Below are 47,883 nucleotides of genomic sequence, written 5' to 3'. Positions count from 1 at the left end.
AAATGGAAGTACGACGATCCGTCGCGGCGAATTTGACCAGTGCCATTTCAATGACGCAGTCGACTAGTGTTGAATATACACAGGCGTCAACATCTGCAGGTACAGCCTTATTTCGAGCACGGTATAAGCCTGCAGCTTTGACGATGTTGCGCGTCGGTCGGGAGATCGTGTCGCGCCATGTCACAACAACAACCGGTTACCGACTGGTCGCCGGATTGATCAGTCGTTCGACGCGCATGCGCCCGGGCGGCTCGAAGTACGTGCCGAAGCGGACCAGCCCAGCCTTTTTCAGGTAGCAAACCATTGTAAAACTCACGAGCAGCCCCGGGTCCGGGTTGTCATTGATCTCGATTCCAACCGAACGAAGGCGCGGTTCGAACTTCAGCAGCGTGCCTTCCATCTGGTTGCGCAGATCGTGGACCGAAGCCGGCAGGTTCTTGTAGACATCCGTGAGATCCGGCAGCCCGTAATCGGGAACATGCTTGAGTGCTCCCGCGCGCGTGTTCAGAATGCGCCGGATGTTTGCCTGGACGCTCAGGATTTCGAGCGTGTTGTCGTCGTGATCTTCGAGCGCCTCGCCATCGATGTGGCCGAGCAGCATGTCGTACAGAGACGGTCTCGCGGGCATGGTGTCGATCTCCTCAGGCGATAGACGATTCAGGCGTTGCTTGTGCGGTAGCCGGCGTGTCAGCGTCGAAGAAATCGATCGTCAAGCTACCTTCTGCCGAGTTCAAAAGCTTGATCGTCGTCGGTGCGTTGCCGCTAGCCATGCGCGCCAGCAGTTCGCGCGAGACCGCCGGGAGAATGCGCTGGTTGAGGAGCGCATCAACGTTACGCGCACCGGATTCACGCGCAAGGCACAGCTCAGCCATCGCGCCAATGAGCGACTCGTCGCAGACCAGCTCGACTTCGTGCTGCCGGTGCAGTCGTTCCGCGACCTTCGTGAGCTTCAGGCGCACGATTGCAGCGAGCGCTTCCACATCAAGCGGCCGGTAGATCAGTGTCTGGAAGCGGGCGAGGAGGGCGGGCTGGAAATGTGCGACGAGTTGCGGATGGATGGCTTCGAGCAATGCTGCCTGTGCGATATCCGGACTGTCGGCCGTCACTTCATCAATCTGCGCGCTGCCGAGATTGGACGTCATCAGGATCACGCAATTGCGGAAGTCGATTTCGCGGCCCTCTCCGTCGCGCATCGTGCCGCGGTCGAACACCTGATAGAAGATGTCGAGCACGTCACGGTGCGCCTTTTCAACCTCATCGAGCAGCACGACACTGTAGGGACGCTGGCGCACGGCTTCGGTCAGGACCCCACCGCGGCCGTAGCCGACATAGCCCGGGGGCGATCCCTTCAGCTGCGACACGGTGTGCGATTCCTGATACTCCGACATGTTGATCGTCGTGAGCGCAGCCTCACCGCCAAAGAGCAGGTCCGCGAGCGCAAGCGCTGTCTCCGTTTTGCCGACGCCAGACGGGCCCGCGAGCAGGAATACGCCGAGTGGCGCGTGCTCGCTCTTCAGGCCGGCCTTGGCCGTACGCAGGCTTTCTGCAAGGGCGGCCAACGCGTCGTCCTGTGCGACAACGCGTTTGGCGAGTTCGGTCTCAAGCGTAAGCAGCCCCTGCAGTTCGTCTTCGAGCAGGTTGCCGACGGGCACGCCTGTCCACTCGGCCACCACGCGTGCGATCGCCTGGGCGTCCACATCCGCGAAGATCATCGGCGCCTTGCCTTGCGCATGCACAAGTGCTTCACGTGTCCTGGACAGCGCGATGTCATCGCGCGCCGCGTTGGCCGCTGGGGCGTCACGTTGCTCGAGCAGTGCCTGCACAAGGGCAAGCTCCTGCTCGTATCGTTGCTGCAGCGATTCCATCTGGGTCTGTGCATCGGTGAGCGCGGTTTCGAGCTCAGCACGACGTTCCTCCACACCGCTGATACCGGCACGCGCATCGTCCTCGACCGTGGTGAGCTCAAGCTCAATCGCAGCCACCGCCGCGCGGGCACGCTGAAGTTCCGCCGGCGACGATTCGAGACCCATGCGCACGCGCGCGGCTGCCGTATCGATCAGGTCAACGGCTTTGTCCGGCAGTTGTCGTGCGGGGATGTAACGGCGCGCCAGCTTGACTGCGGCAATCAGCGCTTCATCGCGAATATGCACGTTGTGATACTTCGCGTAGCGGTCCTTGAGGCCGCGCAGCATGAGGCAGGCCGCGTCGTCGTCGGGCTCCTCGACCTTGATCATCTGGAAGCGCCGCTCGAGCGCAGCGTCGCGCTCGAAGTATTCCTTGTATTCCGACCACGTGGTGGCCGCGATCGTGCGCAATTCGCCACGCGCCAGTGCCGGCTTGAGCAGGTTGGCCGCGTCGGCGCCGCCGGCGGCGTTGCCGGCGCCAATCAGGGTGTGCGCCTCATCGATGAAAAGCAGGATCGGCTCGGCCGATGCCTGTACTTCGTCGATCACATTTTTCAACCGCTGCTCGAATTCGCCTTTCACGCCCGCGCCCGCCTGCAGCAGTCCGAGGTCGAGCGTGAGAATGCGTACGTCGCGGATCACGTTCGGCACAGTGCCTTCTGCCACGCGAAGAGCGAGGCCTTCCACAAGCGCCGTCTTGCCAACACCCGGTTCGCCCACGAGAATCGGGTTGTTCTTGCGCCGGCGAGCGAGCACGTCGACCATCTGCTGGATCTCGCGATCGCGGCCGAACACGGGGTCAATCTTGCCTTCGCGCGCTTTCGCCGTGATGTCAATTGCGAAACGGGCGAGCGCGTCCCCTTCCACATTGCGCTTTACCTGTTGTGCGGTTTTCGCTTCCAGCGTGGGACTGGCGGTTGCTGATCGAGTTGCCGCATCTGGCGCCACCGGGCGTGCTTCCGGTTCTTCCGGCAGGTTTTCACATGAACGCTGCCCGAGGCGCGGGAGCAGGCGTTGGATCTGAGCGCTGCTGATCGTCCGCAGCTGCCATGTTTGGGGCGTGCGAAGGACATGCGGCGCATCGACAATTGCCTGCAGGACATGCCCCGAACGGATGGCAGGGTCACCGGTACTGGAAGACGCATGAAACGCGGCTTCGCGCAGGACGTGGGCCAGTTGCTGCGAGAGACTGGGGCGACCCCGCAGATTACGCGGAGTGTGTTTGATGGCCGCGAGCAGGGAATCCCAGACCGCGTCCAAGTCGAGATCGTAGTGAATCAGTATTGCCGGGATGTCACCGTCCCCGGCCTCGATCAGTTTGAGCAGCCAGTGCTCGACCGTAATTTCATTCGCGAGTCGTGTCTGGCACAGGCTCGCCGCTGCTTCAAGCGCCCCGGCGCAATATGGATTGAGCTGGCGCAGAAGCTCGCTGGTGTCGCGGGAAGACGGGTTTCGGTCGTTGAGCACGTTCATGTTCGGGCTGGTCGCACGTCTGAAGAGAGGGGGTAGGCGCACTGGCGCGTCCCGCCTCTTCAAAGAAAAAAGCTAGTCCGCCAGCGTGGCCTGAGCGGACTGGCAAAGGAAGGCCGGCAATCCTGAGAGAAAAACCATACCGGGAGAGGCGTGGGCGACCTTCAGACCACTGGTAATCAGGAACGCTCGTTCCAGGTGTCCTTGTGGATGATGTTGCCGTCCTTGTACGACCAGGTGATCGTCTCGTAACGCAGCTCGACTTCCTCGAGATGGTTGTGCTTCTCGTAGTCCGGATCCTTGATGTCGAGCATCTTCGGACGCACAGCCACGATCTTCACGTTGTCGAGCTTGGTATTGAAGTACTCTTTTTCCTTGCCAGCGTCGTCGATCTTGTACCACTTGATCTCGGCCGACTTCAGCGTCTGGCCGCTCGTCACAGCCTTGTAGAGATACGGCGTCGAGGAGTCGGTTTCTTTGACGAGCTTGATCGGTGCGTGCACGCGTGTACCCGTCAGCTTGCCGGTGTTGCCGTCGGTCGGAATATGCAGATCATGGTTGAACGCCGTGATCTCGACGCTGCCTTCACGGCCCTGGACCGTCACCGAACCCTTGATGTCGGCGCCGCCATCGTCCTTGAGCCACATATATGCCGGAATTGCCATTTCTTGCTCCCTTCTTCTTACTGCGACAATCGCCCGGAGTCAGTGACCGGGCTTCATCATCCCAAAGCCTGTGCTTCGGGGGCTAAAAGCTAACTGGCCGAAGACCGGGCCTTTGCATGGTTTGCGTCAGGCGACGAAGTATCTGCGGCGCGAGCGGGACCTCGGGGCACCGCGTCAGGCACCAGCGTGATCTCCACACGGCGGTTCCTTGCGCGTCCTGCATCCGTGTCGTTGCTCGCGATGGGACGCGTATCGCCGTAGCCCTGAATGGCGAACTGCGTGGGCGCAATGCCGGAGGCCTGGATCAACCAGTCGCGCACGGCTTCGGCGCGCGCTGTCGAGAGTTTCAGGTTGCTGTCCGGGTCACCCACGTTGTCGGTGTATCCGGCCACGAGAATCCGTTTGTCGGGATGCGACTTGATCATCTCGAGCGCATCGACCATGACTCGCGTCGAGCCATCCTTGAGTTGCGCCTTGCCGCTGTCAAAGAGAGACATGCTGTCAAGCGTCACAACGGCGGGCGGCGGCGGCGGGGGCTGCCAGGATGCGATCGCCGTGTTCAGGGCCGGAATCAACTGGGCGCCCCGGTACATGCCGAATGAAAGCCGCAAGGGCACCCCGCTACGCTGGTATTCGAGCAGCCTGCCGCGATCCGCCACGAGCGCCTTGAGGGCGTCCCGACGCGCCGCATCATGATCGGCCGGGATCATCGAATAGCGTCCAAGATCCGCTCCGATGTGATCCAGCAACGCCTGGTTGTTTCGGCCGGCTGCCCAGAATGCGATCAGGGCCAGGCATCCGGCAATGCTGAACACATGTGCGAGCGCGCGCAGTCGCGGCGAAACCCAGAACTTGCGCGGGGCAGCTTCAATGATGGGCTGCGGCAGGGGCCACGGGGCGGGGGTTGCAGCCAGCGCAGGAGGATTCAGTCGTGTGCGCATCGCCACGGCGGCCTTCCATGCGCTCAGTCCCGTGTCCTGTGGACCGCAATTGATCCACCCGATGCCGTACAGGTTCCAGAGAGCGGCCGGATGATGCCGGTCGCGTAGCGGGCCGATCACCGCACGCTGTGTCCAGTCAACCAGCGCTGCAAGCTCCGCGGCACGCCAGGCTGGGGTGCTGTCATTTTCCGATTGCCATGCCGCACGTTCGGCCGCACGCACGACAGCCTCAAACCGTGTCGCATCCTCGAATGGCGTCGCACTGGAAACACCATACCAACGCGCGGTCGCGAACTGTTCGGTCCCGGAGCCGAGCCGCTGGTAGATCGCGACATAGCCGGGCAGGCGCGTACCCAGGAGCTTTGCTGCATCGCTCACCGCCTGACGGATCAACCTCAACTTCTGCGCAAGCGCATCATCATCACCGTATGCCGCCGGCGTGAGTGTCAGCACGACTCCTTCCGGCGCGCGACCATCGCGCCATCGCCGCACAGCAACAGCGATACGCGGCAGGCTCTGCGGATTGGCAATGCGCAGCCAGATTGCGCCTTCGCCGACCCATGCCAGTTGGTCTTTCCCGTACTCCCGGTCAAAGATCTGCGCAAGACCATCGCCACAAACGAGGAACACAGGCATGCGCGTGCGCATGCTTGCAGGCAGATCCGCCGTCGTGTTGCCCAGCGCCGCCATGACTGCCTGTTGCTCGTCCTGACGCTCCCGAAGTCGCCACGTCCGGAACAGCACAAATGCCGCACCCAGGACAAACGCCCCGGCGGCAATCCACCACGCGAGTACACGGTCGACTGGCAGCACCGCAAGCGCGAGTGCGATGACCAGCACGGTCGTCACTCCTGCTACCCTACGGTGGGGGTAGCCGCCATGGAAGAACTGCCGTGGAACTTGGGAACCCGCGAGCATCAGGTTTTCGCCGCCAACAGATGGGAGACCTGCAGATCGAGGCCTTGCCCGATCAGCACGAAGACGATTGCGCCGGCCGCACACACGAGTCCGGCGATTGCCCACGGCGAGAGCCGGTAGAACCAGTCCAAGCGGTGCGTTCGCGCCGCATCAACGATGAGCCCTGAATCCTCCGAAGGAGTCAGTTTCGCCAGGCGCTCATTAAGGGACCGGATGATAGCGGCACGCTGGGAGGCCCCTTCACGTGCATACCGGCCTTGGAAGCCCAGGCCGAGTACAGTCGCATAGCACTCGAGCAGTTCGACATTGGGCGGTGTTTCACGCATGCGTACAGCAAGACGGCTGTACACCTGTTCTCCCGCATCGTGTTCACCGTAGCGCTCCACCTGCAACGGCGTCGCTTCCCATAGCGGACGGCTTTCCAGCGGGAGATGGGCGAGCACCGTTTCGTCGAGCAGGCCGCATTGCATGTACAGTGCATCGCGTGCGACATCAACCGGGACCTTGCGCGCATCCATGGCCGCGGCAAAGTCGTCGGTCAGCCTGCGACACTGTGCCCGCAGGTCCTCGACGTCATTCGTTGTGGCGCCCTGCGCCAGTTGCGAGGTTTCCAGCGCGGTATTACGAAGCAGGGCGGAAAGCGGAAGTGGGCTGCTGGATGTCATTTGTCGCCCGCCGATGTCAGTACAGCGTAGAGCTCCAGCGACGCTTCAGGAATGGTTCCCGGCAGATAGATCTGGCACGTACGCGCAGCGAGCATCCCCGCGAACACGGGATCCTTCGAGTCGAGCGCAAAGTACTGGTTCTCAAGCCGTACGGGAATAGCGGCGGGAACGCGTTGTACCGGGCGAAGTGGCACGCCGGGGAGTGCGGAGTTGACGATATGGGCCACATCGTCTGGTGCGCCAATCTTGCACAGCCGCGGAATCCGTTCGACCAGATCGAAAGCCGGCATCGCTGCGTTGACTGACAGGTACCAGTCAGCGCCTTCGAGCAGGCGATCGTCATGGATCTGTCCGCTCCAGTATGTCGGGCCTTTCTTCAGCAGCCCGATTGGCACGACGCGCGACGGAATGACGGCGTTGAGCAGATCACGAATCAGGTCCTCGAGCTTCGAGAAGACCTCGTCCTGGCGGTCATGCTCGTACGCCGGAATCTCGGCGAGATTGACACTCGTCGAGAAGGTCAGCAGCGCGCCAGTGAGTCGCGCGAGAACGTGATAGAGCCGCTCGGGCGGCTGGTACGGGTGGCTCGCCAGAAAGCGCAGTTCAGGCCATTGCGTATTCAGGGTATTGAGCAGCCAGTACAGCGAGACATCCGCTACACCGAACTCGGCAACGTTATCGACGCGCTCGCTCCGGCGCGCGGCCAGTGCAATGCTTTTGGCCTGGAGGATGTCGGCGATGCGGGAAACCCGTTCCTCGTGGCGCGGATGACCGGAGAGCGCGAGGCAGGGCGGCACCCAGTTATGATCGACCTCGAATACGCCGCGCTGACCGCGAACAAGCCGGAAGATCGGGCAGACCAGGTAGTCCGCGTGGGATTCGAAATCGAAGAGCAACTGAAGTGCATGGCGTTCGACAGCAAGCTCTGCGTCCGTCGTGCCGTGCAGGTCAGGCACCTGTGCGTATTCGCGGTAATAGCGGCGCGGGCGCGAAGCCGTTTCCCCTTCAACGCGGCAGTTGTTGCCGACCGCGTCGAGCAATGGGAGGCCGACGTACACAATCACGCTCTGAACGTCTGGCCCAACGTCGCGTCCGAGATCGCGGGCCGGCGGTAGCACGTCAGCAATCGACGTGTCGATGGGTGTGCCATCGGAGAAGCGCATCTTGAGGGCGGTGAGCTTTGCGCGCCCGTTGACCAATAGCTCCTCGTCCACGCCAAAGTTCAGTATACCCCAGGGATTGGCGATTGCGAGCGGGACGATCTGTTGCAGGGCGAATTCCCACCATCGGCCCTGCTGCTGAAAATGATGTGGGGCGAGCACAATGCCCTCTCCCCAGGCCGGTTTGAATGTCCGCATATTGTGATCAATGAGGTTTACTGAACATCGGGTGGCGGATTTTAAACACACGCCCCTGGGTGTCGTCCAGTAATTAATGTTACATGCATGCATAACGCGCATGAAGAGAATCTTTCTTCAGCCCGTTTCGGGATGCGCCCTATCTCAATAATAATCGCCCACATAATCTGAGGTTATGCGAATTCAATGCATATTGGGTTTTGTGCCGTTAATCTGACGCCTGTCAACAAGGCCAGGCATGGTGTTCGAGCCAAAATCGCTACTTTCGTGTATCAGCGCAATTACGAAATTTCCACATCAATGTCAATCAAACAAATCTGATTTAACAAAGAATAAATATTTTTGGAGACTCAGAGCCAGATCCTTGAAAGTCATTCGAGAAAGATCCCCTTTGACGAATTGAGGAATAAGGGTTCTAATGCAACCCGGATATAGCGGGTGAATGATATTGCTTGCTTGAGACGAGTTAGCGGGAGCGTGCGTAGGAGTCCTGATGGCATGCAGTACCTGATCGCCAGGGATGGTTAGGCACCTGCTGCGCCTGCCGGACGGCACCAGCTACGGTGGGTTTGAGTGACCACTTATGGGAAAAGGTATGGCTGACAGCTTTCAGAAAGAAATTCCGTCAAGCAGAATTAACATTTCTGTCGACCTGCACACGGGCGGTGCGCAAAAGAAGATCGAGCTGCCTCTGAAGCTGCTTGTGGCAGGGGACTTCGGTGCCGGGAAGGCGACAGGGGCGCTGGCCGAGCGCAAGAAGATCTCAATCAACAAGAACAACTTCGATAGCGTCCTCGCCGACTTCAACCCCGAGCTGAAGATCGCAGCAGAGAACACGCTGGCTGCAGATGGGACTGAGCTTCCCGTGTCGTTGAACTTCCGTTCGATGAAAGACTTCGAGCCGGAACAGGTTGCCCGCCAGATCCCTGAGCTGCAGGCCATGCTCGCGATGCGTAACCTGTTGCGCGATTTGAAATCCAACCTGCTCGATAACGGCACCTTCAGACGCGAGTTCGAGAAGATCCTGAAGGATTCGGCATTGTCGGCACGTCTGCGCGATGAACTGTCGCAGATCGCGACCGCTGCAATGCGACCGGAAGGTCATGCCTGAGACAAAGGCTAAACAGGCCTTCACCGCATCCCGAATCTCTCTGGCCGCAAAACGGCCGACAGGACATCACATGGCACAGAACGAATCCCAGCAGGCCGGCGCGCGCGAAAGCCTCGTGCTGCACGCTCCCGAAGCGGAGCATAACAGCGTCTATCAGGCGTTGTGCGAAAAGATCAACCTCGAACCGGTCCGCGAGGCCCGGCCGCTCGAAGCATTCCAGAACAGTGACCTGCTTTCCGAGTCGTCGGCAAGCGAGCGTATTGCACGTGGCATGAGCGCGTTCCTTGAACTGGTGGGCAAGGGCGACAAGCCCGTCGAGCGACTGGACAAGTCGCTCCTCGATTTCCATATCGGCCAGCTCGACGAGCAGATCAGCCGGCAGCTCGACGCGGTGATGCATCATCCCGAGTTTCAGGCGCTCGAGTCGCGCTGGCGCGGCGTGAAGTTCAACATCGATCGCATCGATTTCCGCCGCAATGTGCGCGTCGAAATGCTCGATCTGTCGAAGGAAGACCTGCTGCGCGATTTCGAGGACTGCGCCGAAATCATCCAGAGTGGTCTCTACCGTCACACCTATATCGACGAGTACGACACGCCGGGCGGCCAGCCGATCAGTGCGATGATCGCCGACTACGAATTTACGAACTCGCCGCAGGATATTGCGCTCCTGCGCAACATCTCGAAGGTGGCGGCCGCCGCGCATATGCCGTTCATCGGTTCGGTGGGTCCGAAGTTCTTTGGCAAGCAGACCATGGAAGAAGTGGCCGCCATCCAGGATATCGGCAACTACTTCGACCGCGCCGAGTACATCAAGTGGAAGAGCTTCCGCGATACCGATGACGCCCGCTACATCGGCCTGACGATGCCCCGCGTGCTCGGCCGTCTGCCGTATGGTCCTGACACGACGCCGGTGCGCAGCTTCAACTACCAGGAAGACGTCAAGGGCGCGGACCACGAGAAGTACCTGTGGGTCAATGCGGCGTTTGCCTTCTCAGCAAACATGGCGCGCAGCTTCATGAATAACGGTTGGTGTGTCCAGGTGCGCGGCCCGCAGGCTGGTGGCAAGGTCGAAGACCTGCCGGTCCACCTGTACGACCTTGGAACGGGTGTGCAGCCCAAGATTCCGACCGAAGTCCTGATTCCGGAGACGCGTGAGTTCGAGTTCGCCAATCTCGGCTTCATCCCGCTGTCGTTCTACAAGAACCACGACTTCGCGTGCTTCTTCTCGGCCAATTCGGCCCAGAAGCCGGCGCTGTACGAGACCAAGGAGGCCACGGCCAACAGCCGCATCAACGCGCGTCTGCCGTACATCTTCCTGCTTTCGCGCATTGCACACTACCTGAAGCTGATCCAGCGCGAGAACATCGGCACAACCAAGGACCGACGCGTGCTCGAGCTTGAGCTCAACAACTGGATCAAGGGGCTCGTGACCGAGATGAAGGACCCCGGCGACGAGCTGCAGGCTTCGCACCCGCTGCGCGATGCCAAGGTCACGGTCGAGGATATCGAGGACAACCCGGGCTTCTTCCGCGTGAAGCTCTTCATCATCCCGCACTTCCAGATCGAGGGTATGGACATCGGCCTGTCGCTGGTGTCGCAGATGCCCAAGGCCAAGAACTGAAGATCGGTTGCTGGCGCACGTGGACGTGCGCCGGCGTCGCCTAGTCAATTTGCCAGCTGCGGCGTACCGGTAGAAATATCCGGTGCGCTGGGCGGGGGGGGTCCCCGGGAGGGTTGAAGGTGGGTGTCAACGAAGCGATTGGAGCCCTGAGAAGGGATGGCCTGCAGGCCTATCATCTTGATATTCTCGGCAGCAAGAGTGCGCCGGGTTTCGACGTCGTAGATTTTGACGGCGTCGAGGAGGCGGGTGTGCCTACCCGTTTCAGGATCAAGCTAACCCACAGGACTGCGGATCTGCCTGTGGACGATATCCTGACGAAGACCGCTGTCTTTTCGATCCGGCCGCCGACCCTGGCGGGTGTGGCACTACCCGCGGGCCCCGGTAAACAGGTTCAAGGCGTCATCACGGGTTTCAACCAGCTTTCCAGCAGCAAGGACGAGACGACCTACGAGGTCATCCTCGAATCACGCATCGCGCTGCTGCGTAACGTCAAACGCTGCCGCATTTTTCTGGGACAAACCGATCCTGAAATTGCCGAAACGGTGCTTCGCGAGCACGGTCTCGGCGCAGGCACAAGCGACTTCGAGTTTACGCTTCGCCGCGAGTACCCGAAGCGTGACTTTGTGATGCAATGGAACGAGACGGACCTTGAGTTTATCACCCGCCTCGCGCGTCGTTCCGGCATCTGGTTCGTGATTCGCCAAGGCGAATACGGTGAAGTGACGCACTTCGGTGACGACTTTACGCACTACGAGCGCAGCGATACCTTCGTCGCTCCTTTCAGGCCAGCCTCGGGTCTCGAAAGCACTGGCGCAGAGTCGGTTGAAGAATTCGAAACCCGGACGAAGACGATCGCCCAGGCTGTGACAGTACGGCACTATAACCATCGCCACGCCCCCCAACCGATTGACGGGGAAGCCAACGCCGCGCCCGATGACAAGACGACCTGGGGCACGCCCGATGTCTGGGCTGCGGGACATCTGAGCGATGATCAGGCTGAGTGGGAAGCCCAACTGCGGCACGAAGCGCTGTTGTGCGAAAAGATTGTCTATACGGGCAAGGGCAACGCGTTGTGTGTCGCGCCTGGTCGTGTTTTCAGGCTCACCAATCGAGCATTGCCGGACGCCGAATACGGGCAGTTGATCACGCGCGTTGAGCACAGCGGATCGCGGAAGAAGCCGTATCGCAACACCTATACCGCGATTCCGTCGCACCTGATCTACCGTATGGCCCTGCTGGAATCCACCTGGCCCAAAATCCACGGAACCGTCAGCGGACGTATCACGTCGCCGGACCGCTACAAGTACGCCTACGTCAACAAGGACGGCCATGTGATGGTAGCGTTCGACTTCGACCGCGACGAACGCACGCCAGGGTTGACGAGCTGCTGGATGCGGGTCGCGAAGCCCTTTGCCGGCGCTAAAAATACAGGCCTGCATTTCCCGAATCTTGACGGGTCGGGTGTTGAAGTCGCCTTCGAGAATGGCAACCCCGATTTCCCGTATGTCGCGCACATCATGCACGACAGCGTGAATCCGGATGTCATCACGAGCGACGATCGCTGGATGACGCGCAATGTCATTCACACGCAGTCCAATAATACCCTTCAGATGGAGGATTTTGAAGGGGAGGAGCACGTAAAGCTCGCGACCGAAGGCGGAGGGAAGTCTCAGCTCAACCTCGGACACATGGTGAACGCGCAGCGTCAGAGCCGCGGTGAGGGTGCAGAACTCCGCACTTCCGCGTGGGCGGCCGTGCGCGGTGGACAGGGTGTATTTGTTTCTGCCGACGATCAACCTGTGGCTTCCGGTAAGCAACTGGATATGCGCGCCGCTGAGGATCTCCTTCAGCAGGCCCTTGAGCAAATGCAGACTCTGTCAGATGCTGCGAAAACTGCAAACGCATATGCGGCGGAAGTCGAAAAGCAGCGCGATTTGCTGAACGACACGCTCAAAGGCCTCAAGCAGGCGGGCATCCTGTTAAGTGCGCCGGCTGGTATGGGCCTCGTTTCTGGTGATCATCTCCAGGTCAGCGCAGCCAAGAACCTCGTCGCTACGGCCGGCGGTAATGCTGAGGTCGGCGTGCTGCGAAAGCTGACGGTAGCTGCAGGTGACGCGATTTCCCTTTTTGCGCAGAAGCTCGGACTCAAAATCTTTGCCAATCAAGGGAAAGTCGAAATACAGGCTCAGGGAGACGAAATGTCCCTAGGTTCCCTGAAGGATCTTACTGTCACCAGCACAAACGGCAGAGTGGTCATTTCGGCGTCCAAGGAAGTCTGGATTGGCTCCGGCGGGTCCTACATCAAGATTACGGGTAGTGGTATCGAAAACGTCTCGCCTGGGGACATCCTTGAGCGCTGCGCATTTTGGGACACTGTGGACCCGGGCTCGGAAACCGTTCCACTTCCACAATTCCCTCGAACGACCTGTAAGAGTTGCCTCATCGATGCCATGCGCCAAGGTTCGCCCGGTGTATACGCCAACTAGGGGGTTCCGTGTACCGCTATATTCTGTTCGATTCGAGCCAGCATATGCGCTTTTCCAGTCGACTTGACCGACTGGGCGCGCACTACATTTCGTTGTTTGACGGTCACGCGGAGGAGCCTTTCCGCGACATCGCACCGCTTCTGATTGACGTCACAGTTGCCTGTGAATTCACGCATGCTGTTGTTGAAGAGACGACACGAGTGGGCCTCATGAAACCCTGTATGAGTATGCTGGATTCGACCAAATCTCTTCAGGAACTCGGCGACCACCTCCGGCAGTTTCACCTTTTCGAGATGCCAAATGGCAAGTTGATGGTGATGCGATGGTACGACACGCGCATTCTCCCCGCGTTGATGGGCGTCCTGAGTCCTCGTCAGGCGGCAACATTTAGTGACGGTATCACTGCCTGGAAGTACTACGACCGCGTCGGCGCCGTTCAGGAGCAACGATTGCAAGTCGTTACGGACGGACATCGGCCACGAGAATCTATTCCGCTCACACTCGACACTGCGCAGGGGCAAGCGTTATTCGACGCAGCAGAGCCGGACGTGCTCATCTATGAACTTCGGCGAAACATTCGGGCGGAGATCGATCGCGTTCCTCGTCACGTATTGCATTCGTTTATTAGCAGTCAGTGGCAGAAGGCACGGCAATTTGGTGTAACGGACCGTGGTAATCAACTTGAGCTGATGATTCTCGCTCTTTCTACATCCGGAGCATACGTTGAACATGCCGTCGTAGCGGATCGTTTGAAAGCTGGCTTTGCTGACAACAAGGAATCGTTTCGACAATGGATAGAGAACCTTCCAGAAGAAGTCTGGAAAGTCGGCAAGCCGATTTGGGAAATAAGCGAAATGGACCTCGGAGGCTCGTTCGACCGAAGCGGAAACGAAACATCACTGGGACTCTAATGATGCGGGTGAAGCGTACTTTTTTCGCGCTTGCTTACGTCTGTGCTTTTTCCATCGTCGGTTTCATCATGCTCAACGCGCTTATCGCATCGGGTATCGACGGTGCCTATCGCCACATATGTGTAAGCGGCGATATGAGCGGGGGACTCGTTCTGTTTCTGGGATTTTCGCTGTTTGCTACCGTACCAGCATCTGTTTTCATTGGTTGCGCTGTCGCATGGGTGAAGCCGCAGCTGACCTGGAAGCGATTGTGCTACGGCCTTGGAGCCGCGTTGGCGTCTATCGTGGCGGCATATGTCGCGAGTTACTTGGGGACGGTACTGCTCCACACCGAGCAGCGAGCCTGTGAGACAAGGTGGACGTTTGCGGTTCCGACTCACGGCAACCGTTCTACGACATAGTCAGTTAGAAATCAAGGATCTGTGGAGCTAAAGCCCTGTGCGATGTAAGCGTCAGCCGCCCGTGCATAAGAGAATGGAGGTGGTTTGTAAACCTATTTAACAGGAATCAATCCGATGAGCTCGTTACGACTCGCCGCGAAAATAGTCGCTTCGATACTGCTTGCTTTTGCTCTGTCCAGCTGTGTGGCGAGCGACGAAACGATGGCGCTTGAAGTTGTTGGCTACAACCATACAAACCATGACATCGGCTTTTTCACCGTAAATGGCCAAGGCGGCGCATATCTTGGAAAGCATGAAGGCGGTGGTGGCTTCGTGTGTTGCGTCGCAATTCCCAATAACTACAAACCAGGCATGACAGTCACTGTTCGATGGGGCGGAGAGGAAGTCGGCAAGACACGGGAAAAGGTAGTAGAAGTACCGCCGTACAAGCCCGAAGACGGAGGTGCATTCAACGTTCACTTTCTTCGCGGCGGAGACGTTAAGGTATTCGTCACTATGTATATGTTGGGGCATCCAAAGTATCCACTCTCCGGTGCCGAAGCGAAGCTGTGATCTACATGACGCAATCTTGAGACTAGGAAAATATGTCAACGACAGCAACGATTCCGGATCCGGTCCCAGCTGAAGGCTATCGAAAGCTCTCACCCCGGGAAATGGCACAACGTCAACGCGCACTTACTTGCATCCGTAGCAGGGAGACAGCCCAGTGCCAAGGACAAGTCTATGTCACGATGTACTTCGACGGGACGAACAATAATAAGGAAGTCGATCAGCCGTTGAACGGACACAGTAATGTTGCAAGGCTCTTCAACGCCAGAATTGATGATCCGGCTAGTGGATTTTTTTCATATTACATTTCCGGTGTCGGAACTCCTTGCAAGGAGGTTGGTGACAACGATGGCGGAAAGGTCCTTTTTGGTTCCGTGCGTGCGGGCGGTGCTGCCGGCTACATGGGAGCCGACCGCATCAATTGGGGTATTACGCGAGTTTTTGAAGCGGTCCACGCATACGCTACCGGCGGCGCTCTTTTGTTTCCAGGCGCGACCGTTAAGACCATAGTCAACAACATGAGTTCTTCTGTTGGTGCGCTCTCGTTCGAAACAACGTACCGCAGGATGGTCTTGAACACGTGGGAGAAGAAGTTGACCGCCGCGGTCCAAGGCAGTCAAAGGAAGGTCACGCAAATTAACGTAGCGGTCTTCGGTTTTTCGCGCGGAGCCGCGGAAGCGAGGGCATTTGTAAACTGGTTCAGCGAGCTTGTGCGGCAGGACGATGGTGGGTATGAATTGGCAGGCCTGCCAATCCGTATTTATTTTGTCGGTTTGTTCGACACGGTCGCGTCCGTCGGAATTCCAAATGTCATGCCCGGCATCAACGGCCACCTAGCGTGGGCTGACGGGAGTATGGAGATCCCTGCGACGGTAGAGCAATGTGTGCACTATGTCGCACTCCACGAGCAACGCGCGAGCTTTCCGCTGGAGACAGCCAAATCTGTTAAGCAGAAGCTCTATCCTGGTATGCACTCTGACGTGGGAGGCGGCTATCTGCCCACCGAGCAGGGCAAGCTCGCGCAGTGTTCACAGATTCCGTTGAACGACATGCATTTTGAGGCGATACGAGCGGGAGTTCCGCTTTTGTTGATCGACGAGATCCGACAACGCAGCGATCTGAAAAAGGAATTCGACATCCCTAAGGCCTTGGCTACGGCGTACAACGAATATTGGGCTCGCTGCGGTATTCAGGCAGGTGGAGATGCGCTTGATTTGATACGCCAGCACACTCGCCAATACTTGCAATGGCGTGGGGGAATGCTCGTCGCCGGTAAAGATCTGACGACGCGCAGATTTTTTCGGGATGCCGAAAGGAAAGACAAAGACGACCTTTCAAATGCAGAGATTGATCTGATGGCCCAGATCAAGAAACTACGCCTCCAATTGAGCGCAGAGAATGTAGCTTCAAGTCATGTGGGCACTTATAGCCTCGCTGGGCTGTACGGAGGTGTCCCGCCGACCAAGTCGATCGATCCAGTTACACATAGTTTGCTCGCTGAATTGGATAGGCACGAAAATTTGCCGGACGAGGCGAAAGCTTTCTTCGACGACTACGTTCACGATTCACGCGCCGGATTCACTCTTCCAGTCGTGGGCCTTGAGCCTTCCGCCATAACCGCTGGTTATCTACGATATCGGAATATTTATGAAAATGAGCGTGCTTCTCTGAAAACGGCCTCGGTCCCGCAAGACGCATCGTACGATGCCAGCGGGTCGAGTTCCACGCCACAGATGGCTTTGACGTAACCGTATAAGCGAGCAGGCTGATATGAGAAATTTCATTCGACTGGGTGATAGTACCGATCATGGCGGCAAAGTGATCACTGCGTCAAAGAAGGTTCGCATGCGTGGCCGATTTGTGGCACGAAAGGGAGATCAAGTGACGTGCCCGAAGCATCCTGATGTGCGTCCCAATCTGATAACGGAGGGCGATCCAAAGGCCAACGACAATGGGGTCCCGCTTGCTAGGGATGGATATCATGCGACGTGCGGTTGCAGATTGATCTCCAGTTTGGGTTGACGATGCCAGTCGAGTTACCGCCGTCGCATGAGGACCAAACGCCGCCTTCACCGCCCAACTTGTTTATTTGGGGCGGTGTTGGCGTTTTGCTTGCCGCGTTCGGGGTAGCCCTGTCGATATGGACGTGGCCACACGGGAAGTCAACCGCAGATCCGTGGTTCGGGGTCCGGACCGCGGTTCTTCCGGCCATGTTCGCCGGCTTCGTCTTCGGCCTGAGGTGGCTTTACTATGGTCAACAAGTTTCGATTCATGAGGCAGAAAAGGAAACCGCTTTAGCTGATCGAACGGAAGCGATCAGGTTTGGCCGCGAGCCTCTCACTGTCCTTGGACTAACGTACCTTACTGCCATGGGAAGCTGGGCCATTGGCGCACGCATTGCGAGCGGAGAGCGCGCGCTCCGTTCCCAACAATCAGCGATTACAGGCATAGCGCAGCGTCGAACTCAACTCGACCTTCTCGATGGTACGGAGAGTTTGGAGCGCTTTCAGCTATGCCTAACTGAATTGATGCTCAATGCTCGTTCCATGATTCAGAGCGTGCCGTCAAACATGCCGCTTGACGTGTATTTAGAAATGCCAGAAGCGTTAAGCGATGACCAGATCCAAGACGCTTGGCGCAATTGCGCGAAGTCGACCGGAATTACATTAGCAGAGCCGCTCCGCCTCACAAAAGATGAAGGCTTGATGGCTATCGATGAGTGGCTTGACATTCATGGTGGACCGTCGCTGGAGAAGTTCGGGTTGTTCATATCCGTTGAAGTTTCTGACGACGCCTCGCCGAACACTTCGGAGGCTGCCGTAGCGATGCTGATGGCATGGGCACCACTTGTTCAACGCATAGGCCTTGACGCAATTGCTCAGCTACATCGACCGGTGGAAGTGTCGGGTGAACTGACCGTAGACGAAGTGTCAGAGAGTTTGCTATGGGGAATCGCCGAGCCGAAGGAAATTTGTGATCTCTGGCAGACCGGCCTCATTGGGAATGACGAGGACATTCTGTCAAAGGCTGTGTCCGATCTCGAACTCGGATTGGTCGAGGCAAATGAGCCTGCCGGCGTCCACGACATCGATGCGGCGTTGGGAAATGCCGGCGTAGCAGCAGCTTGGCTCGCCGTTGCGCTCGCAGCTGAACAGGCGCACGAAGCAGGATCACCACAACTCGTATGTAGCCGGCAAGGCTCCATTCGATTGGCCATGGTTCGGGCCGCAGGGCAAATAAATCAAGCGGAACAGACTGGATGAAAAACAAGAAGGTATTGGGATACTGGATTGTCGTCGGAACGATGACAATCGGGCTGGCTGCAACTGCCTTGTTTAAAGGCGAGTCGATCAATCCCTCGCCGACGGTCCGAGTGCTCGCGGTGTTGCTTGCGGGGGCGGTTCTACTGCTGCTCCAAAGTGCGCTCGCATGGGCTTGGAGACGGTTTGCCCAGCTCGCTCCGACCAGGAAATCTGACCGATACGCTCGTGACGCAGCTGCTCGCGTTGTATCGACTGAGAATCTAAATTGGGAAGCGGAACTCGAACAGGAGTTACGTACCCGATTTGGTTGGCGCTGGAATTATTGCTTGCCATGGGTGCTCGTGTCCGGTGATGACCGCCTTGTTACAAACCAGTTACCTTTCCTGGCGAAAAAGCAGTGGACCGTAACCAATGATGTCGTTCTTCTTTGGGCACCGCGAAACAAGAGTGGGTTGCCCGATGAAGCATGGTTACTCAAGCTCCGCAAACTTCGTAGGCACCGACCCATTGACGCCGTTGCGCTCGTCATTGATGGCCGGGCCGAGGCATTCACGTCGGAGCGGCGTTCAGCATCACTCGGCTCTCTGCTTTTTGGCATAACCCGCGTGTTGCGCTTTTCGGCACCCGTCTACCTGGTTGCTGATTCAGGCATCAAAGCGTTGGACAAAGAAGCTACTGAACCGATCGGTTGCCTCCTTCCACGAAAATACGATCCTGCCACTACGGCAGACGCTTTATCGGCCCTCGGCAACCGGCTCGCTGTTACTGGAACCCGGCATATTGCCGAGGATTTGCGGCGCCGTTACCTCGCTGGACTGTCGGTGCTAATTGAGCACCGTTGCAAGACACTTGCTGATTTCCTGGTGGCGCTATCGACGTCCGTGAGAAGCTCAGTGGACATTCGAGGTTTGTGGTTTTTGCCTGCAGCGGGAGGTGCGATCACGGCGGACCCAGAGACGGCTGGTTTGCCCGCGATCTGGAGCGTAATTGGAAAGGCCGGCAGCAAAGCCGGCGGCCGCCGCACTGGCTGGCACCCCAGCACGATTTGTGCGTCGGTTGTTATTGTTTTGATGTGTATCTGGATTGCCGGCATGTTCATCTCCGCCGGAGACAATACGCGAGAGCTCGTGTTCGCAAACCGGCTGGCCAGTCAACTCGCCTCGACGCCTGACGGCCGCCCTGGCCTGCACACGCTGCTCGATATCCAGCAAGACATTGAACGTTTCGAATACCGCGCGTCGGCAGGCGCACCGTGGTATTCGCGCTTCGGCCTCAACCGCGATAAATCGATTCTCGCCGGCCTGTGGCACGCCTATACCCCCGCGAGTCGTCGTTTGCTCGTCTCACCGACGCAGCAGGGACTCGAATCGTCGCTGACAACCGTGGCCGCCATGCGCACGGACGTTTCGGATGAGAGCACGAGCCAGCAGGCACTGGCTGGACACAAGACACTTCGCACCTACCTCATGCTTGCTGAGCCGCAGCGGGCCGACGCAAAGGCGATGGTGCCTGAACTGACGTGGAACTGGATCACCAACGCCAGCCTGACCGTCGGCGAGCGACAGGACCTCGCTCACCAGTTTTTCCCGTTCTTCGCGCAGCATCTGCCGTCGCACCCGGAGTGGGCGATCCAGCCGCGTACGGATCTCGTGAATAACACACGACAGGTGCTCCTCGCCCTGATCGGGACAAGCAATTCGACGGACACGATCTATCACTCGATCCTGGACGCGGCTACCGGCAAGTACGGCGATCAGTCGCTTGCTACGCTGCTGGCTGGGACCGATGCGCGCGGCCTGTTCCGCACCAGCGCCACGGTGCCAGGTGTCTATACGCGGCAGGCATGGGACGGGCAGATCGCGCAGGCGATCGATGAAGCGGCGCAACGCCAGAACGTGACGGCCGACTGGGTGTTGAACGCATCGGCAACGACTCAACCGACCCAGTCGGTCGATGCGCTTCGCAAGGCGCTGCGTGACATGTATTTCGACGAATACGCCCGACAGTGGCAGGCTTTCGCCAACTCGATTCAGTGGGTGAGCGCTCCTACGCTGCCCGCGATTGCCGAACAGCTACGCCTCTTCGCGGATTCCCGTCAGTCGCCCATGATCGCGCTGATGAAAGCGCTCGAGTATCAGGGCCGCGCGGGGGAGAACATCGCGTCGCTTTCAGATAATCTCGTCGCCAAGGCCCAAAGCCTGATGGGGGGCCGCGCCTATGCTGGAGCAGTGGAGGGCGCCGCGCAGGCCGTCATTCCTACCGCTCCTCTGGATGCGTCCTTCGGTCCGGTCCTGCGTCTCGTCAGTGCTGCCCAGCCACAGGGCAAGGTTGACTCGAACATCAGCCTGCAGCGCTACCTCGACGCCATTACAACGTTGCGTTTGAAGATCGAGGCCATGACCAACAGCGGGAGCATGGATGATCAGGCCCGGCAGGTTGCGCAGGCGCAGTTCCAGGGCAAGAGTTCCGAGCTATCCGATACCCGTACCTACGCGAGCCTCGTCGCAGCGAGCCTCGGGGAGCAGTGGTCAGGGCTCGGGGATTCGCTTTTCCTGCGGCCCGTTGACCAGGCCATGCAGGCAGTCATGCAGCCGGCACAGGCGAGCCTGAACGATGCCTGGCGACAGACCATCGTTGAGCCATGGGCGCGTGCGTTCCAAGGACGCTATCCGTTCGCCTCGAGCGATGACGACGCGTCTTTCCCGGAGCTCGTTCGTTTCCTGCGTGACCAGACCGGCCTTGTACCCGCGTTCATCAACCAGCAACTCGCCGGTGCGCTTGAGCTGCATGGCGATCGCTGGGTGCCGGGCAGTGCCGGCGCGGGGCTGCGGTTCGATCCGGCATTCCTGAAGGCGATCAACGTGCTGCAGGGCATCGCGTCTCACATGCTCGCATCCGGCGCCGCGCAGTACCGCTTCGATCTGATGCCGCAACCGAGCGCCGATGTCACGGAAACGCAGCTCACCGTCGACGGACAGACGCTGAGGTATCTGAACTCGGCCGATCGGTGGCAGCCGTTCGTCTGGCCGGGTAACGATCTGCTCGTCACCGGCACGCGCCTTGAGTGGCAGACCGTGCAATCTGGCCTGAACAAGGGTTTCGAAAGGCAGGGACGTTGGGCATTCGTGCGCATGCTGGCGTCGGCCAGCATCGAACCGCTCTCGGATACGCGATACAAGCTGACGTGGCTCGCCTCGCCAGGTCCTGTACCGGCCACCGCGGCGGCCGCCGCGGTGGCGTCGACACCGGCCTCGGCTGCGGCGCCAACGATGGCGAGTGACTCCACGACGCTGACGGCGAAGGCGCCCGAGGCTGCGGTGCCGAAAAACGTTACACACCCGCTCACGTATGTGATGCGCACCGACGCAGGCCGCGGCCCACTGGAACTCCTCGCCCTGCGTGGTTTCGCGATACCCACGAGAATCTTCGCGCCGGCTGCAGCGTCGGGCGCTGGGGCGAAGACCGCAGGGCCGCCGCCGCTGCCAGCGTCGGCGGTCGCAGCCGCCCGTCACGCGGCGATTTCACTTCCTCACGGTGCAGCGCCTGACACCGAATGAACATGTTCGCCAATTTCATCAAGCAGCTCTTCGGCGCACGCAACCCGGATGAGCTTGCACGTGAGCGGTTCAGCGCATGGGAAGCTTGGCTCAAGCCGCTACCGTCCGCGGACGGGAAGGGCGTGGGCCGGGATCCCGGATACGACGACGCCTTTATTGCGGTCAAGGAAGAGATCGGCAAGCTGTCCGACATCGACGATGCGTTGATCGTCCAGTCCTGCCAGCAGATGCTTTGTGAAGCCGGCAAGGATCTGCGTCTTGCGGGCTACTACGTCTTCGCCCGTGTCCGTCAGGATGGCGCGGCAGGTTTGGCGGACGGCCTCGAGCTCATTGCTGCACTTGTCGACCGTTTCGGACATGCGCTGCTACCGGGCCGCGACGAAGCGAAGCGCTCGGCGATCGAATGGGTTGCGACAGCGCGCGTACTGGAACAGCTTGACCGCCACGGTGAGTTTGCGCCGGCGGAGCTCGAACGGTCGATGGCGGCGCTGAACCTGCTGGTTGGCAAAACGGGGGAATGGCCCGAGGCAGCCCGCCCGAACCTCCAGGCGCTGGTGTCCCGTTTCGAAGGCAGCGAAGACGTGGTGCGGCCGGTGCCAGAGGGTTCTACCGCGATGTCGGGCGGAACGGGAGCGCTCGGCGGTGGTGCGACACCGATTGCCTCGACACGCGATGCGCTTGAGCATACCCGCATGCTGGCGAAATACCTGCGCGACGAAGATCATGGCTACCTGCCGGCTGCCCGTCTGGTGCGCTGCATGCGCTGGGATACCGTTCATGAAGTACCGCCGGCCGATGCGCAGGGCCGCACACGTCTTGTGCCGCCGCGAGCCGAGCTGCGGCAGCAGTTCAAGCGGCTCGTCCTGCAAAAGCAGTGGCCAGAGCTGCTTGAACGCGTGGAAGGCGCGTACATGGAAGGCGTCAATCACCTGTGGCTCGACCTGCAGTATTTCCAGCACGTCGCACTTGATCACGCCGGGTCGCCGTACACGGAGTGGCGCGACATCCTGCGCACGGACTTCGCGCTTTTCCTCGAGCGCCTCCCTGGTATCCAGAAGCTGGCCTTCAACGACGGCACGCCGTTCGCCGACGACGCGACGCTCGAGTGGATTGCGAGCCATGCGGTCGTGCGCAATCTCGACCAGGGCGAAGCGCTCGCAGCATTGCCCGTGTCGACCGACGATGAAGATGGCGCCGTCGCGAACTGGCAGGAGATGGAGGAGCAGGCGCACGAGCTCGCGCAGTCACAGGGTATCGAGGTCGCTTTTGCCTGGATCGATGGGTTGCCCGGAATCCGCACTGACCGCCAACGCTACCTGCAACGCTGGGTCATGGCGCGCGTCGCCGATGGCGCGGGACGGCCGGAGATCTGCGTTCGCCTGCTGAACGAGCTGGACGCCGGGGGCCCGCTGTTCCGGCTCGCAGGATGGGAGCCGTCGCTGACATTCGAGGTCAAGCACCATCTGCTCAAAACCCTCAAGGCATCCATGAACCGGAAGGATGCCGACAAACCGGCCATCACCCGGCAGATTGAAAAACTCGGCAATGAGATGACCGTGCTCGATCCTGCACGGGCCATCGCCGTTCTGTAAGAAGACAGGAGATATTGCATGAACGACGATTCCACGCTGCGCTATTACGAAGCCGAGATGCGCTACCTGACCGAAGCCGGTCGGGAGTTTGCCAATACCCATCCGGATCGCGCACGGATGCTCAATCTTGATCGCGTGGGCGAGCGCGATCCCTACGTCGAGCGGCTTTTCGAAGGCTTCGCGTTTCTGGTCGGGCGCCTGCGCGAGAAACTCGACGACGAACTGCCGGAAATCACCGAGGCGCTAGTGAGCCTGCTGTGGCCACACTATCTGCGTACGCTCCCATCGCTCTCCATCCTTGAGCTCGAGCCGGACTTCGGCACATTGCAGAAACGCGAGACGATTCCGGCCGGCATTGAAGTGCGTTCCGATCCTATCGGCCAGGAGGGCACGCGCTGCACTTATCGCACGACGTGGCCGGTGGACCTGCTGCCGCTGCACCTGAAGTCGGCCAGCGCCGGCACGCGCGCGGACGGGCGTTCGACCATCCGTCTGACGTTCCAGATCGAAGCCCAGTCGCGACAGAACACGCTGAACGTGCCGCACCTGAGGCTCTACCTGAACGCGGACCGGCCGGTGGCCATGGCCCTGCATCTCGCGCTGACACGTCACGTCGACGATATCCTGCTGCGGATACCTGCTGTACGCGATGGCGAGCCGAAATCGTTGCCCGACGCCTGTTTCGCGACGACCGGTTTCGCGGCCGACGAGCGGTTGTGGCCGAAGCCGGACAACGCCTTTGGCGGCTATCAGCTGCTCCTGGAATATTTCAGCTTTCCCGAGAAGTTCCTTTTCGTTGACCTTCACGGCATTGATCTCGCCTCCCTCGCGCCGAGAGTGACCGAGTTTGAGATCGAGGTGGTACTGAACCAGGCGTACCCGGCCGATCTGCGGTTCTCGGAAAAGAACATCCGGTTGTTCTGCACGCCAATCATTAACCTGTTCCGCATGGACGCGGAGCCGATCCGTGTCGATCATCAAGCCACGTCTTACGTTGTGCGGCCGCGGCTGCGCCATGGTGAGCACGTTGAAACGTATTCGGTCGATGCGGTCGATGCGCACGATCACGCATCCGGAGACCGCGTCGAATACGTACCGTTCTCGAGCTTCAAGCACCGCGGCGGTATGCTCCGGCACGATGCGCCCGAGCGTTACTACCATACGCGCGTCCAGCAAGGCGTGAAGGGTCTCTACGAAACGTGGCTGGTGCTGGGCGGCCACGCGTGGGAAAACGCCGAAGAACTGCCGCGCGAAACGCTGTCGCTGCGCGTCACGGGTACGAACGGCATGCTGCCGCGCAAAGGCTTGCGCGAAGCCAGCATCAACGAAATGGGGAAAGGCATCTCGAACGTCGCGCGCGTGCGCAACCTCGTTTCTCCCACACTGCCGCTCCATCCGCCGACCGGCGACCGCTTCCAGTGGCGCATCCTGTCTCACCTGACGCCGAATTACCTGTCGTTGCTCGACGCGGAAGTGCTGCGTGGCACACTCGGCCTCTACGACTGGACCGACGGCGAGATGAACCGGAGACGGCTCAACGGCATCCAGAAGGTGACCCGCAAGGGCTTGCGCAAGGTCATGCAGGGCGCCGTCGAGCGAGGTGTGCAGATCGAGGTGACCCTTGACAGTCATGCATTTGCCGGTGAGGGCGACATGATGCTCTTCGGTGAAATGCTGCACCGCTTTTTTGAACTCTATGCCGACGTGAACCTGTTCACGCAACTCGTCATCGTCAGTCTGCCAACGCAGGAGCGCGTCGAGTGGCCGGCCAGCAAGTCGGACAGGGCGCCGCTATGAGCGAGATGGATGTCGTGCGCGGTAACGGACATGCACGCAGGCCTAAACTTGCGCCGCTGGTCCGCGCGCTGCTGTCCGCGGCGCCGCGCATGAATGTGCTCCAGTTGCTGCGCCTGCTCGAGCTCCAGTCGCCGGACAAACCCGGCTTCGGGACACAGGACACGCCGGAGCATGAGCCGGTGCGTTTCCAGCCACGAGCGCGCGCAGGCTTCCCGACCTCCGAAGTCGCGGGTATTTCGTTCGATGACGAGAACGAGGATGCGCCGCCATCGGTGCAGACTACCTTCCTTGGCCTCTACGGTGTCGACGCGGCGATGCCGCCACATCTGATCGACGACATCGTGCTGCGCCGGGAAGGGTACGAGAAGGCCATGGCCTTTCTCGATATCTTCAACCATCGCATCGTCTCGCTCCTCTATCGCGCCTGGCTCAAGTACCACTACCCGGTCAATTTCCGCCCCGGCGGCACAGACGCGATCTCGAAATATCTACTGTCTCTCGCAGGGTTCGGTATCGGGGATCCGGCGGGCAAATCCGGGCTGGCGCCGTCCCGGCTTCTGGCACTCGTTGGGCTCTTCATGCAGCGTACGCGACCGGCCGAGGGGGTAGCAGGCGTTGTGGCCCATCTGCTCAACGGCGCGGCCGTCACGGTGCGCGAGTTCTACGCGCAGTGGACGCCGGTCGAGCAACAGCAGGGGTTGACCGCAAGACCGAGCGCACGCAGGGCAAACGCGCCGGCGTTGAGCGGTCTGGGTGATGGCCACGTGCTAGGCGCTCGCGTGCTGGATCGATCACAGGCTGTGCTCATCACCATCCGGCCGCTTGATGTCGCCCAGACGCACGCGCTGCTGCCGGGAGAGGTCCTCCATCAGGATCTGATGCGCCTCGTGGGCCTTTACCTCGGTGATAAGGCGGACGCGGTATTACGCATGGAAATTCCTGCCTCGGCGGCGCCTACGCTTGCACTGACGGGCGGCTCCACACCAGTTGGAGTGCACCGGCCACGTCTGGCCTGGACAGCACTGCTGATGCCCGCGGTCGACCAGACGGTGACGATCAATCTTGGTCGCTATGACTCGCTAGAGCTGTGAAACATAACAAGGACGCAAACATGAATCGCTTACTCAAAATTGTTGCCTTTGTCTCGATCCTCGCACTTTCGGGCGCATTGGCCCTCCATCGCACCGCGAAAGCCGATGAGACCATGGGCCTCGACGTTGTGGGCTACAACCATACAGACCACGATATCGGCAATTTTTCCGTTAACAGTGAAGCTGGTTCCTACATAGGCAAGCACGAACAAGGGGGGTTTGCCTGCTGTGTAGCTCTTCCTGCGAAATTTAGCCCCGGCATGACCGTGACGGTGAAGTGGACGGATGCCTACAACAAGAACCCCCAAAGCCGCATTGTCACAGTTCCGCCTTTTAGTCCAAAAGACACAGGAGTATTTGCAGTGCACTTTCTCCGGAGTGGTGAGATCAAGGTGTTCGTCACAGACCTCGTTTTCATAACTAATCCGGACTACCCGCTCAAGGGCGATGAAGCCACGATGTAGATCAAATAAAAAGGACGAAGAGAATGTCTTACACGATCACGATTCCGGAACCGCTCCCTTCAGATGGCTATCGCCAGCTTTCCCCACGCGAATTGGCTAAACGAGCTGCTGCGATGGATTGCATACACAAGCAGGAGGCTGGCCATTGCCAAGGGCAAGTGTATGCCACCGTATTTTTCGATGGAACCGGCAACAACCAAGACTGGACAGAGCCCAAGACCAGCGGTACACAGAAGGATCGGAACAAACACAGCAATGTCGCTCGGCTTTTTAACGCCGCAATTCCGGATGCAAAGTCAGGATTATTTCCGTGGTACATCACTGGTGTTGGCACCCCAATGTCGGACATCGGCGACAACAACCAGAGCGGGAATACGCTCGGCTTGGGTGCTGGTTACATGGGAGCTGACCGTATTAACTGGAGCATCACGCGAATCCTGAATTCAATACATGCGTATGCCACGGATGGCCATGTGCTAATCACCGATGATGCAGCCAAACAGCTCGTTAACTCCATCAGTTCCAGCTCGAATTCCGATTCAGGAGGGATGATGGGCGGAACACTCGCCGCCTCCATCACTGTCGGTTTAGGGGCAAAGTTAGGACAGACGCTGGCGAACATGGCTATGGAAAAGCAACGCCGTATCGCGGCCCTACGCAAATGGGAAGACAAGCTCGAAGTGGCCCTGAAGAATAGCCAGCGCAAAGTTACCTCCGTCAACGTCGCAGTTTTCGGATTTTCGCGTGGCGCAGCAGAAGCTCGCGCATTTTCGAACTGGCTGGGTGAATTGCTTAGGCAGAACGACGGCGGCTATAACACACTGGCAGGCGTACCGATACGTCTGTATTTCATGGGTCTGTTCGACACCGTCGCATCCGTGGGTGTCCCCAACATGATACCTGGTGTAAATGGCCATATGGCATGGGCGAGTGGCACGCAATCTATCCCGTCGTTTGTCGAGCAGTGCGTCCATTTCGTTGCGTTGCACGAACAACGTGCATGCTTTCCTCTTGAAATGGCCTCCAATGTTCGTCAAGTGGCATACCCCGGCATGCACTCGGATATCGGCGGCGGATACCTGCCGACTGAACAGGGAAAGACCGGACAACTGTCACAGATTCCGTTGAACGACATGTACTACGAAGCAGTTAAGGCGGGTGTCCCGCTCTTGTCTCGCGATGAGATCAATAGCCGCCCCGCGCAGAAATCAGCCTTTGAAATTTCCGCTGATTTGCTTGCCACTTATAAAGGCTACTGGAGCGATAACCATATCGTTACGAGTGCGTCTGGCCAGAGTGGTGTGCTGGATATGATTCATCAGCATACGCGCCAGTATCTGCAGTGGCGCAAGGCATTGCCGACACAGCTAGATCTTAAAAATCGCAATTACTATACGGCCGCAGCACAAGATGACAGGTTGCAATTGAAAGAGGCGCAGGACGATCTGGCGGAACAGGTAAGCGCAATTCGCACGAGTCTGCAATCTCCACTGAAGACCGTAGGAACCGAAGCGATGCTAGGTCTGCTCTCACCCGTTAAAGCGGCAAAGTACGCTTGGGAGCATCGCCCGACAAGTGGTGAAACCCGCGAATTGTTTTCGGCTGTCACCGAAAATGCCGTTGTCCCAGACGGCGTGCATAGGCTTTTCAATGACTACCTGCACGACTCACGCGCTGGATTCCGGATTCCGACAAATATGGAACCACAGGACATTACGGGCGGGTACCTGCGCTATCGGAATGTATATCAGAATAGCCAGGAGCAGATTGTTGCGTCATCAGCGCAGGAACCTACAGCACCCGGAGCCCAGCAAGTTGCGCAAGACGCGTTGGCTGGCACTGGGGAAGATGCCACTGCGTAAGCAGTGCTTCAGGGGTATTCAAAATGCCTTCGAAATTCAGATCGCTACGATTCATTGAGCACATGAATCACGGAGGACCAGTGCGGATGTTTCCTGTAGTGGCCACAGCAGGCTTGTGCCTCATGCTGTCGGCGTGTGGTGCGTGGCAATCGGTGTCGGACGGCACGGCGAGCGCTTATAACGCAGTGTTCCACAAGACCGTCAAGACGCTCAACGTTGACCTGAGCGCGCGGTCATCGCTGAACAGCTCTTCGGGCTCGCAGCCTTTTTCGGTTGCCGTGCGTATCTATCAGCTCAAGGACCACAAGGGAGTTGATGCTGCATCATACGACGACCTGCTTAACGACGACCGTGCGGTGCTTGGCGCAGATCTCCTGGATATGGCCAGCGTCGTCGTGTCCCCGGGTGGGGCGGTGAACGTCACGCAACCGATGAAGGCCGATACGCAATACGTGGCGGTGGCCGCGTTTTTCCGTGACGCGACGGGCAGCACGACCTGGCGTCGTGTGATTGCGAAGAAAAAGCTGTCGGCAGACGATCCTCTCAAGCTCGAACTCGTCGGCAACGATCTGGTGGCCGACGGCGACACACAAAAGACGCGGCCCGCACAGTGAAAATCGCGCGCCTGTTTGGCACGCCAGGTGATTCCCGCTATTAATTTCGAGGAACTGCAGCAGGCGTGTGACGGGCCGGGCAGTCCTCGTGCAGGTTAGTGAACGGACGGTGAGATACACGATGAAGCAACGCTTCGCTCTGGGTAATGGCAAGAAGGTTGCGGCCCGATCGACTTCTGAAGGCGAATGGGTCAAGGAGATGACACTGCGGGGCCGCCACGATGGAATGGCACAAGCCATGCTGCTCGGTGCGATAGTGGGCTCGTGGTCCGTGGCCGGTAACCCCGTGCGGGTCCAGGGCATAGTGCCCGGCGTGTCGCTCATGATTGAGGCGCCACTGCCGGGCCGGCCGGCGGACGTCGACCAGGTTGACCAAGTTGTAATTTCGGCATCCGAAGCGTTCTGGCCGCAGTTGCGTGACTGGAGCATGATCGATCCGCCGCCTCAGGAGGCCTTCCGTCTGATCGTGCAGGATGTGGTGATTCATTGTGGCTGTCTTGACTGTGGGGTCCACTTTAACAGACCTCGTTTTCATAACCGGACTACCCGCTCAAGGGCGATGAAGCTACGAGGTAGATGAAATAAAAATACCGATCCAAATATCTTATTTGGTCACACGACACAACAGTCGAGCAATATGATGACACTAAGAAAATTAGTTTTGAGACTGGCTTTCGCACTGCTGAGTGCCTTGATTTCCAGTTGTCATGCTGAGCCTAACAACGGTAATGCCTACACCTCGTCTAGCAACCAAACGATGGGGCTCGATGTTGTGGGCTATAACCATACCGATCACGCTATCGGCGATTTTTCAGTGAATGATCGAGGTGGCGCATTTGAAGCCGCGCACAGTGGCGGTGGGGCTTCCTGCTGTATTGCCATTCCGGAGAAATACACCCCTGGCATGACCGTGACGGTGACATGGACGGATCAGTATAACGAGCATCCACAAAGCCGTGTTGTCCCCGTTCCTCCATATACCTCGGAAGACGGAGGTGAGTTTCATGTCCACTTTCTTCGTAATGGAGAGATCAAGGTATTCGTCACTGCCATCATTTTCTTAAGCAACCCAGATTACCCTCTTAAGGGTGCTGAAGCGAAAATGTAAAATTGATAAAAAGGAAAATCCACATGTCGTACTCGGTCAACATTCCTGAACCGCTGCCTGCAGACGGTTACCGCAAACTCAGCCCTCAAGAATTGGCCCGAAGGGCTGCCGCAATGCAGTGCATTCACGAGCAAGGAGCCGGGCATTGCCAAGGGCAGGTGTACACCACATTGTTTTTCGACGGCACGGGCAACAACCTAGAGTGGGTGGAGCCCAAGACAACCGCTAATCAACAAGCCCGTAACAAACACAGTAACATTGCTCGCTTGTTTAATGCCAGACTTGAGGATCGCGAAAATGGGATTTTTGCAGACTATATCCCAGGTGTCGGCACTCCCTTTGACAAGCTCGGTGACAACAACCAGAGTGGTGATAAACTCGGCTTGGGAGCAGGCTACATGGGGGCCGACCGCATCAACTGGGGTATAACAAAGGTTCTTAACGCGGTACATGCTTACGCTACCGGTGGCCACGTTCTGCTCACCGACTCCGCAGCCAAAGCTATTGCTAACTCGATCAGCTCAAATGCTCCCTCCGCAGAATCAAGCACAACGTCCGGGAGTTTGATAGCCGATCCTGGTGTAGCGGCAGGGGAAATGCTAGCGAACATGGCGTTTGAAAAGCAACGGCGTGTCGCAGCCCTACAAAAGCAGGTAGAAAAACTTGCGGCGGTGCTAAAAGGCAGCCAGCGAGCGATTACCTCGATTAACGTCGCGGTGTTTGGCTTCTCGCGTGGTGCGGCAGAAGCGCGAGCATTCACGAATTGGCTGAACGATTTGCTGAAACACGATGACGGCGGATACTTCACATTGGCGGGCGTTCCGCTACGCCTGTATTTCCTTGGATTGTTCGACACCGTTGCATCTGTTGGTGTTCCAAACATGATACCCGGTGTGAACGGCCACATGGCTTGGGCCGATGGCACTCAGTCCATTCCTGGAATAGTGGAACAGTGCGTTCACTTCATTGCGCTGCACGAACAGCGCGGCTGCTTTCCACTTGAGATGGCTTCCAACGTCCGTCAAGTGGCTTATCCGGGTATGCATTCGGACGTAGGCGGTGGCTACCTACCCACCGAGCAGGGCAAAGCTAGCCAGCTATCACAGATTCCATTGAACGACATGTGCTACGAGGCGTGCAAGGCGGGGGTACCGCTGAGATCACGTGATGAAATCAATAGTAAGGGATTCGAAGCACTCAAGAAGCAGTTTGATATCCCGGCGGATTTACTCGCGGCTTATAAGGAATACTGGAAGGATAACCATATTGGCACGAGTGTATCAGGCAAGGAAGGTGTGCTGGACATGATTCGTCAGCATACGCGTCAGTACCTGCAATGGCGCAAGGCGCTTCCGTCGAATATGGACCTGAAAAGCCGTCATTTCTACAATCGAGCCGCACCTGATGATCAGGCGCAATTGTCCGAGGCGCAGGACAATCTGGCCGAACAGGTGCATGATATTCGCCCACGCCTGCAAGCCGTCTTGAAAACAGCGGGAACTGAAGCGGTTCTCGGCTTGCTCTCGCCCGTAATGGCAACAAAATATGCATGGGAAAAGCGTCCAGTGAGCAGCGAAACGCGCCAACTGTTTTCTGCTGTGACGGAGAATGATGGCGTGCCTACTTCCGTGCAAAAGTTCTTCGACGATTATGTGCACGATTCGCGCGCAGGGTTCCGGCTTCCCACCAGAATGGAGCCTCAGGACGTTACCGGGGGCTATTTGCGCTATAGGAATGTCTATCAAAACTCCCGTGAGCAAACTGTAGCTTCTATACAAGAGGACGGCAGTGCAGTTCCAACTGAGGAGTTGGCGCAGGACGCGTTGGCCGGAACTGATGAAGGGTACGCCGTATGAGCGGTCATTGCGAATACCGGGAATATGCACAGTTGCCTTATCGCTACGACTCGCTGAACTCATGAATCACGGAGGACCTGTGCGGATAGTTTCAGTAGTGGCCATAGCAGGCTTGTGCATCATGTTGTCGGCCTGTGGTGCATGGCAATCAGTATCGGATGGCACAGCGAGTGCCTATAACGCAGTGTTCCACAAGACCATCAAGACGCTGAACGTTGACCTGAGCGCGCGATCATCGCTAAACAGCACTTCTGGCACCCAGCCGTTCTCGGTTGCCGTGCGTATCTATCAACTCAAAGACCGCAAGGGATTTGATGCCGCGTCGTATGACGATCTTCTCAATGACGATCGCACCGTGCTTGCCCAGGATCTCCAGGATATGGCCAGCGTCGTCGTGTCTCCAGGTGGGGCGGTGAACGTCACGCAGCCGATGAAGGCCGATACGCAATATGTTGCCGTAGTTGCGTTTTTCCGTGACGCGACGGGCAGCACGACCTGGCGTCGTGTGATTGCGAAGAAAAAGCTGTCGGCAGACGATCCTCTCAAGCTCGAACTCGTCGGCAACGATCTGGTGGCCGACGGCGACACACAAAAGACGCGGCCCGCACAGTGAAAATCGCGCGCCTGTTCGGCACGCCAGGTGATTCCCGCTATCAATTTCCAGGAACTGCAGCAGGCGTGTGACGGGCCGGGCAGTCCTCGTGCAGGTCAGTGAACGGACGGTGAGGTTACAGGATGAAGCAGCGCTTCGCTCTGGGTGATGGCAAGAAGGTTGCGGCCCGATCGACTTCTGAAAGCGAATGGATCAAGGAGATGACACTGCGGGGCCGCCACGATGGAACGGCACAAGCCATGCTGCTCGGTGCGATAGTGGGCTCGTGGTCCGTGGCCGGTAACCCCGTGCGGGTCCAGGGCATAGTGCCCGGCGTGTCGCTCATGATTGAGGCGCCACTGCCGGGCCGGCCGGCGGACGTTGACCAGGTTGACAAAGTTGTAATCTCGATATCCGAAGCGTTCTGGCCACAGTTGCGTGACTGGTGCATGATCGATCCGCCGCCCGAGGAGGCCATCCGTCTGATCGTGCAGGATGTGGTGATTCATTGTGGCTGGGATCAGTATGTCTCGTGGCTCCCCGGTGTCATGGACGTTGTGATCAAGGACGATCCTGCTGCTCCCAGCGTAGCTGCGGCCCGTGAGTGGGTGCTCAAGTCGCGATTGTTCCCGCGCACTTCCCGGTCAGCTTCCCCGGCGCGACGTCCGATGCCGGCTTCCTCTGCCCTTGGGCCGACCCCGGTCGAGAACGCGATCGAGCGTGCGTTGCAGTGTCTGCTGCGTGCATCGGATCCGGAATTTATCGGTTTGCCGCACCCAGTACGTTACCGCGCTACAGGTGCACTTGACGCCTGGGAGGCTGTGTGGCGCGCAACTGGCCGCGAAGGGGCCCGGTTTGTGGGCTGCCTGCGCGACCCGCGGTACGCGCCCCTGGCGATGAGTGCTTCACTGCCACGCTTCATTGAGGCGCAGAGCCGACTCAATCTGCGCTCGAGCGAAGACGGAAAGCTGGCGATGATGCTCGCGAACATGCACTGCCTTGACGAACTGTTCTGGCAGCGAAAGGGTGCGCTCTACGAACCGACTGCAGCATTGCACGAGTTGATGGAGGTCAGTGATATTGGGCATGATGTGCCGCCGCGATCGCTGCGCCTGCCTGCGAAGACGTTGTGCATTATTCCCCCGCCGTGCGAACGCAATCGCCCGGGTGGGTTGACTGCGCTTACCCTGTTCGAACATGAAGGTCTTCCTGACGAAACAACCGGTGGTCGCAGATTGACTGTCGCCGCCTGGCAGGCGCCGAGCGCCAATCTACCCTATGGCTCATGGCTGGCGCATGACATGCATTGGGACGATGCAGCAGCAGCCATTAGCGGGATTCGGGAATCGACCCTTCGGGAGTGGGCGATACCCGAGGAGCGAATCGCATTTTGGCAGCATGTGATGGACTACCTGGTCAAGATCCTGTTGTACCTGTCGCTTGATCACGTGCCAATCGTGCAGGATCAGGCATACAGCAGGGCACCGCGTGAATTTGCGGGACTGGGCAAACGCCGGCGGCATGAGCGGCTCGCGGAAATCGGGCGGCTCTATGACCGGTACATCGTGGGTCCCGCAGTCCTCGAGGAGCACAACGTCGAGCGTGGCGGTGCCACCGGTGCTGGCGTCGAGGTGCGGCCTCACTGGCGCCGGGGACATTTCCGGATGCAAGTGCATGGGCCGGGCTTCGCGCAGCGCAAACTGATTTTTGTGATGCCCATGCTCGTACGGGCAGACCGGCTGGTCGGTGTGGCCGACGAAGGCAAGATCGAATGCGAGTGATGGGCAACCGGGCAAGGTCGGTACTTACGAAACAGATCCGTTCTAAATCAGTGCCCCTTCGCTTTTGCTGACTGAAGCCCGTGCTCCGCAAGAAGGGGGCTTTTCGTTTTCGACGCACAGTAAGCGCGTCGAATGAATGCACCGACGCCGCGCTGCGGCGTTTTCGCACAGGCAAACGGTTCGGCGCTCGAACCGGCTCTTTTTCTGATCTACGTCACGGCAAAACTTCCTCACAGGAGTGACCATTTAAAAGATGCGTTGAATTTGCATCTTACAAGGCTGCTCATCGCGATCCGACGGTCGATACATCGTCGCCAATCTCGCGCCCGCGCCGTCACCCACAAGGAAAGGAGAAAGCCGTGTTTTGCTATCAATGTGAACAGACCGACCGCAGCAACGCCACGCCAGGCTGCGCGTCGGCGAAGGGCAACTGCGGCAAGGACGCCACCACCGCGGATCTGCAGGATCTGCTGATCCACGCGGTCAAGGGTATCGCCCAGTACAACGCGCTCGCGCGCGAGCTAGGCAGCCCCGACCGCGAGGCCGACCGGTTCATCCTCTATGCGATGTTCACGACGCTCACCAACGTGAACTTCAACGCCGCGCGCTTCGTGGGCATGCTGCGCGAGGCCGCGCAGCATCGCGACCGCGTGAAGAAGGCTTCGGAGACGCTGGCGTTCGCGCAGGGCGTCGCGGTGCAGGAGCCCGCGGGTCCGGCGCGCTGGCAACCGGGCGCGAACGTCGGGGAGCTGCAGGCGCAGGCCCGCTCCGTCGGCGTGGATGCGGGGCTCGAGACGCTCGGCGCCGACATCGTCGGGCTGCGCGCGCTGGTGCTTTATGGCCTCAAAGGCGTCTGCGCGTACGCGCATCATGCGCGCGTGCTCGGCTACGAAAGCGAGGAGGTCTATGCGGGCGTGGAGGCGGCGCTCGACTTTCTCGCGCGCGAGCCCGCGCAGGCCAATGAGCTGCTCGAGCACGCGCTCGCGCTCGGGAGCCTGAACCTCAAGGTGATGGAGTTGCTCGATGCCGCCAACACGGGCCGCTTCGGCAACCAGCAGCCCACGGCCGTGCGCATGACGCCGGTGGCGGGCAAGGCGATCCTCGTCTCCGGCCACGATCTGGGCGACCTCGAAGCCTTGCTCGAAGCCACCAAAGACAGCGGCGTGCAGATCTACACGCACGGCGAGATGCTGCCCGCTCACGCTTATCCGAAGCTCAAGGCCTGGCCGCACCTCGCGGGCAACTACGGCGGCGCCTGGCAGGACCAGCAAGCGGATTTCGCGAACTTCCCCGGTCCCGTGCTGATGACCTCGAACTGCCTGATCGAGCCGCTGCCGCAGTATCGTCAACGCGTCTTCACGACCGGTCCGGTGGGCTGGCCCGGCGTGCGCCATCTCGAACACGGCGCATTCGCGCCGCTCGTGCAGGCGGCGCTGGCGTTGCCCGGTTTCCGCGAGACCGCGCCCGAGGAGACCCTCACGGTGGGCTTCGCGCGCCACACGGTCCTCGGCGTGGCGGACAAGGTGATCGACGCCGTGAAGGCCGGCCAGATCCGCCACTTCTTCCTGATCGGCGGCTGCGATGGCGCAGCGCCTGGCCGCAACTACTACACCGAGTTCGCCGAGGCCGCGCCCGACGACACCGTGGTCATGACGCTCGGCTGCAACAAGTACCGCTTCAACCGGCACGCGTTCGGCGACATCGGCGGCATTCCTCGTCTGCTCGACCTCGGCCAGTGCAACGACAGCTATTCGGCCATCCGCATTGCCGTCGCGCTGGCCGAAGCGTTCGAATGCGGCGTGAACGATCTGCCGCTCTCGCTCGTGATCTCGTGGTTCGAGCAGAAGGCCGCCGCGGTGCTGCTCACGCTGCTTGCGCTCGGCATCCGCAACATCCGCCTCGGACCGACCTTGCCCGCCTTCATCACGCCGGGCGTGCTGCAGATCCTCGTCGAGCAGTTCGGCATCCAGCCGATCGGCGATGCCCATGCGGATCTCGCCGCGGCGCTCGGGCGCAAGGCTGCGTGAGGCGCAGTGATCTTCAACGAGGGAGCGCTGAGGCATTCATGAGCCATCGAATCGAAATCACCACGCGCGACGGCCAGGCGTTCGAGTTTGCGTGCGAGCCGGGACAGGACGTGCTGGCGGCCGCCGCGCAGGCGCAGATCACGCTGCCGTCGCAGTGCCGGCGCGGCAGTTGCGGCGCGTGCCACGCAAGCGTTGCCGAGGGCGACTACGCGCTCGGCGCGCACAGCGCCGACGCGCTGCCGCCCGGCGATCCGCACGCGGTCCTGCTCTGCTGCACGACGCCGCGCAGCGACCTGCGCATTGCCGCTCCGTACGACGGCACGAAGGTGCTGTTGCAGCCGGTGCCGGTGCGCCGCGCGCGCATCGCGGCGCTGGAAACCATCGCGGACGACACCTGCCGCCTCGAACTGCAACTCGAGCCCGACGACGCCTACGGCAGCGCCGCCGAGTTCGAAGCGGGCCAGTTCGTCGAGCTGGAATTGCCGGACAGCGGCGTGCGCCGGCCGTTCTCGCTCGCGAACACGAGCAACTGGGACGGGCGGCTCGAACTGCTGATCCGGCTGCGCGCGGACGGCGTGTTTTCGTCGTATCTGTGCGAACGCGCACGCGTGGGCGATGCGCTGATCGTGCACGGCCCGCAGGGCGGCTTCGGCCTCTTCGCCGAAAGCCTGCGCCCGCGCTGGTTCGTGGCGGGTGGCACGGGGCTCGCGCCGGTGCTCGCGATGCTGCGTCGCATGGCCGAATACCAGGAGATGAACGACGCGCGTCTGATCTTCGGCGTGAACCGCGAGAGCGAGCTTTTCATGGTCGGCGAGCTCGAGCGGCTGCGGGCGGAGCTTGCACGGTTGGATGTCGAGCTTTGCGTGCGCGATGGGGACGATAAAAGCGAAAAGGACGATGGCGGCGCGGCATGGAGCGGCTTTCGCGGCACGCCGGTCGACGCGCTGGAGGCGGCGCTTGCGTCGGCCGATGCGCTGCCTGACCTCTACGTGTGCGGTCCGCCCGGCATGGTGAGCGCCGCGCAGGCGGTGGCGGCTGCGGCAGGCGTGCCCGCCGCGCAATTTGCCAGCGAGCGCTTTGCCGTCTGACGTGGCGCCTCATGTTTCACCTTGAACCTCGCCCACGAGCGAGGTTTTTTCTTATGAGCTGCCGTTGCGCATCGGGCGGCGTGCGCGGAGCACGTTCGACATCGCCGGAAATCGTCTATTGACATTTCGTCATTAAACGTCAAAATGTCAGTCATGGCGAAAATCGCGAAACACGCAAAACCCTCCCCGAGCGAGCGCACCCGCGAAAACCGGCTGCTCCTGCGCGAGGGCCGCAAGATCGTCGAGGCGCTCGGGCAGACGCTCGCGCCGCTCGTCGAGGTGGTGTTGCACGATCTCACGGCGCCCGAGCACTCGGTCGTCGCGATCTCGAACAACCTCTCGGGCCGCGAAGTCGGCGATGCGGCCACCGAAATGGGTCTCGCCCGCATTACCGATGCCGGCTTTCCCGAAGTCGTCGCCAATTATCCGAACCGCTTCCCCGACGGACGCCCGGTCAAGAGCACGTCCATCGGCCTGAAGAACAGCGCGGGCGAGTGCGTCGCGGCCATCTGCCTGAACATGGACGTTTCGCTGCTCGGCGCGGTCACGGCGGGCCTCGGCCAGTTGATGCAGACCGACACGGTCGCGCCCGTGGCGGAAACATTAGGGCCGCGCGGCAGCGGCGAAGCGCGCGAAAGCGTGCGCGCCGCGCTCGAGCGCTTTGCCGCCGCGCGCAACACCACGCCCATCGGCATGACGCTCGCGCAGCGCCGCGAAGCGGTGCGCGACCTTGCCGGGAGCGGCCATCTGAACCTGCGCCACGCGTTGGCCGAAGTGGCGCGCACGCTCGGCGTGGCGCGCTCGACCGTCTACACTTACCTGCCCAGCGAGCACGAACCATGAGCACACTGCCCATCTCCTTCGACGACGTCGCCGCCGCGCACGAGCGCATTCGCGGCGTCGCGCACCGTACCCCCGTCATGACTTCGCGCACGGCGAATGCGCTGGCGGGCGCGGAATTGTTCTTCAAATGCGAGAACCTCCAGCGCATGGGCGCCTTCAAGTTCCGCGGCGCCTATAACGCCATCGCGCAGTTCACGCCGGAGCAGAAGGCGGGCGGCGTGATCACGTTTTCGTCGGGCAACCACGCGCAGGCCATCGCGCTCTCGGCGCAACTGCTGGGCGTGAAGGCCGTGATCGTGATGCCGCAGGACGCGCCCGCGGTGAAGGTGGAGGCCACGCGCGGCTATGGCGGCGAAGTCGTTTTCTACGATCGCTATACCGAGGACCGTGAGGCGCTCGGCAAGCGTCTGGCCGCTGAGCGCGGCCTCACGCTCATTCCGCCTTACGACCATCCGCACGTCATGGCGGGGCAGGGCACGGCGGCCAAGGAGCTGTTCGAGGACGCGGGCGAACTCGACGTGCTGCTCACGCCGCTCGGCGGCGGCGGGCTGCTCTCGGGCTGCGCCACGGCCGCGCATGCGCTCGCGCCGCGCTGCACGGTGATCGGCGTCGAGCCCGAGGCCGGCAACGACGGCCAGCGCAGCCTGCAAACGGACTCGATCGTCCACATCGACACGCCGAAGACGATTGCCGACGGCGCCCAGACGCAGCACCTGGGCGGCTATACCTTCGCCGTGATCCGCGAGCGCGTGAGCGAGATCGTGACGGTGAGCGATGCGGAGCTCGTCGAGACGATGAAGTTCTTCGCGAGCCGCATGAAGCTCGTGGTCGAGCCTACGGGCTGCCTCGCCGCGGCGGCGGTGTTGCAGCGCAAGGTGGATGTGCACGGCAAGCGCGTGGGCATCGTGATCTCGGGCGGCAATGTCGATTTGCTGCGTTTCGCAGAACTGACGAGCGCGCAGTCCTGATCCGGGCCGCGGCGCGCACTGCCCGCTAGCCGAGCAACGCCGCGAGCGCCGCGCGCGCGTTCGTCACGTGCGCGCTCTCGCCGGGCCGCCCCGGCAGCAGATGGAACTCGGCCGCCGGCAGCGCGGGCAGGCCGAACGAGGCCGGGCAGGCCACGAGCCCTTCGCCGATCGCCGATTCGTTCAGACACGAAATCCCGAGACCCGCCTGCAGAGCGAGCTGCAAACCGGCGACGCCCGACGCCGAATGTGAAATCAGAAACGGAATGCGCGTACGCTCGAGCAGCTTCACGACATAGCGCTGCAACTGGCACGTGTCGGGCAGCAGCACGAGCGGCCAGGGCGGGGCGAGCGCCGCATGCTCGCGCAGCGTCTCGCGCGCACCGACCCAGAGCAGCTTCTCGCGCCGGATCGGCGTGCTCCGGCGCGCATCCGCCTTCGCTGCGGCGCGCTTGCCGCGCGTGTCCACCATGCGCAGCGCAAGGCCGATGTCGAAGGCACTGTCTTCGGCGCTGCTCTCGATCACGGCGCTCGGCAACACGGTCACATGCAGCCGCAGGCGCGGATGCTGGCTCGCGAAGCGCCGGATGATGGCCGCCACGTCGTGCGGCCGGAAGTAGTCGGTGATCGCGATGCGCACCTCGCCGTCGAGCGAGCGCCCGAGCATGTCGTCGAACGCGGCGTCGCACATCGCCACGATGCGGCGCGCGTGATCGACGAGCTTCGTGCCCGCCGGCGTGGGCGCGACGCCTTGCTTGCTGCGCACGAAGAGCGGCTGGCCGATGCGCTCCTCGAGCTTCTTCAACTGCTCGCTCACCGAAGACTGCGAGAGAAACACGCGTTCCGCGGCGCCCGAGACGCTGCCCGCCTCCGTGACGGCGATAAAGGTGCGCAACTGCGCGAGGTCGAGTCCGCGTGGGTTCATGTCGTGAGGTGCGATTCCGTTGAGGGCGCATCTTTCGATGCCTATGTTTCGGATTTTCCGATAACATTGATTGAATATTCCCGCTTTACCGATAGATGGTGCGCTCGTAGCATGGCCGCAGTCAATCCTTTTCTGGAGGCCATCATGAGGAACGCGAAGGGAAACACGAAAGCGCGAGGGGCGTCGCATCGCTGGAAGGTGCTGGGCGTTGGCGTGGCGGCGAACGCGAGCTTCGCGGCGGCTTTCTCGGGCATCCCGGCGACGGCGGTCTGGATCCGCTCGGACTACCGCATCGATACGGGCACGCTCGGACTGCTGCTCGGCATGCTCGGACTCGGCATCGTCATGAGCGAATTGCCGTGGGGCATGCTCACCGACCGATGGGGCGACCGGCGTGTGCTGCTCACGGGGCTCGGCTCGACCGCGGCGGCATTGATCGCCATGACGGCCTGGTGCGTGCCTCAGGTGGCGCACGTGCCGGGCGCACATGCGCTTGGGGCAGGTTTTCTCGCGATCGGCTTGCTCGGCGGCAGCGTCAACGGTTCGAGCGGGCGCGCGGTCATGGCCTGGTTCGGTCCCGGCGAGCGCGGCCTCGCGATGAGCATCCGGCAGACGGCCGTGCCGGCGGGCGCGGGCATCGGCGCAGTGATGCTGCCGGCGCTGGCCGCACACGCAGGCTTCGCATGGGTCTACGGCACACTCGCGGCACTGTGCGTTCTATCAGTAATCCTGACGATAGCGTGGGTGCGCGAACCGGAAGGCGCGGCGTCACGCGAAACGGCACGCGCGGGGCAGCACGAAGTGCCGCGCGCGCACTCGCCGCTGCGGCGCGTTCAGGTTTGGCGGATGGTGGCAGGTATTGCAGCGCTGTGCATGCCGCAAGTCGCGGTGATCTCGTTCGCAAGCGTGTTCCTGCATGACTTCGGCCATGCAGGCAGTGCGGCGACCGGTGCGGCGCTCGTGGCGGTGCAATTCGGCGCGGCGTGCATGCGCGTATGGAGCGGACGCTGGACCGACCGGCGCGGCAATCGCAACGCGTATTTGCGCGCATGCGCCGCGCTGAGCGTCGCGCTGTTCGTCTTGCTCGCCGCGACGACGGCATGGTTTGCGCACGCGGGCCGCTTCGTGCATGCGCTCCCGTTGGATGGAGCGTGCATCGTGCTGATCGCGCTGCTCGTGCTCGGTGGCATTGCCGCCTCGGCGTGGCACGGCGTCGCCTTCACCGAGCTCGCCACGCTCGCGGGCGAGGGCCGCGTGGGCACTGCGCTCGCGATGGGCAACACCGGTGCGTTCCTGGCATTCTGGCTCGCGCCCTCGGCGATTCCGATGCTGTTATCGGCGTCGGGCTGGCCTGCCGTCTGGTTTGCGGCCGCCGCGTGTGCGGCGCTGGCGTGGCCCGCATTTGCGCGCGCGTCATATCCGTCAGATGCAGTCAGCCAATCCGTCGCACTTTCGCACAAGCCAAAGGGGCAAGCGAGTCCACGAGCGGCAGCTTGACCGTCGCCGCACGCGGCACTATCCGACATGCCTCAAGGCGCGTGACGTACTCACGTCGGAGCTTCCCTGTTTGCTTCGCATTACTGAATCAAAATTTCCAGTTAAAGATGGTTTGACGTTTCGGAAATCTCTGATTCAGAGAACCTTTAATCGATGTTCAGATGTCGGATCCAGATGGTTACGCTTTGCGCAACATAGCCAACGTGAGCCCCGGCTGAAAGACCGGGCACGCATAGGCCGATCCGATATCCCTACTACATCGAGAGAGGGCCAACTTGAAACTACGAGTCGTCCTTGCCGACGATCATCCATTCGTTTTGCTGGGCGTTCGCTCGGCGCTCGAAGCTGCGGGAGACATCCAGGTCGTCGGTGAGGCGTCCGGCCCGGGTGCGCTTTTGCATACGCTCGAAAGCGTGCCGTGCGACATCGTGCTGACCGACCTCACCATGCCGTGCGACACCGGCGCGGCGGAGGACGGTCTGCATCTCGTGCGGCGCCTGTGTCGCGACTGGCCGCAGTGCCGCATCGTCGTCCTGACCAGCATCACGAACGTCGCCATCCTGCGCGCCGTGATGAACACCGGCGTCACCGCGCTCATCCGCAAGAGCGAGCCCATCGACGAGCTCACCGGCGCCGTGCGCGGCGCGGGTAGCGGCGTGCGCTACGTGAGCCCGCCGATTCTCGCGGAGCTGGCCGCCGCGGGCGCCGAGCGCGCGGAAAGCGCGCGCGTGCCGCGCCTGTCGCCGCGCGAATCGGAAGTGGTCCGGCAGTTCGTCCACGGCCGCACGATCACCGAAATCGCGCGCGCGCTGGATCGGGACGTGCGCACCGTGAGCCGCCAGAAGCGCGACGCCATGGCGAAGCTCGGCGTGAACAACGATGCAGGTCTTTTCGCCTTCGTGCGAGCCCACGGACTCCTATGAACCCGCCGTCGACCACTCAGGCCCATGTCTGGCCCGCACACCTGACGTCGGGGTTCGGCCGCGAGGGCGGCGTGCGCAGCCTGCAGGAGCTTGCGCTGCCCGACGTCGACGACAGGGCGCTGCCCGTGCGCGTCATCGTCGCCGACGATCATCCGCTCGTGCTGTTTGCGCTCGACAATCTGATCGCCACGCTGCCGAATGTGCGCATCGTCGCCCGCGCGCAATCGGTGGCGCAGCTCTTTCAGGAGGCCGCGCGCCACGAATTCGACCTCGTGCTGATGGATCTCTACATGCCCGGCGAAGGACGCGAGGAAGGGCACGACGCGATCCGCAGCTTCCAGGGCGAGCATGCGGGCAAGCCCATCGTCGTGCTCACCATGGAGAACGATGCCGTGGCGCTGCGCTCGGCGATCGAGCTCGATGTCGAGGCGGTGCTCAGCAAGCGCGATCGCATCGACCTGATTCCCGTCGCCATCGCCTCGGCAATGGCGCACGAGCAATACGTCGGTCCCGTGGTGCGCGATCTGCTGGAAAAGGCATCGCGCGCGCAGCGGCGGGCGCACGTGTATCAGGTGCTCTCGCGCCGGGAGTTCGAGGTCTTCACGCACTATGCCGCGGGCCTTGGCGTGACCGAGATTGCCAGCCTGCTCGGGCGCAGCGTCAAGACCATCAGTGCGCAGAAATGCGCGGCCATGAAAAAGCTCGCCCTCAACAGCGACATCGATCTCTATCGATTCGCGATCGAGTGCGGCGTCGTCCAGGACGACGCAGACTGAGGGCGACGGTGGCGCGCGCAACGCGCGCCATTTCCTGAAGCGGCTCGGGGGCAGATCCAATGGGCGCGGCATCTCATCGTCTGTCGGAATCTGCCGCGATGTCTCGCCGTGCCGTCCGACTTTTAAGAGTTGTCCTATCTGGCGGTGAGAGTCGTCTGATCATAATTTCCGTTTCGACGCGCGAAAGGTCGGACAGCGCGACTCTCGCGACTCTCATTCGATCCCGTCTCTGACATCGCTGGCGAGCTGCTCCGCACATCTGCCTGCAAACGGGCTGCGCGACGGTTTGCACGTCGCATCGGCAGGGTACGGAGGAAGGTGATGAAGCTCGGAAGGCGTTTGGCAGTGGAGGGCGCAGGCACGGCGTGGCTCGTGTTCGTGGGCTGTGCGAGCGCCGCGCTCAACGCGAGCGCGCCTGCGCAGGGCTGGAACGTCTTCAACATGGCCGCGGCCTTCGGTCTCGCGCTCGCCGTTGCGAACTATGTGTCGGGCCGCTTGTCGAGCGCGCATTTCAATCCCGCTGTCACGATCGGCTATGCGATTGCGGGCCGCTTTCCTGCCCGCGACGTCGCACCGTATATCGCCGCGCAGACCGCGGGCGCGCTCGCGGGCGCGGCGCTGCTCGCGGCCGTCGCGACTGGCCGGCCGGGCTTCGCGTTCGTCGTGTCCGACTTCGGCAGCAATGGCTACGACGAGCACTCGCCTTCCGAGTACGCGTTTGCCGCGGTGTGCGCCGTCGAATTGATCATGACGTTCGCATTCGTGTTCGTTCATCTCGTCGTGTCGGATTCGCCGCAACGCCGTGCGTCGGCGCCCGCCGCGCTGGGGGCGTGCTTCGCGGCCATTTACCTGATCGCCATTCCCGTGAGCAACGGCGGCATGAATCCGGCGCGCTCGACGGGCCCGGCGTTGTTCGTCGGCGACTGGGCGCTCGACCAGCTTTGGCTGTTCTGGGCGGCGCCGATGCTGGGCGGCATGATCGCCGGCGTCTGCCACCGGTTCCTGATGGGACGCCGAACGCGTCCCGGTACGAGCGCGGGCGGGGCGCTCGGCGACGCCTGAGCGCTGCGCACGACGTTTCCCCATGAAAGCGACGCTGCCAGAGCGCCAGATTGCGCCCATTGAACTGATTGAGCCGGTCGTGGCGCACCCGATGCCGCGTGTGTTACCGCGCGTGCCTTGCACGCGGCCCAACGCATGCCGTGCGCTCGCGCCGATGCTCGTGCAAGCATGCCGTTTTGCCATGCTGGCGTGCTTCCTTTTTTGCGCAGCGCTGGCAAGCCCCGCGCGCGCCGCGCAAGCTCAGGCGCCGGAATTCCGCGTGCTGCCTGTGCCCGCCGCGCAGCCCCAATCGGGTCCAGCGTCCGATTCCTCGGCCGGGATACCCGAATCCGGCGCTTTTCCCCCGGTACTCACCGTCGGCGTCGTGGCGGGCGGCTGGCCGCCGCTCGAAGTGCTCGAAGGCAATACGCTGAGCGGTTTCAGCGCCGACTATCTGCGGCTCGTCGTCGGCTCGCAGGTGAAGCTCGTGCCGCGCGTCTACCCCAATATGGCGGCATTGCTGGCGGGCGCGTGCGCGGCCGAAATCGACGTGGTCATGAGCCTCGCGCGCGTCCCGCAGCGTGAGCGCTGCCTCGCGTTCACCGTGCCTTATCTGAGCGATAACGTCGCCTTCGTCACGCGCGTGGGCAATGAGTCGATCGCCACCACGGCGCGCCGTTTTGCCCGCGCGCGCATCGCCGTCGAAAACGGTTATGTCCTCGAGTCGTTATTGCGCGAGCGCTTTCCTCAAGCGGAAATTCTTCCGTTCGCCAACACCGGCGCGGCCATGCATGCCATCGCCGAGGGCGGCGCCGATATCTACGCAGGTTTCGCGCCGGTCGTGCGCTATCAGCTCCTCCATCATGACGCCTACCGCGGGCTGCGCGTGGCCTACGAGGAGCGCATCAAGGTGCGTGAGCTGCGCTTCGCGGTGCCGGTCTCGCAAGCCGCGCTGCGCGATCAGCTGAACGTGGCCGCGGGCGGCGTGCGGCCCGCCGTGGCGGCTGCGCTGCGCGCGCGCTGGCTCGACGGCGCCGGGAGCGCCGGACAGGGCGACGGGCCGCGCTCGCCGCCGTTCGTCCTCGATGCAGGCGAGCGCGCGTGGCTGCGCTCGCTGCCGCCGCTCAAGGTGGGCTTCGATGCGAGCTGGCTGCCCTTTAGCCATGCGAGCCGCCGCGGCTATACCTCGGGCATGGCGAACGACTACCTCAACTATCTGAGCGACAAGCTCGGCGTGACGTTCGAGCGCGTGCCGGTGACCCGTTGGCCGGATGCGGGCAAGGCGTTCGAGCGCGGCGAATTCGCCCTGCTCGCGACCACGGTCGGCGATGGCGGCTTGCCCGATACCACGCTCTATACCCAGGCCTTCGAGCACTATCCGCTCGTGATCGTCGGCCGCCGCGACGAGCCGATGGCGCGCAGCCTCAACGATTACACCGAGCGCCGCGTAGTGCTGGCGCCGCATGCGCCGGCGGCGCGCGCGCTGTTTGGCGCAGCACAGCCCATTCGCACGCTGCGCGCGGCCACGCTCTCCGAGGGGCTCGCGATGGTCCAGCGCAACGACGCCGACGTGCTGGTGGGCGACGCGGCCGCACTCGACGGGCCGCTTAGCCGTCAGTACCTCGAAACGCTCAAAGTGGTGGGCGCGATCGGCACGGACGGCGCGACGGCCTTCGCGGTGCGCACCGACCTTGCGCCGCTCAAGACGCTCATCGATCGCGCGCTCGACGCGATGTCGCCCGTCGAGCAGCAGGAGATCCGCAACCACTGGACCGGCGTGGTTGCCCAGCGCAGCAGCGGGTGGAGCGTGAATGCGCTCAGGCTCCTGCCGCTCCTGATTGCATTCGGCGTGGTGCTGCTCGTCACGCTGCGCGCCTACGTGCTCCTGCAGCGCGAAATGCGCCGGCGCCGGCGTGCCGAGCAGGTGCTCGCGAAGCAGGTCGAGCTGCAGGACACCATGACGGAGATGATTCCGTACCCGCTCGGCGTGCGCGACCTCGACAATCGCTACCTCGCGGTGAACCGCGCCTACGAAGAGATGACCGGCATGCGGCGCAGCGAGGTGCTGGGCCGCACGGGCGCCGCGGTGGCGGCGTGGGGCGTGGAAAACAGCCTGCGCGTGGACGATCTCTACGCCAGGACCGTGGAAGAAGGCAAGGGCCAGCGCGTCGAGTTCGTGTTCGACGGTTCCGGCAGCGGCGGCGCATCCGGTGTCAGGAAGCGCCACGGCATCTTCTGGACGCGCCTGTGCCGCGATGCGCACGACGTGCCCCTGTGCGTGCTCGGCACGATGATCGACATCACCGATATACGCCGCGCCGAAATGCGCGCGCGCGCCTCCGAGCGGCTGCTCTCCGACGTCACGCGCTCGCTGCCCGCGATCGTGTTCCAGTTGCGGCGCGGGCCCGATGGCCGCTACGCGTTCCCGTATCTCGGCGGCGACACACAGCGCCTGCTCGGCGACACGGTCACGCAACTCATGCGCGCGAGCGCGCTCGATCTCGCCCGTGTGAACTGGCGCGACCGCGCGCGGCTTGTGACGGCGCTCGAGCGCTCGGCACATCTGCTCATGCCGGTGAACACCGAGTTCCGCTTCCGCGGCGCGGCCGGCCTGCTCTGGGTGCGCGCGGAGTTCGTGCCGCGCCGCACGGAAGATAGCGCGGTCGTCTGGAGCGGCTATGCCGTCGATGCGAACGTCGAGCACGCGCGCGCCGACGAGCTCTCTCGCGCGCGCGACCTCGCCGAGGCCGCGTCGCGCGCCAAGGACGACTTCCTCGCGATGATGAGCCACGAAATCCGCACGCCCATGAACGGCGTGCTCGGTCTCGTGGAGGTGCTGGAGCGCACGCCGCTCAACCCCGACCAGACGCAGATGGTCGGCATGGTGCAGGAGTCGGCCGGCGCGCTGCTGCAGATCCTCGATGATCTGCTCGACTACTCGAAGATCCAGGCGGGGCGGCTCGTGATTGCTTCCGAGCCGTTCGACATGCGCGAGCTCGTCGACAACGCCGTCGGGCTGCTCGCGGGGCGCGCGCACGAGAAGGGACTCAAGGTGCGCGTGGACGTCGGCGCTGGCGTGGCGGCGCAACTGCGCGGCGACAGCGTGCGTCTGCGGCAGATTCTGTTCAACCTGCTCAGCAACGCGATCAAGTTCACCTCGCATGGCGAAGTGAGCGTGAGCGTCACGGCGCGCGACGTGGCGAGCCCGCGCGGCAAGTCGC

Annotated in this window: 36 protein-coding genes (1 of these 36 running past the window's edge); 29 read left to right on the top strand and 7 right to left on the bottom strand. The window is 61.3% G+C overall.

Features of this window, described 5'->3' with window-relative positions; all coding sequences use genetic code 11:
* Positions 1 to 196 precede the first annotated feature (196 nt).
* From tssE to tssK, 6 genes are all read right to left on the bottom strand, one after another.
* Complete coding sequence (gene tssE, locus U5775_RS26025; protein ID WP_322060985.1) at positions 197 to 628, bottom strand: type VI secretion system baseplate subunit TssE; 432 nt, start codon at positions 626 to 628, stop codon at positions 197 to 199.
* A 13-nt stretch (positions 629 to 641) separates the two neighbouring features.
* A complete protein-coding gene (gene tssH / locus U5775_RS26020) occupies positions 642 to 3,377 on the bottom strand; it encodes a type VI secretion system ATPase TssH (RefSeq protein WP_322060984.1) in 2,736 nt (911 codons plus the stop codon).
* A 176-nt stretch (positions 3,378 to 3,553) separates the two neighbouring features.
* Positions 3,554 to 4,039 (bottom strand): Hcp family type VI secretion system effector, encoded by a 486-nt coding sequence (locus U5775_RS26015; RefSeq protein ID WP_322060983.1) that lies wholly within the window; start codon positions 4,037 to 4,039, stop codon positions 3,554 to 3,556.
* A gap of 89 nt (positions 4,040 to 4,128) precedes the next feature.
* Positions 4,129 to 5,898, bottom strand: a complete 1,770-nt coding sequence (locus tag U5775_RS26010; protein ID WP_322060982.1) for an OmpA family protein — start codon at positions 5,896 to 5,898, stop codon at positions 4,129 to 4,131.
* Complete coding sequence (locus U5775_RS26005; RefSeq protein ID WP_322060981.1) at positions 5,898 to 6,563, bottom strand: DotU family type IV/VI secretion system protein; 666 nt, start codon at positions 6,561 to 6,563, stop codon at positions 5,898 to 5,900. Before U5775_RS26005 ends, U5775_RS26010 begins: the two co-directional genes overlap by 1 nt.
* On the bottom strand, positions 6,560 to 7,921 hold the full coding sequence (tssK, locus tag U5775_RS26000) for a type VI secretion system baseplate subunit TssK (RefSeq protein WP_322060980.1): 1,362 nt from the start codon (positions 7,919 to 7,921) through the stop codon (positions 6,560 to 6,562). Before tssK ends, U5775_RS26005 begins: the two co-directional genes overlap by 4 nt.
* A 595-nt stretch (positions 7,922 to 8,516) precedes the next feature.
* Here tssK and tssB point away from each other — a divergent pair.
* The 24 genes from tssB (at position 8,517) to U5775_RS25880 (ending at position 39,503) form a co-directional block, all read left to right on the top strand.
* Positions 8,517 to 9,032 (top strand): type VI secretion system contractile sheath small subunit, encoded by a 516-nt coding sequence (tssB, locus tag U5775_RS25995; RefSeq protein ID WP_322060979.1) that lies wholly within the window; start codon positions 8,517 to 8,519, stop codon positions 9,030 to 9,032.
* 70 nt (positions 9,033 to 9,102) lie between these two features.
* Entirely contained in the window at positions 9,103 to 10,653 is a 1,551-nt protein-coding gene (gene tssC / locus U5775_RS25990; RefSeq protein WP_322060978.1) for a type VI secretion system contractile sheath large subunit, read from the top strand.
* A 119-nt stretch (positions 10,654 to 10,772) separates the two neighbouring features.
* Complete coding sequence (locus tag U5775_RS25985; protein WP_322060977.1) at positions 10,773 to 13,139, top strand: type VI secretion system tip protein VgrG; 2,367 nt, start codon at positions 10,773 to 10,775, stop codon at positions 13,137 to 13,139.
* A gap of 8 nt (positions 13,140 to 13,147) precedes the next feature.
* On the top strand, positions 13,148 to 14,050 hold the full coding sequence (locus U5775_RS25980; protein ID WP_322060976.1) for a DUF4123 domain-containing protein: 903 nt from the start codon (positions 13,148 to 13,150) through the stop codon (positions 14,048 to 14,050).
* A gap of 515 nt (positions 14,051 to 14,565) precedes the next feature.
* Positions 14,566 to 15,003, top strand: a complete 438-nt coding sequence (locus U5775_RS25975; RefSeq protein ID WP_322060975.1) for a DUF3304 domain-containing protein — start codon at positions 14,566 to 14,568, stop codon at positions 15,001 to 15,003.
* 179 nt (positions 15,004 to 15,182) lie between these two features.
* Positions 15,183 to 16,748, top strand: coding sequence for a DUF2235 domain-containing protein (locus U5775_RS25970; RefSeq protein ID WP_322060974.1), 1,566 nt, complete (start codon positions 15,183 to 15,185; stop codon positions 16,746 to 16,748).
* Between the two features lie 22 nt (positions 16,749 to 16,770).
* A complete protein-coding gene (locus U5775_RS25965; protein WP_322060973.1) occupies positions 16,771 to 17,022 on the top strand; it encodes a PAAR domain-containing protein in 252 nt (83 codons plus the stop codon).
* Positions 17,023 to 17,210: 188 nt separating this feature from the next.
* Entirely contained in the window at positions 17,211 to 18,263 is a 1,053-nt protein-coding gene (locus tag U5775_RS25960; RefSeq protein ID WP_322060972.1) for a hypothetical protein, read from the top strand.
* Complete coding sequence (locus U5775_RS25955) at positions 18,260 to 21,820, top strand: ImcF-related family protein (RefSeq protein WP_322060971.1); 3,561 nt, start codon at positions 18,260 to 18,262, stop codon at positions 21,818 to 21,820. The genes U5775_RS25960 and U5775_RS25955 overlap by 4 nt, the downstream gene beginning before the upstream one ends.
* Before the next feature lie 2 nt (positions 21,821 to 21,822).
* Complete coding sequence (tssA, locus tag U5775_RS25950; protein ID WP_322060970.1) at positions 21,823 to 23,412, top strand: type VI secretion system protein TssA; 1,590 nt, start codon at positions 21,823 to 21,825, stop codon at positions 23,410 to 23,412.
* A gap of 18 nt (positions 23,413 to 23,430) precedes the next feature.
* Entirely contained in the window at positions 23,431 to 25,209 is a 1,779-nt protein-coding gene (gene tssF, locus U5775_RS25945; RefSeq protein WP_322060969.1) for a type VI secretion system baseplate subunit TssF, read from the top strand.
* Positions 25,206 to 26,300, top strand: a complete 1,095-nt coding sequence (gene tssG, locus U5775_RS25940; RefSeq protein ID WP_322060968.1) for a type VI secretion system baseplate subunit TssG — start codon at positions 25,206 to 25,208, stop codon at positions 26,298 to 26,300. Before tssF ends, tssG begins: the two co-directional genes overlap by 4 nt.
* Before the next feature lie 20 nt (positions 26,301 to 26,320).
* Positions 26,321 to 26,764 carry a DUF3304 domain-containing protein gene (locus tag U5775_RS25935; RefSeq protein ID WP_322060967.1) on the top strand — a complete coding sequence of 148 codons (444 nt, stop codon included), beginning with the start codon at positions 26,321 to 26,323 and terminating at the stop codon, positions 26,762 to 26,764.
* A 23-nt stretch (positions 26,765 to 26,787) separates the two neighbouring features.
* Positions 26,788 to 28,626, top strand: a complete 1,839-nt coding sequence (locus U5775_RS25930) for a DUF2235 domain-containing protein (protein WP_322060966.1) — start codon at positions 26,788 to 26,790, stop codon at positions 28,624 to 28,626.
* Between the two features lie 86 nt (positions 28,627 to 28,712).
* Positions 28,713 to 29,240 (top strand): type VI secretion system lipoprotein TssJ, encoded by a 528-nt coding sequence (gene tssJ, locus U5775_RS25925; RefSeq protein WP_322060965.1) that lies wholly within the window; start codon positions 28,713 to 28,715, stop codon positions 29,238 to 29,240.
* A 121-nt stretch (positions 29,241 to 29,361) separates the two neighbouring features.
* The gene (locus U5775_RS25920) at positions 29,362 to 29,820 is read left to right on the top strand and encodes a hypothetical protein (protein ID WP_322060964.1); all 459 of its coding nucleotides are present in this window, start codon (positions 29,362 to 29,364) and stop codon (positions 29,818 to 29,820) included.
* Between the two features lie 57 nt (positions 29,821 to 29,877).
* Entirely contained in the window at positions 29,878 to 30,348 is a 471-nt protein-coding gene (locus tag U5775_RS25915) for a DUF3304 domain-containing protein (protein WP_322060963.1), read from the top strand.
* A 23-nt stretch (positions 30,349 to 30,371) separates the two neighbouring features.
* Positions 30,372 to 32,204, top strand: coding sequence for a DUF2235 domain-containing protein (locus tag U5775_RS25910; protein ID WP_322060962.1), 1,833 nt, complete (start codon positions 30,372 to 30,374; stop codon positions 32,202 to 32,204).
* Between the two features lie 61 nt (positions 32,205 to 32,265).
* Positions 32,266 to 32,817 carry a type VI secretion system lipoprotein TssJ gene (tssJ, locus tag U5775_RS25905; RefSeq protein WP_322060961.1) on the top strand — a complete coding sequence of 184 codons (552 nt, stop codon included), beginning with the start codon at positions 32,266 to 32,268 and terminating at the stop codon, positions 32,815 to 32,817.
* 122 nt (positions 32,818 to 32,939) lie between these two features.
* A complete protein-coding gene (locus U5775_RS25900) occupies positions 32,940 to 34,577 on the top strand; it encodes a hypothetical protein (RefSeq protein ID WP_322060960.1) in 1,638 nt (545 codons plus the stop codon).
* 359 nt (positions 34,578 to 34,936) lie between these two features.
* The gene (hcp, locus tag U5775_RS25895) at positions 34,937 to 36,604 is read left to right on the top strand and encodes a hydroxylamine reductase (protein WP_322060959.1); all 1,668 of its coding nucleotides are present in this window, start codon (positions 34,937 to 34,939) and stop codon (positions 36,602 to 36,604) included.
* A 38-nt stretch (positions 36,605 to 36,642) separates the two neighbouring features.
* A complete protein-coding gene (locus tag U5775_RS25890; RefSeq protein WP_322060958.1) occupies positions 36,643 to 37,692 on the top strand; it encodes a 2Fe-2S iron-sulfur cluster binding domain-containing protein in 1,050 nt (349 codons plus the stop codon).
* A gap of 153 nt (positions 37,693 to 37,845) precedes the next feature.
* Entirely contained in the window at positions 37,846 to 38,535 is a 690-nt protein-coding gene (locus U5775_RS25885; RefSeq protein ID WP_322060957.1) for a transcriptional regulator, read from the top strand.
* Positions 38,532 to 39,503: a threo-3-hydroxy-L-aspartate ammonia-lyase gene (locus U5775_RS25880; protein ID WP_322060956.1), complete on the top strand. Its 972-nt coding sequence runs from the start codon at positions 38,532 to 38,534 to the stop codon at positions 39,501 to 39,503. The genes U5775_RS25885 and U5775_RS25880 overlap by 4 nt, the downstream gene beginning before the upstream one ends.
* Before the next feature lie 25 nt (positions 39,504 to 39,528).
* Here U5775_RS25880 and U5775_RS25875 read toward each other — a convergent pair whose 3' ends face one another.
* A complete protein-coding gene (locus U5775_RS25875; RefSeq protein WP_322060955.1) occupies positions 39,529 to 40,425 on the bottom strand; it encodes a LysR family transcriptional regulator in 897 nt (298 codons plus the stop codon).
* A gap of 144 nt (positions 40,426 to 40,569) precedes the next feature.
* On the opposite strand from U5775_RS25875, the gene U5775_RS25870 reads away from it, so the two are divergent.
* The 5 genes from U5775_RS25870 to U5775_RS25850 form a co-directional block, all read left to right on the top strand.
* Entirely contained in the window at positions 40,570 to 41,922 is a 1,353-nt protein-coding gene (locus U5775_RS25870) for an MFS transporter (protein ID WP_322060954.1), read from the top strand.
* A 275-nt stretch (positions 41,923 to 42,197) separates the two neighbouring features.
* Complete coding sequence (locus U5775_RS25865; protein WP_322060953.1) at positions 42,198 to 42,845, top strand: response regulator transcription factor; 648 nt, start codon at positions 42,198 to 42,200, stop codon at positions 42,843 to 42,845.
* Positions 42,842 to 43,621 carry a response regulator transcription factor gene (locus tag U5775_RS25860; protein WP_322060952.1) on the top strand — a complete coding sequence of 260 codons (780 nt, stop codon included), beginning with the start codon at positions 42,842 to 42,844 and terminating at the stop codon, positions 43,619 to 43,621. Before U5775_RS25865 ends, U5775_RS25860 begins: the two co-directional genes overlap by 4 nt.
* Positions 43,622 to 43,939: 318 nt before the next feature.
* A complete protein-coding gene (locus U5775_RS25855; protein WP_415913653.1) occupies positions 43,940 to 44,683 on the top strand; it encodes an aquaporin in 744 nt (247 codons plus the stop codon).
* Between the two features lie 22 nt (positions 44,684 to 44,705).
* Positions 44,706 to 47,883, top strand: the 5' portion of a protein-coding gene (locus U5775_RS25850; RefSeq protein WP_322060950.1) for an ATP-binding protein. 1,535 nt of this gene lie beyond the right edge of the window; 3,178 of the gene's 4,713 nt are visible here — the first part of the coding sequence; the start codon lies at positions 44,706 to 44,708; the stop codon falls past the right edge of the window.

The organism is Paraburkholderia sp. J63 (assembly GCF_905220245.1).
In the GTDB taxonomy this organism is placed as follows: Bacteria; Pseudomonadota; Gammaproteobacteria; order Burkholderiales; family Burkholderiaceae; genus Paraburkholderia.
Note: the sequence above shows the minus strand (reverse complement) of the source record. Positions and strands in the feature narration are given on the sequence as shown.

Excerpts from the sequence above, each read along its gene's own strand:
- tssE (WP_322060985.1), bottom strand. The coding sequence starts at position 628 with ATGCCCGCGAGACCGTCTCTGTACGACATGCTGCTCGGCCACATCGAT.
- tssH (WP_322060984.1), bottom strand. The coding sequence starts at position 3,377 with ATGAACGTGCTCAACGACCGAAACCCGTCTTCCCGCGACACCAGCGAG.
- U5775_RS26015 (WP_322060983.1), bottom strand. The coding sequence starts at position 4,039 with ATGGCAATTCCGGCATATATGTGGCTCAAGGACGATGGCGGCGCCGAC.
- U5775_RS26010 (WP_322060982.1), bottom strand. The coding sequence starts at position 5,898 with ATGCTCGCGGGTTCCCAAGTTCCACGGCAGTTCTTCCATGGCGGCTAC.
- U5775_RS26005 (WP_322060981.1), bottom strand. The coding sequence starts at position 6,563 with ATGACATCCAGCAGCCCACTTCCGCTTTCCGCCCTGCTTCGTAATACC.
- tssK (WP_322060980.1), bottom strand. The coding sequence starts at position 7,921 with ATGCGGACATTCAAACCGGCCTGGGGAGAGGGCATTGTGCTCGCCCCA.
- tssB (WP_322060979.1), top strand. The coding sequence starts at position 8,517 with ATGGCTGACAGCTTTCAGAAAGAAATTCCGTCAAGCAGAATTAACATT.
- tssC (WP_322060978.1), top strand. The coding sequence starts at position 9,103 with ATGGCACAGAACGAATCCCAGCAGGCCGGCGCGCGCGAAAGCCTCGTG.
- U5775_RS25975 (WP_322060975.1), top strand. The coding sequence starts at position 14,566 with ATGAGCTCGTTACGACTCGCCGCGAAAATAGTCGCTTCGATACTGCTT.
- U5775_RS25970 (WP_322060974.1), top strand. The coding sequence starts at position 15,183 with ATGTACTTCGACGGGACGAACAATAATAAGGAAGTCGATCAGCCGTTG.
- U5775_RS25965 (WP_322060973.1), top strand. The coding sequence starts at position 16,771 with ATGAGAAATTTCATTCGACTGGGTGATAGTACCGATCATGGCGGCAAA.
- U5775_RS25960 (WP_322060972.1), top strand. The coding sequence starts at position 17,211 with ATGTTCGCCGGCTTCGTCTTCGGCCTGAGGTGGCTTTACTATGGTCAA.
- U5775_RS25955 (WP_322060971.1), top strand. The coding sequence starts at position 18,260 with ATGAAAAACAAGAAGGTATTGGGATACTGGATTGTCGTCGGAACGATG.
- tssA (WP_322060970.1), top strand. The coding sequence starts at position 21,823 with ATGTTCGCCAATTTCATCAAGCAGCTCTTCGGCGCACGCAACCCGGAT.
- tssF (WP_322060969.1), top strand. The coding sequence starts at position 23,431 with ATGAACGACGATTCCACGCTGCGCTATTACGAAGCCGAGATGCGCTAC.
- tssG (WP_322060968.1), top strand. The coding sequence starts at position 25,206 with ATGAGCGAGATGGATGTCGTGCGCGGTAACGGACATGCACGCAGGCCT.
- U5775_RS25935 (WP_322060967.1), top strand. The coding sequence starts at position 26,321 with ATGAATCGCTTACTCAAAATTGTTGCCTTTGTCTCGATCCTCGCACTT.
- U5775_RS25930 (WP_322060966.1), top strand. The coding sequence starts at position 26,788 with ATGTCTTACACGATCACGATTCCGGAACCGCTCCCTTCAGATGGCTAT.
- tssJ (WP_322060965.1), top strand. The coding sequence starts at position 28,713 with ATGTTTCCTGTAGTGGCCACAGCAGGCTTGTGCCTCATGCTGTCGGCG.
- U5775_RS25920 (WP_322060964.1), top strand. The coding sequence starts at position 29,362 with ATGAAGCAACGCTTCGCTCTGGGTAATGGCAAGAAGGTTGCGGCCCGA.
- U5775_RS25915 (WP_322060963.1), top strand. The coding sequence starts at position 29,878 with ATGATGACACTAAGAAAATTAGTTTTGAGACTGGCTTTCGCACTGCTG.
- U5775_RS25910 (WP_322060962.1), top strand. The coding sequence starts at position 30,372 with ATGTCGTACTCGGTCAACATTCCTGAACCGCTGCCTGCAGACGGTTAC.
- tssJ (WP_322060961.1), top strand. The coding sequence starts at position 32,266 with ATGAATCACGGAGGACCTGTGCGGATAGTTTCAGTAGTGGCCATAGCA.
- U5775_RS25900 (WP_322060960.1), top strand. The coding sequence starts at position 32,940 with ATGAAGCAGCGCTTCGCTCTGGGTGATGGCAAGAAGGTTGCGGCCCGA.
- U5775_RS25890 (WP_322060958.1), top strand. The coding sequence starts at position 36,643 with ATGAGCCATCGAATCGAAATCACCACGCGCGACGGCCAGGCGTTCGAG.
- U5775_RS25885 (WP_322060957.1), top strand. The coding sequence starts at position 37,846 with ATGGCGAAAATCGCGAAACACGCAAAACCCTCCCCGAGCGAGCGCACC.
- U5775_RS25880 (WP_322060956.1), top strand. The coding sequence starts at position 38,532 with ATGAGCACACTGCCCATCTCCTTCGACGACGTCGCCGCCGCGCACGAG.
- U5775_RS25875 (WP_322060955.1), bottom strand. The coding sequence starts at position 40,425 with ATGAACCCACGCGGACTCGACCTCGCGCAGTTGCGCACCTTTATCGCC.
- U5775_RS25870 (WP_322060954.1), top strand. The coding sequence starts at position 40,570 with ATGAGGAACGCGAAGGGAAACACGAAAGCGCGAGGGGCGTCGCATCGC.
- U5775_RS25860 (WP_322060952.1), top strand. The coding sequence starts at position 42,842 with ATGAACCCGCCGTCGACCACTCAGGCCCATGTCTGGCCCGCACACCTG.